The following is a 57,671-nucleotide window of genomic DNA, read 5'->3' on the forward strand; positions in this document are numbered from 1 at the left end:
CGTTGCGGCTTGACATTCAAGCTCCTGGGATGTCTTTCACGTACCCGCCGAGCTCGGCGTTGCTGTTCCTGCCGCTGGCCGCGCTCCCGGCGCACTTCGCGTGGCTGCTGATCGCGGTCGGCTCGGTGCTCGCGCTGTGGTCGGTGTCGCGCCGGTTCGCCCGTGAACGGCCGCTGCTGGCGCTCTGTCTCCTGCCCGTGCTGGAACCCGTGTGGCGGATGATTTCGCTGGGCCAGATCAACGGCGTCCTGATGGCCATGGTCGTGCTGGACGCGCTGCCGGTCCGCAACCGCAGATCCGGCGGAATGTTGATCGGACTCGCGGCGGCGGTGAAGCTGACCCCGCTGATCTTCGTCCCGTACCTGCTCCTGACCGGCCGCCGCGCCGACGCGTGGCGCGCGCTGGCGACCTTCCTCGGAGTGAGCGCCGCCGGAGCGCTGCTCCTGCCGGGCGACTCGATCCGGTACTGGACCTCGGCCATGCTGGACAACCGCAACGCCGGAACCCTCGACTGGGTCCTCGACCAGTCCCTGCACGGCATGTTCGCGAGGTTCGGCGCGACCTCGCTCGGCTGGTACGCGGCGTCGGCCGCAGTGTGCCTGCTGGCGGGCGCGCTGCTGGTCCGCGAGTTCCACCGGCGCGGCGACCCGCGAGCCGCGCTGCTCGTGACGGCGGGCTGCGGGTTGCTGGTGAGCCCGCTTTCCTGGACGCACCACTGGATTTGGGCGGTGCCGCTGGTCGGTTTTCTGTCGGGCAAACGGGCCGGGCTGATCTGCGCCGGAGCGGTTTTCAGCGGGATCGCGCTGGCTGTGGTTCCCGAAGGCGGGCACCGGGAGCTGTCCTGGAACCCGGTCGAGATGGTGCTGGGCAACGCCTATGTGCTGAGCGCGTTGGCTGTCGGCGCGGTCCTCAGCGTCCGGCTGCTGACCCGACGGTCGGGGCGGCAAGTGCGGCCAGTGCGACAAGTTCGGTGAGCGCCATCCCGCGTTCGACGAGGCCGAGCGGGATGAGCAGCCACCAGCGCTGGTCGGTCAGCGCGGCGACGGCGACCGCGCCGAGGATCACCGCGAACCAGGCGAGCGACGCGACGGCGAGCGCGCGGGCGAGGAACCGGCGGCGCGGCGAGTCCGGAAAAGCTGCGCGCGCCGAGACGAGTACCGCGAGCGGAAGGCAGACGAAGGCGACGACACTGGCGATCCGGTGCAGCGTGCCGCCCGCGCCGGTCGCGGCCGCGTTGGCCCAGTCGGTCTTCGGGAACGCGATGATCACCAGCAGCCCGGCTGTCCAGAACGCTCCGAGCACGGCCGCGAGGACCGGCAGCCTTCCTTGCAGTCGCAGCACGGCGAACGCGACCGCCGAACCGGCCGCGACCAGCACGATTGCCAGGTCGAACACCCATTTGTGGTCCGACCGCCCGTACTCGCTGATGGTCCGCCAGGTCGCGCTGATCTCGTCGGTCGGCGGCACCAGTTGCAACAGCAGCATCAGCACGGCGCCGAGAGCCAGCGCGGCGATCCCGGCCAGCGCGAGCAGGACGGGGCGGCGGTCGGCGCGCACGGTTGTCATGCACTCACAGTGACACATGCCGGATATGTCCCGGGTGAATCAGGCCGCCCGGCCGGATCCGGTGACCTGCGCGCGCACCGTGCGCAGCGCGTTGTGGTCCACAGTGGACGGTTCGGCGGACAGCCAGCCGCCGATCTCGTGCAGGAACTGCTCCGGCGTCATCGGCGGGCCGGGTTCGCCGTCCGGTTCGGCGGTGGTGACCTCGCCGTCGCGGCTCGGGTACACGATCATCGCGCCGCGCAGCGCGACGCCGGGCAGCAGTTCGCGGTAGCGCTCCAGGCTTTCTTCCAGCTGGCTGCCGCCGCCGCGGAACGGGCGCCCGTTGCGCAGCAGCCGTCCGTCCTCGGCGGTTTCGTAGTGCCCGGGCAGCCAGAGCTTCGATTCGACCAGCACCAGGCGTTTCCCGCACAGCACCGCGTGGTCGACGTCGGCGAACACCGAACCGGGCCACGCGAGACCGTGGAAGATGCGCGCGCCGGGCAGCCGGGTCAGATAGCGCTCCAGCAGGTCGGCGGTGAGCTGTTCGGCCAGCTCGTCGGCCTCGGCGCCGGGGGCGCCGAACACCGCGCTGCCGCCGAATTCCTCCGCGAACTCGTGCCGGGCGCGGCGCGCGGAAAGGAAACCGCGGGCGAGCCGGTGCACGAGCAGCGCGGTGCCCGCGGTGAGCGCGAGCCAGACGATCAGCACCGGCGGCGTGAAGTCGATCCCGGCGAGCAGCGGCAACAGCACCAGCACCGTGCCGGCAATGGCCGCGACGACCGGCGTGTGCCCCGGCCCGCGCCGCCGCCCGTGCCGCATCCGCGGGTCGGCCGCGGCGAACGACCACCACTCCAGGGTTTCCGGATCGATCTCCGGCGCCTCCGGGCGGTAGCCGGGCTGCTCGCCGAACCGCCGCCGCGGCCGCGGTTTGGGCACCGAGGCGGCCGGGACGCCGGCGTCGTAGCGGGCGCGTTCGCTGGGGTCGGCGAGGGTGTCGTAGGCCTCGCGCAACAGCTGGAAGGTGCCGACCGTGCCGCCCGCGTCCGGGTGCAGCGTCTTGGCCAGCCTGCGGTAGGCGGCCTTGATCTCCGTGGGGGACGCGGTTTTCCCCACGCCGAGTACCGCGTAGTAGTCGGGCACGGTTCGGGTTCCACCTCCGGACGGCTGCTGCGCAACGATATGGGGTCGCCGGGGCGGCGTGCCATCCGCCTCCGCGGCGCGCCGGGGTGAACGTGTTTCCGCTAGGTGCGGGCCAGCCACTCGTCGCGGGTGAGCGCGTACTCGACGGCGTGCCGGTCGTCGCCTGGCGCGAAGTAGTCGGGATCGTCGGAGACGAAGTCGCGGATGTGGCGGAGCCCGATCGACGCCATGGTCGCCAGGGAGGCCTTGTTGCCCGCTGCGGTCCCGGCGAAGATCCGGTCCAGGCCGACCTCGCGGAAGCCGTACCGGAGCAGTTCGAGCGAGCCTTCCTTGGCGAGTCCTTTGCGCCAGTGCTTGCGGAGCAGCCGGTATCCCAATTCGGCGTCTTTCGGGGCTTCGGCGGGGCGTAAGGCCCAGTAACCGGCGAACTCGGCTTCGAGGAACCCGGCCCAGCAACCGAGCCCCGGCTGGGTGCCCGCGAGCAGTCTCCGAAGCGCTTCGGCCGACTGTTCCCGGGTCCGCACGCCGCCCAGGTAGCGCATGACTTCCGGGTCGGCGGACATCTCGACCTCGTGCTCGAGATCTCCGGCGGACAACGGGACCAGCCGGAGGCGTTCGGTGCGCAGGACCGGTTGGGACATCAGGCGAACTCGCTAGCCAGCCACTCTTCGCGGCCGACGGCGTACTCGACCGCGTGCCGGTCCTCGCCCGGCGCGAAGTACTTCGGGTCGCCGATGAAGTCGCGGAGGTGCCGGAGCCCGATCGAGGCCATCGTCGCCTGGGAGGCTTTGTTGAGCACCGCTGTCCGGGCGTAGATCCGGTCGAGCCCGACGTCGCGGAACCCGTGCCGGAGCATCTCCCGTGCCCCTTCCTTGCCGAGTCCCTTGCGCCAGTACCCGCGAAGCATCCGGTATCCCAATTCGGCCTCTCCCGCGGTTTCGCCGGGACGCAGCGACCAGAAACCGGCGAAAGCGCCGTCGATGAAGCCGGTCCAGCAACCGATCCCGCCCTCGGCGTACGCGAGGGTTCGCCGAAGCTCGTCCGCTGACTGCTCAGGGGTCTGCACACCGGCCAGGAAGCGCATCACCTCGGGGTCGGCGGAGAGTTCGACCAGGTGCTCGAGATGTCCGGCGGACAACGGGACCAGGCGGAGGCGTTCGGTGTGCAAGATCGGTTGGGACATCAGGCGAACGCTCCCGGGTCGGCGGACGACGGGAAGCAGTCTGGCAGTCGCGCGGTCCGCCCGTCAGCCGGTTTTCCGCTCGCTCGGCACGGCTCCCGGTCAGCGGCGCCATCCCGCCGGAGCGCCCGCCCGTGTCGCGAGGAGCCGTGCCTGCGGGACCCGCGCCCCACCGTCCCCTTCTCCCACTCCCGCACCGGTTTCGGCAACTTTCCGGACGCAGCCCTTCCGCACCCCGTTCCTCTTATGTTAAGAAGCTTTACTAACTATTGGATGGAGGCACGACGTGAGCTCACCCACCCGCCCGGGGGACTCCGCGACCCTTCCGGGGAACGGTCTCGAACGCCGGATCGGGCCGCTGCAGGCGACCGCGATCAACATGACGCAGATGTGCGGGATCGGCCCGTTCGTCACGATCCCCGCGATGGTCGCGACCATGGGCGGCCCGCAGGCGATGTTCGGCTGGATCATCGGCGCGATCATCGCGCTCGCCGACGGGCTGGTGTGGGCCGAACTGGGCGCCGCGCTGCCCGGGGCCGGCGGCACCTACATCTACCTGCGCGAAGCGTTCCAGTACCGCACCGGCAGGCTGATGCCGTTCCTCTTCGCCTGGAGCGCGGTGCTGTTCATCCCGCTCATCATGTCCACCGGCATCATCGGGCTGGTCCAGTACCTGGGCTATCTGGTGCCGGGCGTGACCGACGCGGGCGGCGTCACCCCGCTGGGCAAGGTGATCGGCATCGGCCTCGTCGTGCTGATCGTGCTCGCGCTGTTCCGCCGGATCGGCCAGATCAGCAAGCTCACCACCGCGCTGTTCCTGATCATGCTTTTCGCCGTCTTCGCGGTGATCATCGCGGCCTTCTCGCACTTCGACGCGCACCAGGCGTTCGACTTCACCCCGGGCGCCTTCGGCTCGGGCGGCGCGTTCTGGTCCGGTCTCGGCGCGGGCCTCGTGATCGCCGTCTACGACTACCTCGGCTACAACACGAGCGCGTACCTCGGCGGCGAGGTCCGCAACCCGGGCCGCACGCTCCCGCGGTCGATCATCTTCTCCATTCTCGGCATCATGACGCTCTACTTCCTGCTGCAGGTGGGCGTTCTCGGCTCGCAGCCGCTGGAGTCGATCAAGAACGCGACGTCGGTGGCGTCGTCGGTGCTCGAGCAGGCATGGGGTTCGGTGACCGCGAAGATCGTCACCGTCTTCATCGTGATCGCCGCGGTCGGTTCGGTGTTCGCCGGGCTGCTCGGCGGGTCGCGGGTGCCGTTCGAAGCCGCGCGCGACAAGGTGTTCCTGCCGGTGTTCGGCAAACTGCACCCGAAGCTGAACCTCCCGACCGCGGGCGTGCTCGCGATGGGCGTCATCACGGCGATCGGTTCGCTGTTCACCTTGACTGACGTCATCAACGCGGCGGTTACGGTGCTGGTGATCATCCAGTCTCTGGCGCAGGTCGCGGCGATCGTCGTGCTGCGCCGCCGCCAGCCGCACCTCAAGCGGCCTTACCGGCAGGTGCTGTATCCGGTGCCGACGATCATCGCGCTCGTCGGGTGGGTTTACGTCTACGTGTCGGCCAGTTGGCTTTCGATCTGGCTTTCGGTCGCCTGGATCGTCCTCGGCGTCCTCGCCTTCCTGATCTACGCCTCGAAGGAAAAGGTGTGGCCGTTCGGCCCCAAGGAAATCCGCGAGGCGTTCGCGTCCCAACCGGCCGCGGGGGTGGAGTCGTGAGGAAGCCGCTGATCGCCGGGATCACCGCGCTCGTCCTCGTCCCCGGCGTGGTGACCGCCGTGTCGAGTACCGCTTCCGCGCAGCAGCCGGAATCGGTGGCATCGCGTCCGCAGGGGCAGTCGACGATCGGCCTCGGCGGCTGGCAGGTGCTGACCACCGCGCAGGTCAAGGACGGCGGCACGGCGGTGTCGAGGCCTGGCTACCCGACGCACGGCTGGTTGAAGGTGAAGCCGGACGACGCGGGCGCACCGGGCACCGAGATCAACGCGTTGGTGCAGAACGGCAAATGCCCGAACGTGTTCTACTCGGACAACATGCGCAAATGCTTCGGCTACCAGGCGAAGCGCGGACCGGTCACCACGAAGCAGTTCAAGGACCCGTGGTGGTTCCGCACCGATTTCAACCCCGGTTTCCGGCCAGGCAAGAACGCGAAGCTGACCATCCCCGGCGTCGTCGGCGAGGGCGACGTGTGGCTGAACGGCACGCTCGTCGCGGGCAAGGACGTGGTGAGCGGCGCGTACGCGGGCCACACCTTCGACGTCACGAAACTCCTGCGGCCGGGCAGGAACACGCTCGCGGTCAAGATGTACCCGAACGACCCGAATTCGATGTACACGCTCGACCAGGCCGACTGGGCACAGATCGTGCCGGACAACAACACCGGCTTGCAGTTCCCGCCGACACTGCAGCTGTCGGACGCGCTGAGCGGCGACAACGCGCATGTCGTGCAGGACAACGCGGCGGATCTGTCGACGTCATCGCTGACCGCGAAGGTCGACGTGACCAACAACGCGGACACGCCGCAGACCGGCGAGGTCGCCGCGACGGTCACACCGCCGGGGCGCGGGCGGCCGATCGTGGTGCGGCAGAACGTCACGATTCCCGCGCACGCCAAGCAAACCGTGACGTTCACGCCGGCCAAATTCCCGCAGTTGAAGATCGTGAAGCCGCAAGTGTGGTGGCCGTACTCGATGGGTGCACAGCCGTTGTACACCTTGGGTACGACAGTTTCGCAGGACGGCGCGGTGTCGACGTCGTCATCGGAGACGTTCGGGATCCGGACGGTGACGTCGAAGCTGATCGGCAAGTCCCCGGCGCTGCCGGACGGCGCGCGGAAGTTCGCGGTCAACGGCCGCGATTTCGTGTTCCGCGGCGGCGGTTTCGCGCCGGACCTGTTCCTGCGCTACGACAAGGCCGACATCGCGCACCAGCTCGCGCTGATCAAGAACATGGGCCTGTCCGGCGTCCGGCTCGAGGGCCACGACATGCCCGCGGACTTCTACGAGCAGGCCGACCGCGCCGGACTGCTGGTGCTCGGCGGATTCCTCTGCTGCGACGCCTGGCAGCCGGAGCATCCGGAGAAACTGACCGACCGCGACTACCGGATCATGCACGATTCCGCGTATTCGATCGCACAGGCCGAACGCAGCCATCCCAGCGTGATCACCTACGGCTGGAGCGACAACGAGCCGATCCCGCGGCAGGAAACCGAGACGCTGAGCGCGTTCAAGGCGGCCGACTGGGACGTGCCGGTGATCGCGTCGGCGGAGTACAAGAGCACCAAGACGCTCGGTCCGTCGGGGGAGAAGGAAGGCCCGTACGACTGGGTCCCGCCGACCTATTGGTACGACTCCTCGACCTTCGACAAGACCGACCCGAGCCGCACGAACGCGGGCGGCGCCTGGGGTTTCGCGAGCGAACAGAGCGCCGGGCACACCGTGCCGACGCTGGATTCGCTGCGGCGCTTCCTGTCGCCGGAGGAGCAGGCGAAGCTGTGGCAGGACCCGGCGTACAACCAGTACCACGCGAATTACGAATCCGGGCACGGCGGCTACAAGTTCGGCACGCTGTACACCCTGGACGAGTCGATCGCGCACCGGTACGGGAAATGGGATTCGCTGGAGTCCTATGTGGAATCCGCGCAGATCGCGAACTACGAGAACACCCGCTCCCAGTTCGAGGCGTTCCTCGCGCACGCCAACGACAAGAAGAACCCGTCGACCGGCGTGGTGTACTGGCAGCTGAACAAGGGCTGGCCGACCCTGCTGTGGTCGCTGTACAACAACGACGGCGACCAGCCGGGCGCGTATTTCGGTGCGCAGAAGGCGAACAAGCCGTTGCACGCGCTGTACACCTATGACACCGGCACGGTCGCGCTGTCCAACCTGGGTGCCGCGCGGCAGAACGGGATTTCGGTCCAGGCCAAGGTTTACGACACCGCGGGCAAGGTCCTCGACGACCAGACCGCTCCGGCGGTTTCGCTGGACAGCCAGGGCGTCGCGACCGGGTTGCTGAAGCCGAAGGTCCCGGCGGAGACTAAGGCTCCCGCGAAGGCGCAGGTGTACTTCGTGGAACTGCAGGTGCGCCAGGGCGGGAAGGTCGTGGACCGGAACGTCTACTGGATGTCGACGCAGAAGGACGTGGTCGACTGGGCGAAGACGCTGCAGAACCCGCAGGCGACGATGAGCCAGTACAGCGACCTCACCGCGCTGCGCGATCTGCCGAAGTCGCAGGTCAGTGTGACCGCCTCGACCCGACCTTCGCGGGGCCCGGACGGCACGGACACCGCGACCACGGTCACGATCGCCAACACGTCGAAGACCTCCGCGGTCAGCTTCTTCCTGCGCGCGGACTTGCGCCGCTCCGCGGACGGGTCGCAGCTGCCGGCCGCGACCTGGGACGACAACGACATCACGTTGTGGCCGGGCCAGTCGCAGACGCTGACTGTCCGCTACCGGGCCGCCGACCTCCACGGCGCGGCCCCGACCGTCAGCGTCGACGGGTTCAACACCGGCAGGGTCGTGGTGCCCGCCGGTCCGCACCGGGACGGCCAGGAGGCTGTCCCGCCGGTCATCGAGGGGACCCGCGAGTGACATCGGAAGACCTGATCCTGGGCATCGACTTCGGCGGCACGAAAGTGGCGCTGGGTCTGTCCGACCGGACCGGCGCCCTGCTGGCCACGCGCCGCCTGGACACCGACGCCGAAGCAGGCGCCGAACAGGTGGTCACGCGAGCTTTGGCCGCCGCCGCCGAGCTGGTCGCCGGCGCTCCGCTGACCGCGATCGGCGTGGTCAGTCCCGGAATCGTGCTGCCAGACCGGATCCTGCTGGCCCCGAACGTGCCCGGCTGGGAAGAACTCCACCTGGCCGACCTGGTGTCTGAAGCCTTCCCCGACGTTCCGATCGCGGTCGGCACCGACGCCAAAGCCGCGGCACTGGCGGAATGGACCTGGGGCACGCTGAAGGGAGCCGACCCCGCGGTCTTCCTCTCCCTGGGCACGGGAATCGCCGCCGCGGTCCTCGTCGGAGGCCACCTGCTGACCGGCGCGAACGGGGCGGCCGGGGAGATCGGGTACAACCTGCGCACCCCCCAAGACGCCGACGGATTCGCCAGCGGAGCGGCGCCACTGGAAGAAGCCGTCGGAGGCCGGTGGCTGGGCACGCGGGCAACCGCGCTGCTCGGCCGCCCGGTCACGGCGGGGGAGCTGTTCGCCTTGGCGCGGGAGAACACGGAGGCCAAGGAACTGGTCGCTTCGGCGCTGGACGAGCTCTCCATGCACGTCGCCAACCTGGCCATCGCCTTCGACCCCGCCCGGATCGCAGTGGGCGGCGGGTTGGTCCGGTCGGCTGATGTGCTGCTACCCGCCCTACGAGAACGCCTGACGGCTGCGGTGCCGTTCCCACCGGAGCTGGTGCCTGCGCGGTTCGATCAGGACGCTTCACTGCTGGGCGCGGTGGCTTTGGCGCTGCGAGAGTGAGACTTCCGTGACCGGCGGGGTTGGGCTGACGCTTCGCCGGTCACGGGTACCAAATCGGTCGGCCTGTTCGCCGGTTGTGGTGGGTTGTTTGTTAGCCGCGCTGGGCTGGCTGGGTTTGGCAGCGTTGTTTGCCAGCTGTGGCGGGCTGGCGGCTGTTTGTTAGACGCGTTGAGCCTGGTTGGAGTGGCTAGCTGCTTTTGCCTGCGCTGTTCGGCAGCTACGTTCGCCCACCGTGGCGGGCTGACGGCTGTTCGTTAGGCGCGTTGAGCTGGCTGGATTTGCCAGCTGTGCTCACCAGCCGCGGCCGCCAGGACAGTGGGCTCGGAGCCGTTCGCTCGCCCGTGCTGGCTGGCTGCGTTTGCCTACGGCGTTTGGCGGCATCGTTCGCCAGCTGTGGCGGGCAGGCGGCTGTTTGTTAGTCGCCCTGGGCTGGCTGGGTTTGCCAGCTGTGGTTCACCTGCTGCGGCGGGCTCGAATCCGTTTGCTAGCCGTGCAGGCTGGCTGTGTTTGCCTGCGGCATTTGGCAGCTGCGTTCGCCAGCTGTAGCGCGATGGCTGTTTGCTGGTCGCGCTGGGCTGGGTGGCGTTGGCTAGCCGCCTCTGTCTGCGGTGTTTGCCAGTCGCGGCGGGCTAGGAGCTGTTTGCTAGCCGAATTCCCCAGCCGCGCTTGCCTGCGGCGTTCGCCAGGCGCCGTGGTCCCGCGTGTTCGCCATCCCTCTGGCTAACCTCGAACGGCGATGCCCCGCGCTCACGCTCCCGCGCGGCGAGCTCCGTGGGTGGTTGCGGCTGACGAGAACCGCGGCCCGCTGCGGGCCAGGAACCTGCCCCCGAATCGTAGCGTTGCCGGGCGCTCCAATCGCAGAACTTGCCCAGCTGCTAGCCGTGCCAGATCGCGTCTCGCACCACCGCCTATGCCACCCGTTCCTTCCCACCCGAGGCTCGGTCAGCATCCGTCCTGACTCGGTGAGCCCCGTGCCGCCTGTCGGCCGCGCAGGCCCGCCGCCTAGCCCTGCCAGACCGCATCTCGCGCATCTTCCCCCGCCCTCCAGCCGCGCACTTCGCCCTTCTTCGCCAGGCCCCTGACCAGCCGAAACAGCCGCTAGATCCAACCTGGCAGCACCGCGCACCGATCTGGCGCCCAAGAAGTGTGGACGAGGAGCTGCGGGTAGCCGTGCTCGTCGCCAGCACCCGGGAGGGCCGGGTCGGCGGCGAGATCGGCCGATGGTTCGTCGAGCGGGCCGCCGGGCACGGCGGGGTGGTGCTCGACGTGCTCGACCTCGCGACGTTCGCGATCCCGGCCCGGTTGCCAGCCGAGCCGACGGCCGGCATGGCCGGGTTCGCGAAGCGGATCGCGGCGGCCGAGGCGTTTGTGGTGGTCACGCCCGAGTACAACCGCAGCTTCCCGGCGTCGCTGAAGCAAGCGATCGACTGCGCGTACGAGGAATGGCGGGCCAAACCGGTCGGCTTCGTCTCCTACGGATACCGCGCGGGCGGCCGCTACGCGGTGGAGCATCTTCGGGATGTCTTCACCGAACTGCACACGGCGACGGTGCGGGATTCGGTGTGTCTCGACCTGCTCGAGCACGAATGCGGCGACCCCGGCGCGGGTCCGCACGGCGAATCCGCAGGCCACGCGGCCTCTGCTTTGCTGGACGAACTGCTCTGGTGGGGCCTCGCGCTGCGCGACGGCCGGCGCGCGCGGCCGTATCGCGGATGAAGAACTGAGGGGAAGGACAAGACATGAGCAACGCTGCCGGGGAACCGGCGATCGAGACTTCCGGGCTCGTCAAAGTGTTCGGCGAGACCCGGGCGGTCGACGGGGTCGACCTCGTCGTGCCCGCCGGAACCGTGTACGGCGTGCTCGGGCCCAACGGCGCGGGCAAAACCACCACCGTCCGGATGCTCGCCACGCTGTCGCGTCCGGACGGCGGCGAAGCGCGGGTGTTCGGCCACGACGTGGTGCGCGAGGCGGACGCCGTGCGCAGCCGGGTGAGCCTCACCGGCCAGTACGCCTCGGTCGACGAAGACCTGACCGGGCAAGAGAATCTGGTGCTGCTCGGCAAATTGCTGGGGCATCGCACCGCCGCCGCGCGCGATCGGGCGGCTCAGCTGCTCGCGGCGTTCGGGCTCACCGACGCCGCGCGCCGGCAGGTGAAGAACTACTCCGGCGGCATGCGCCGCCGGCTCGACATCGCCGCGAGCATCCTCAACACCCCGGACCTGCTGTTCCTCGACGAGCCGACCACCGGCCTCGACCCGCGCAGCCGCAATCAGGTGTGGGACATCGTCCGCGCGATCGTCGCGCAGGGCACCACCGTCCTGCTCACCACGCAGTACCTCGACGAGGCCGACCAGTTGGCTTCGCGGATCGCGGTCATCGACCACGGCCGCGTCATCGCCGAGGGCACCAAGGGCGAGCTGAAAGCCTCGGTCGGAGTCGGTGCCGTCCACTTGCGACTGCGGGACGCCGACCAGCGCGCGACCGCCGCCGAAGTGCTGGAACGCGCGCTGTCCGCCACCGTGCAACTGGATCCCGACCCGGTCGCGATCACGGCGCGGCTGTCGTCGGACGCACACGAAGCCGCCGCCGATCGCGCGGCGCGGGCTCTCGCGGAACTCGCGAAGGCAGGCGTCACCGTCGACACGTTCTCGCTCGGCCAGCCCAGCCTCGACGAGGTTTTCCTGGCTCTCACCGCCCGCACAGCCACCGAGGAGGCGGCGTGACCACCGTCAAGGAACCCGATCTCGACCTCGCGGCCCCGAAACCGGACGAGCTGGCCGCGGTCCTGCTCGCCACCGAACGCCCGCCGCGGCCGAGCGCGCTGTCCGCGTCGTTCTCCTTCGGCTGGCGGGCGGTGCTGAAGATCAAGCACGTGCCGGAGCAGCTGTTCGACGTCACCGCGTTCCCGATCATGATGACGCTGATGTTCACCTACCTGTTCGGCGGCGCGCTGGCCGGTTCGCCGACGCAGTACCTGCAGTTCTTCCTGCCGGGCATCCTCGCGTCGAGCGTCGTGATGATCACGATGTACACCGGCGTCGCGGTGAACACCGACATCGCGAAGGGCGTGTTCGACCGCTTCCGCACTCTCCCGATCTGGCGGCCGGCCCCGATGGTCGGCTACCTCCTCGGCGACGTGCTGCGGTACCTGATCGCGTCCGTGGTGATCATGGTCGTAGGCCTGATCCTGGGCTTCCGCCCGGACGGCGGCGTCGGCGGCGTGGCCGCGGGAGTCCTGCTGCTGCTCGTGTTCTCGTTCGGGCTGTCGTGGGTGTGGACGATGTTCGGGCTGCTGCTGAGGTCCGAGAAATCGGTGATGGGCGTCAGCATGATGGTGATCATGCCGCTGACGTTCCTCAGCAACATCTACGTCGACCCGTCCACCATGCCCGGCTGGCTCCAAGCCGGCGTCTCGGCCAACCCGATCAGCCACCTGGTGACGGCAGTGCGCTCGATGATGTCCGGCACCTGGGACGGCGGCGCCATCACGTGGACGTTGATCGCGTCGGTCGCGCTGACCGCGGTGTTCGGGACGCTGACAATGCGGCTGTACAACCGAAAGTGACCTTGCTTCGCGGGAGGCCGTGCGGTCGCGGACCGGACGGTCTCCCGGACAGGTCAGGGCTTCAAACGGCGGGGGAGAGGACGTAGGAGAACCGGCGGACGGCCGGAATCCAGTGCTGGAACCGGGAAAGCGTGTCGATGCGCAGCGTGGCCGACACGTGGCCGACACTTGGGTGAGGCCGCGATGCAGCTGACGCCAGTCCCGCTGCGTCGCATTTCCTCAGCGACAACACCGAATCTGGTGACTGCCAAGCAGTCGTGGTTCCGCTCGGTCTGCTCGCCGCGCCGGGGCACTTTTCCCTTCTTTCCCTTCCCCGGTGCCCGGCCTGGTCGCGGCAGGACGCACCGGCGGTTACAAGCGCCAGGCCATAGGCGTCTCCGGTTGGTAGCTGCAGGACGAGCCGGTCGTGATGGTGTGGCGGAGGTGGTCGGCTAGTTCCGGGTGGAGGTCGGTCAGTTTGCGGAGGGTGTCGCGGATGCGGGCGGTCACGGCTTTGCGCGCGCGTTCCGTTTCGTCGCCGAGGCGGCGGGTTCGGCCGGACAGGCCGGTCGACGTTCGGAGTTCGTCCAGCAGGGCGGCGCGTTCGGTGTCCAAGGTGGCGGCTTTCGCGTCGACGCCGCGGAGAGTGGCGGCGTCGATGGCTTCGTCCAGGTGCTCCAGGCGGCGGCGGTAGGCGGCTTTCGCGGTGTCGTCCAGGATTGGGTCGCCGCTGAAGCTGCGGGTGGCTTCGGCTTCTTGGCCGCCGTCGGGGGCGAGCAGTTGTGCGGCGGGGATCTCGGTGCCTGGTCTGCTCAACAGGAAGTTCAAGTCTCGCAGGCCTTTCGCGTCTGGCATGCGTACTTCGCGGTCGGCGAAGCGCAGGGTCCAAACTGAGTCGGTTCGGTGGAATTCGTTCGGGGCAACGGGTGGTGGCGGCGTCGTGGGGCGGGGGTGGGCGGTGATGTGGTGCAGGCCCAGTTCGGCGGCTTCCGCGGTGACGGCCTCGGCCAGGGCGGTGGCGCGGTCGCTGTCGCCTAGGTCCAGCAGCGTGCTTGCCAGGTGGTTGCGGGCTTCGACGGCCCACGGGCGGGCGCGCAGCCGGTCTGCGGAGCGGGCGGCGGAGGTGAAATGGGCGGCAGCTGTTTCGTGATCGCCCAGGGTTTTGTGCAACAGGCCGGTCCACAGGTCTACCGGGCCGCTCAGTTCGCAGCCGTACAGGGAGACCAGCCATTCTCCGGCGTGTGGGGAAAGCTCGCGCAGCAAGCGTTCGGCTGCTGCGCGGTCTTTCAGCACGACGGCGGCTTGGGCTTGGCAGCGCAGCCACAGCGGGGTGAAGACGCGGGCGTACGGGCCGTCTGCGAGTGCTTCGGACAGTTCGTGCCGGGTGGTGGCGGCGTCGCCGGCGAGGGCCGCGGTGAGGGTGCGCAGCAGGGCTGGGTGCGGGAAACCGGTGTCGGCCATTTTGGCGGGCAGTTCGGCGGCTTCGGCGAAGCGGCCTTGCACTAGCAGCGCGCTCCAGCGCAATTGGTCGGGCATGTAGCCGTAGTCGTTGCTGCCGAAGATTTCCGGGGCGGCCAGTGCTTCCTTGAGTGCTTCGTCCGCTTCGGCGAAGCGGCCGCGGAAGGTGCAGATGATGCTGCGGTCGATCGCTTCCGCCAGTTTCGCGGCTCGCACGCCTTCGTCGGCGATCCCTTGGAACAGGTGGAATTGGTCCAGGTACCGCGGATCTCCCTGTTCCAGCATCGCGACCCACTTGAGCGAGGCCGCGAAGAACTCGTTCTCCCGGTCGCCGGTGCGTCGCGCGATGGCGGCGAGCTCGTCGGTGAGCCGTTCGCGTTCAGCGCCGCTGCCCAGGCCCCAGATCGCGTCGTGTCTGGCCCATAAGGTGAATGCCAGCGCGTCGTCGTCCTCATCGTCGCGGGCGAGGATCGTGGCGCGGGCGGTGAGTTCCAGTCGGATGCGGTCCAGCGAGAGGGGTTCGGCCGCGTTGCCGCCGCACAGTTTTTCGTGTGCTTCGCGGAGAACTTGAACGGTGAACTCGTGCCGGACGCCGCCGGTGCTGAATTTCGACAGGGTGAGGGCGGCGCGGGCCAGGAGGTTCGCGTTGTCTTCTTGGCGAGCCAGGGCGACGGCTTCCTCGCAGAGCAACCAGGCTTCGTCTTTCACCTCGAAGCGCCACAGTGCGGTGGCCAATTCCAGCGCGACGACGGCTTGGCTGCGTTTGTCCGCCGCTCGTTCGCGGGCTCGGCGCAGGTGCGCGATGGATTCCTCGAAGGCCATCCGGGCGCCTGCGTCTTTGGCCGCGGCGAGCAATAGCCGGACTGCTTGCTTCGGGTCGAGGTCGGTATGGGCGAGGTAGGCGTGCCGGGCGCGTTCGGCGACGCCGACCAGGGCCGGGGTGTGTTCACCGGCGCGCACGACCGCTGCGTGGCGGCGTTGTGCTTCGGCAGGCGTCAGTTCGGCGTATCTCGACTCCCGTACGAGGTCGTGCGCGAAGGAGAAGCGGCCTTCGCCGAGTGCGATCACGAGCCGAGCGGCTACGGCGCGGGTGAGCAGGTGGTCGACCTGTGCGGCGGGCGCAGCGGCGGTGGCGGCGAGCAGGTGGAGCGAGAATTCGCGACCGAGCACCGCGGCGTTGGTGAGCAGTTCGGTGACTGGGCGGGGGAGCAGGGACAGCCGCCGCTGTAGTGCGTCCGCGACTCCGGGCGCGACCGCGGACACTGTGCTCCCGCTGCGCCACAACCGCGCCGTCTGCTCGACGAAGAACGGGTTGCCGCCGGTGCGGCGCTGCACTTCGGTGGCCAGCTCGGCGCCCGGCTCCACGCCCGCGGTGCGGCTCATCAGCTCGGCGACCCCGGTTTCGTCCAGGCCGGTGAGCGTGATCGTGGTTGCTTTCGCGACCAGCGGCAGCATCAGCTCGTGCAGCGGATGGCTGGGCGCGTCCACCTCGACATCGCGGTACGTGCCGATGAGCAGCAGCCGTTCGAACCACGTGTGCCGGGCCGCGAATTCGAGCAGCCGCAGCGACGCCGGGTCAGCCCAGTGCAAATCGTCGAGGATGACGACCACCGGTCGGTCTTGGGCCACCGTGACCAGCGCGCGGGTGACCGCGTCGGGCAGCTGGAACCCGTCGTCGGCCGGTTGTTCGGGGGTTTCGCCGAGCAGTGCGGACAGCGTCGGCGAGCTGGCGACGGCCCATTCGTGCGGCGCGGCCTCCCGGCGCAATGAGCGCATGACCTGGACCCATGGCCAGTAGCCCGGCGCGGCCCCGGACTCCCAGCACGTGCCGCCGAGGACGAGCGCGCCTGCCTCGCGCGCGTCGTCGGCCAGTGCGCTGACCAGCGTGGTCTTGCCGATCCCGGCCTCGCCGGTGACCAGGGTGAGGCCGCCGTGGCTGGCGGTGGCGCGCGAGAGCTGCGCACGCAAGGTCGCGGCGGGGTGGGCCCGCCCGATCAGCGCCGCAGTCATGTCCGGTTCCTCCCTTTCTCTCCGAGCCTCTCACGGGACTCGCCTCGTCGTCGCGTGCTTTCACCGGCTGCGACCGGCTGGTCACGCAGGTCGCTGCCGATGCGGGCCATTCTGTCCGGGGGGTCTGACAATTCCCGGGACCCGTCACCTGGCCGGGTGACGGGAGTCCACAGTGGACTCGCGCTGGTCACAGGGTGACGGGCGTCTCCGCCCGGGACCGGCGGAAGGGGTGGTTGCGGTACTGTCGCCGCCATGGGGAGTATTCGTTCGCGCATCCTCGCTTGGGCCGGCCGCCGGTACATCGCCCGCCAGCAGAAGCGCGGCTTCGATCTCGAAAAGATGGCGCTGCTGCCGGATTCGGCGCTGGAGCCGTTGCGCCGCCAGGGCCTCGACCCGGTTCCGGACCTCGGCCGGCTGCGCGGCGAGGCGCCGATCAGCAAGCTGGACCTGCCGTTCGGGATGAACGCCTGGCTCGTGACCGGCTACGAGGAGGCCAAGGCCGTCCTCGGGAAGGGCACCGAGTTCAGCAACGATTTCACGAACCTCGTCGGCAACGCGGGCGTCACCGAGGACCAGAACCCGGGCGGCCTCGGATTCGCCGACCCGCCGGTCCACACGCGCCTGCGGAAGCTGCTGACGCCCGAGTTCACGATGCGCCGGCTCTCCCGGCTGACGCCGCGGATCGACGAGATCGTCGCGGACCAGCTGGACGCGATGGCCGCCGCGGACGGGCCGGTGGACCTGTGGGAGCAGTTCGCGCTGCCGATCCCGTCGCTCACGATCTGCGAGCTGCTCGGCGTGTCCTATGAGGACCGCGCCGACTTCCAGCGGCTGAGCACCGCGCGGTTCGACCTGTTCAGCGGCGCGGGCGCGTCGCTGGGGGCGATCTCGGAGTCGCTGGGATACCTGCTGGAGATCGTGCGCAAGCAGCGCGAACAGCCCGGCGACGGCCTGCTCGGCATGCTGATCAAGGAGCACGGCGACGAGATCGACGACCGCGAGCTCGCCGGTCTCGCGGACGGCATTCTCACCGGCGGCCTCGAGACCACGGCGAGCATGCTGGCACTGGGCGCGCTGGTGGTGCTGCGCGACCCGGCGGCGTTCGAGGCGGTCCGGGGCGACGACGATTCGGTGCACCGGTTCGTCGAGGAGCTGCTGCGCTACCTGACGGTGGTGCAGATGGCGTTCCCGCGGTTCGCGAAGCAGGACATGGACATCGCGGGCGTGCACATCAGCGAGGGCGACATCGTGCTGGTGTCGCTGTCGGTCGCGGACCGCGACCCGGTGCTCGGCAAGGGCGACATGGACCGCTTCGACCCGACCCGCGAACCGTCCTCGCACCTGGCGTTCGGGTACGGAATCCACCGGTGCATCGGCGCGGAGCTGGGCAGGATGGAACTGCGGGCGGCGTACCCGGCACTGGTCCGGCGGTTCCCGAACCTGCGGCTGGCGGTGCAGCCGGAGGAGCTGGAGTTCCGGAAGGTGTCGATCGTGTACGGGCTCGATTCGCTGCCGGTGCTGGTGGACTGACATCGGATTGTTGGACGGCCGGGGTGGCTCTGGTTGGTCGCCTCGGGCGGGTCGTGGGGACTCGTGCGGCTGGGGTCGCGGGGTTGTGTGCCACCGGGGGTGGCGGACTTGCCCGGTGGACGGCACGGGCATGGCTACGTCGCCCGCGGAACCGTGGCGTGCCCGGCGGCGCGGCGCTGAGGGTCGCACGCTCCGCGTGCGAGAGTGCGCGGCGGCTTCAGTGAGCTGGCAGTGTTCGGGGTGGTGTGCGCGGCCGCGCGGTTGAATCGGTGGTGCGCTGGTCGTGCGCGAGGCGGCCGAACCGGTGCGCGCCAGTGGCGCGCGTGTTGGCGTCGAATCGACGGCGCGCTCGTAGGTAGCCCGCGCGGCTTGGTCTCAGCGGCAGCGTGCTCGCGGTGCGCAGCGGCGCGGTCGAATCCACAGTGCGCGGATGAACGCCGAGGCGGTCTGACTGGCCCAACGGCACGCCAGCGGTGTGCACGGCCGCGCGCTTGGATCGGCCTGCTGGTGGATGCTCGAGGCGGTCTAGCTCGACCCGGCAGCGCGGCGCGGCCGAGTCCGCGATGCGCTCGTGAACGCACCAAGCGGCCTAGCCGAACCGGCAGCGCACTCGTCGCGGGTGAGGTGGCGCGGTCGAACCGGCAGCGCACCCGTGACCGGCGAGGTGGCGTGGTCGAACCGAGCCCAGTCCCGTCACCCGCCGCTCTCTCGCGGCACCGTCATCGTCGGGCTCTCATCGCACCCCTCTCGGCCGGAATTGGATGCTGATCCTCGGCCCCACCGCGCGGGACGTCTTCGGGATCGCGTGTTCCCACGTCCGTTGGCACGACCCGCCCATCACGATCAAGTCTCCGTGGCCCAGCGGGTATCGCACTGAGTCCCCGCCGCCTCGTGGGCGGAGGGCCAGGTGCCGGGCGGCGCCGACGGACAGGATGGCCACCATGGTGTCTTCGGTGCGGCCGCGGCCCAGGTCGTCGCCGTGCCAGGCGACGCTGTCTTGGCCGTCGCGGTAGTAGCAGAGTCCGGCCGTGCGGAATGGTTCGCCCAGTTCAGCTGCGTAGTGGGCAGTCAATGCTTCCCGGGCCTCGGTGAGGACTGGGTGCGGCAAGGGCGCGTGTTCCCGGTAGAAGCACAGCAAACGCGGCACGGCGACCACGCGGTCGTACATCTGCCTGCGCTCCGCGTACCACGGGACCTCGGCCGCCAGGTGTTCGTACAGCTCGTCCGAGCCGTCGAGCCACCCGGGCAGCACGTCGATCCACGCGCCTTGCCCCAGTTCGGTGCGCTGCACGCCGGACAGCGAACCCAGCGTGGCCGGCCCGCTGGCACCGAACAGCGAGCCCTGAAATGCCTGACTCATGCCTCCAAGCTACACGACAATCGAACACCTGTTCGGGCGAACTACTCGGCTGGCTTGGGATGCGCGGTGACGACGAGGCGGTGCAGCCGGGCGTCGGGGGCGGATTCGTTGTGGTAGCGGGACACGAGGTCGGTTACGAGGGTGGTCAGCTCGTCGGTGAAGGCCGACCGATCGCGCGCGGAGGCGAAGGCGATTTCCGTGTCCAGGGTCAGCGTCGAGAGCGGTTTGCCTGCGCGAGCCGCACGGCGGGCCAAGCCGGCGACTTCGCGCAGGGTTCGGCCGGCGACGGCGAGCAGGTAGCTCACCGATAGGCGGTCCGCCTTCACGTGGGCGGAACCGGCGGCGCCGAGGGCGGCGGGGGAGACCAGGTAGGCGCTGGCGGTGGCGGCGAAAAGGCGTTCGGTGAGGCCGCCCCACTGCCGGGTTCCGGCCGGTTCGACCAGGCCGTGCGATTCGAGCGCGCGCAGGTGGTAGTTGACCTTTTGCCTGGTCAGGCCCACTCGGGCGGCCAGCGCCGCGGCGGACGCCGGTTCGGTCAGCGCGGCCAGCAGGCGGGCGCGCACCGGGTCCAGCGCGGCCGCCGCGACGGCGGGGTCCTCGATCACTTCGACGTCCTGCATCCCCTGAGCCAAGCAGTGACAAACAAAGTCGTCAAGGGAGGCGCTCTTGTCCGCGACCGGCCGGGGACCTACAGTGATCAGCCAGTGGTCTGGACCTGTACCGCTACCGCCGCCCTGAGTTCCACGGAGGTTGGCACGTGCGCACGAGAACCCGGATCGGCGGAGCACTGGCGGCGGCGGTGTGCGGGCTCGCGATTCTCGCCCCGGTCGCGGACGCCCAGGTCGGCGGCGGCACCTGGAAATCCTGGTCGCCGGGGTACAAGGAGCAGCAGAAGGGCTGCGGTCAGATCAGCGGGCTCACCTTCAAGCTGACCTGCTCCGACGGCAGCGGCGAACAGCGCGCCGAGCGCCGCTACGAGACCTACACCGGCGGCACGCACCAGTTCGAGGGCTCCTTCAAGATCACGAGCATGGGCGGTTCGCGGATCAGCCTGAAGCAGACGTTCCGCGACGGTTCGAACGCCGGGCCGTACTTCCTGCTGGCGGTGGAGAAGGGCGGCCGCCTTTACACCGTCGAGAACGGGCAGACGGTGGCGACCGGCGCGACGGTCGGGACCTCGGTGCGGGTGAACACGATCAATCAAGTGGGCAGCTCCCACAAGGTATACATCAACGGCTCGCTGAAGCAGACCGACGACAGCCCATCGGGTAGTTATTACGACAAGTTCGGGTCGTACCGGACGGCGAGCGGGGCGGGGCCGATTACCGTGCAGTGGAGCGGAATCAAGTTCTGGACCAGGTGATCGCCCGCGCGGGTGCCAGCCGCCGCCTGGCACCCGTCCGGCGGGAATTCCGTTGCCTCGGCAGGGGAACTCGGTCACTGTTGCGCGCATGACTTTGGTTGAGCACTACGACACCGAGACCACCGAGAACACGCGGCTCGTCAGATCGCCGCACGGCAGACTGGAATTCCGGCGCACCCAAGAACTCGTGCGCAGAGCGATCCCGTCGACCGGGCAACGAGTCCTCGACGTCGGCGGGGCGACCGGGGTGCATGCCCGATGGCTGGCCGCGGACGGACATTCGGTGCACGTAGTCGATCCGGTGGCCACGCATGTCGCAGCGGCAGCCGAAATCGAAGGCGTCACGGCGGAAGTCGGCGATGCGCGAGCTTTGGCATGCCCGGACAACAGTGCGGACGTCGTGCTGTTAATGGGTCCGCTCTACCATTTGACCGAATCCGGTGACCGCCAGCAGGCGCTTGCCGAAGCCCGCCGCGTCCTTCGTCCGGACGGCATTTTGTTCGCCGCTGCGATCAGTCGCTATCTCTCGGCTATGGAGACCGGAACCAACGGTCAGCTCACCGAACAGATGATCCCGGCGGTAAGAGCCGTGCTCGATACGGGCAGCTACGATGGTCACGTCGGCTTCGTGCCCGCGCATTTCCACACCGCCGACGAGCTCCGCGACGAACTGGAAACCGCTGGCATGAACGGGATTTCCGTGTACGGAGTGGAAGGCCCGGCGTGGCCCGCGCTGGACGTGGCCGGGATCGAGGAATTCGACGCACGCGTGGACGCGGCCCTCCGCTGCGCCCGGCTGGTCGAACAAGATCCGCTCTTGATCAACGCCAGCGCGCATTTCCTCGCGATAGCGGTCAACTAGCCCATTCTTCGAGCGAATCCCACGCCGTGAGCGTCCGGCGGCTGGTGAACCGGCGGTGCTCACCTGTCAGCGGATCGTCGAACTCCAGCACTTTCGCCAGCAGCTGCAACGGTTTCGTGAAGTCGTCGAGCGGTTTCTCGTGCAGCTCCGGATAGAAATCGTCGCCCAGGATCGGGATCCCCAAAGAACACATGTGGACCCGCAGCTGGTGCGTGCGTCCGGTAGCGGGCGTGAGGCGATACCGGCCCAGCCCGTCCCGGTGTTCGAGAAGCTCCACTGTGGACTCCGCGTTCGGCGGCCCGGGAACCTCCTGTGCGGCCAGCACGCCGCGTTCCTTCACGATCCTGCTGTGTACCGTCCGGGGCAGTTCGAGCGACGGATCGTAAGGCGCGATCGCCTCGTATTCCTTGTGCACCAACCGATCGCGGAACATCGTCTGGTACGCCCCGCGCGCGGACGGTGTGATCACGAACATCACTAGCCCCGCCGTCACGCGGTCGAGCCGGTGGGCGGGGGAGAGGGCGGGCAGGTCCAGCGAACGGCGGAGGCGCACCAACGCGGTTTCCAGCACGTGCCGCCCGCGCGGGATGGTCGCCAAGAAGTGTGGTTTGTCGACCACGAGCAGGTGGTCGTCACGGTGCAGGACGGTGACGTCGAACGGCACCGGGACCTCGTCCGGCAGGTCGCGGTGGAACCAGATGAACGAACCGGGGACGTACGCCGCGTCGATCCCCAGCGGACCGTCCTCGCCGTGGATCCGCTGCTCGTGCAGCATTTCCTCGATCCGCGCGGGGGCGACGCGGGGCAGGCGTTCGACCAGGTGCTCCAGCAGGGTCGTCCACGGACCCTCTTCGGGCAGCCGCAGCCGTGCCGGGTCTAGGCCGTGCCGGGGCGGGATCGGGGCCGGGCGCTTGCGTCTCATCGGCTCCCGAGTCTAGTCGGCGGAGTTCTGCCGGTAGGCCGCGATGTAGCGGGCGGTCGCCTCGGCGTTGGCCTCGGCGGCTTTCTCGCGGCGGACGCGCTTGCCGGTTCCGGGCGGGAAACCGTTGCGGGACAACCGGTGGTCGATGCTTTCTTCCATGTACGCGCACGAGTAGAAGTACGACACCAGCGCGGCCATCAGCACGATCGCCAGCCGCAGCCCGAGCGGGGCCGGCAGCAGCAGCCAGACCAGGCACAGCGGCGCGATGCCCACCGTCGCGCGCAGGACGTGTCGGGCCTTCCAGTGCTTGGACGTCGCGTCGTGCAGCAGCCAGTCGCGGTAGCGCTCGGGAAGCCGCCCGCTCACGGCGTAGGCGAACCAGCGGAGAACGCCGGGCCGGTCGGTCATCGTTCCTCCTCGGGGTCTGCGGCAACAGTACCCTAATGATTAGTACACTAACTAATAGTGTGGTGCAGCCCGCGCTAGAGTAGGCCCGAGCACGAGGAGGACGAGTGGCCGAGATCGACCTTGGCGAGGACCCGCTGAAGCTCGACCGGCAGGTGTGCTTCGCGCTGTCGGTCGCTTCGCGCAGCGTGATCGCGATTTACCGGCCGCTGCTGGAGCCGCACGGGCTGACTCATCCGCAGTACCTGGTGATGCTGGCGCTGTGGGAGCAGTCGCCGCGGTCGGTGAAGGACCTCAGCACGGCGTTGCGGCACGAGCCCGCGACGTTGTCTCCGCTGCTCAAACGGCTGGAAGCGATCGGATACGTGACCCGCGGCCGCAGCCGGGCCGACGAGCGCCAGTTGACCGTCGAACTCACCGAGAAGGGCCGGGAGCTGCGCGCCGAGGCGGAGAAAATCCCGTATCGCGTCGTGGAGCGGCTCGGCATGGAGGTCTCCGAGCTGGAGGCGCTGCACGCCGCGCTGGGCCGGGTCATCGAAGCGACCGCCGGATAAGGAAGAACTCGCGCCGGGATCCGGTTCTGTCGGAGGGAACGTGCCGACAGAGCGGAGCGAGCGTGGACAAGATCCGGGTGGGGGTGGCTCCGGGACTCGGGACCGGGCCGGCGGAATTCACCGGTTTGGCCGAGCTGACGGAGGCAGCGGGCGTCGACTCGCTGTGGCTGTCGGAGGTGGTCTATTCGCCGGATGTCGACCCGTTGATCGGCATGACGCATGCGCTGGCTCGCACCGAGCGGCTCAAGCTGGGCACGGGCGTGGCGATCCTGCCTGGACGGAATCCGGTCCTGGTCGCGAAACAGCTGGTCACGCTGGCCGGTCTGGCTCCGAAACGGGTGCTCCCGGTGTTCGGCCTGCTGCCCGCGCAGCCCGCGGAACGCGCCCTGTTCCCAGTGCCGGAAGGTCGGCGCGCGGCGGTTTTCGACGAGTCGCTCGCGCTCCTGCGCCTGCTGCTCGAACAGGACAACGTGTCCTTCGACGGCGAGTTTTTCCAGGTCGACGGCGTGACGATCGGGCCGCGTCCGGCGAAGCGGCTCGACGTCTGGGTCGGCGGGGCCGCGCCTGCCGCGTTACGTCGCGCGGGCCGGTTGTCCGACGGATGGCTCGGCAGTTTCCACACTCCCGAGCAGTCCCGCGCGGCGCGGATGGCGATCCAGGAAGCCGCCGCCGAAGCCGGCCGGGAGATCGAATCGGACCACTTCGGGCTGAGCATGGTCCTTGCGCTGCACGGGATCCCGGAACGGCTGCGCGCCGTGGCGCAGCAGCGCAATCCGGGCCGTCCGGCGACCGATCTCGTGCCCACCAGCTGGGCCGAGGCGCGCCGGATGATCGAGCAACACGTCGAGGCCGGACTCACGAAATTCGTGGTCCGGCCGGGATACTCCGGCGACTACCGGCAGTTCCTCGACGATTTCGTGCGCGAACTCGTGCCGCTGCAGAACTAGAACGTCAGCTGCTCGGTCTTGCGGGGCATGAGCAGCAGCGCGACGACACTCACCACCGAGACGGCGACGATCGCGAGGAACACGTTGTGCGTGGCCCCGGCGAGCGATTCGCGCACGTACGCCGTCGCCGGTGAGTTGTCGTGCGTTCCGCTGAGGATGCGGCTGGTGGCGTCGACGCTCTGCGGAAGATGTCCGGCGACCTCCGCGGGCGGGTTCGCGAACCGGCCCGCGAGGGTGGCGTTGGCGATCGCGCCGAAGATGGCCGTGCCGACCGCGCTGCCCAGCGAGCGGCTGAACATGTTGGTCGCGGTCACGACGCCGCGACGCTCCCAGCCGACGGTGGACTGCACGGCCACGACCGTCGGGCTGGAGGAGAGCCCGAGCCCGATGCCCACCACGAACACGGCCGCCGCGGCCGTCCAGACCACCGAGTCCAGGCCGAGGAACGTGGCGATGACGGTCCCGACGAGCAGGAATCCGGTGCCGATCAGCGCGGTGTCGCGGAATCCGATCCGCAGGTAGATCTTCCCGGACAGCGACGCCGCGATCGGCCAGCCGATCGTGAGCGCGGCCAGCGAGAAGCCCGCGGTGAGCGCGTCCGTGCCGAGCACGCCCTCGGAGTAGGTGGGCAGGAACGAGCTGAAGCCGAGCAGCACCGCGCCGGTGACGAGCGCGACCAGGTTCCCGCCGATCAGCGTGCGGCGGGTGAACACCCACAGCGGCAGCACGGGTTCCTCCGCACGCCGCTCGACCAGCACGAATGTGACCAGCATCAGGACGGCGACGGCGAAGATCGCCAGGCTCGGCGCCGACGTCCAGCTCCACGCGACCCCGCCCTCCAGCAGGGCCAGGATCAGCAGCGCGCAGCCGAGGGTCAGCAGGGTCGCGCCGGCGTAGTCGACCTTGTGCCGCGTGCGGTTCACCTGCTCGGTGAACTTGCGGTAGAGCATCCACGCGGCGAGCGCGCCGAGCGGCAGGTTGACGAAGAAGATCCACCGCCAGCTGAGGTATTCGGCGAACACGCCGCCCAGCGTCGGCCCGATCACCGAGGCGACCGCCCACACCCCGGCGAGGTAACCCTGCACCCGGGCGCGCTCCTCGACCGTGTAAAGATCGCCGACCATCGTCATGCTGATCGGCTGGACCGCGCCCGCGCCGATGCCCTGCACCGCGCGCGCCGCGATCAGCACCGGCATGCTCCACGCGACCCCGCACAGCACCGAGCCGAGCAGGAACGCGGCGATGCCGAAGAACATCACCGGGCGGCGGCCGAGGACGTCGGCGAACTTGCCGTACAGCGGCACGGTGACCGCCTGGGTGAGCAGGTAGATCGAGAACAGCCACGGGAACTGGGAAAATCCGCCGAGGTCGCGGACCACGGAGGGGACCGCGGTGGCGATGATGGTGCTGTCGAGGGCCACGAGGCCGGTGCTCAGCATGACGGCGGCGAGGACGGGTCCCCGCTCGGATCGAAGGCCCACGGCGGCGCGTTTCGCCGCGGGCGGACTGCTCGTGCTACCCATGCCGGGAATAAACTCCTTCGCCCCGGCAAGCATTCCCCAGCCGATCGATCGGTGCCCGGGTGTTCGCCTGGCCGTCATCATGGAGGGATGGACAGATGGGTGCGGCCGATCGGCCGGGGCTGGGTCGTTCAGGGCGCGGTGCCGGGACCGGATGTCGACGAGTTCGCCGAACCGGAGGCGGTGACGAGGGCGCTCGCGGCGGCGGAAGGGGACACGCTGCTGGCCGCGCAGCATCCGGCGCGGACGCCCGCGGCGCTGGCGGCCGGGCTGGACGTCGAAGCGGCGCTGCCGGAAGCGCGGGCGACGCTCGAACGGCTGTTGACCAGGCATTACCGGCCGGAGACCGGCTTCGTCGCGGCCTACCGGATCGGCGAGACGATCGCGGGCGTGCTGTGCGTGGTCGATGTCCGGGAGCTGACCTCGGGCCAGGCGCACGTGAAGCACACCGAGGAGGTCTATCCGGAGGTGGTCGCCGAGCGCGCGGCTGTGCTGGACGGCCTCGGGTGCGCGACGAGCGCCGCCCTGCTCGTGCCGGTCGGCGACGCCGCGGAGCTGACCGCGGCGGTCAAGGAAGCGGCGAGCTCGGCGGATCCTGATGTGTCCACTGTGGACCGGGCAGGACTGGCGCACGAGCTGTGGGTGGTGCGGCCGGGGGAGATGCAGGAACGGCTGCTGGAGGCCGCGTCGGCGAGCGATCTGCTGGTGGCGGACGGGAATCACCGCGTCGCGGCCGCGGCGGGGAGCGGTCAGCTGCTGGCGTTGGTCACGGCGGGTTCGCAGCTGGAGATCCGGGCGATCAACCGCGTGCTCCTCGGCACCGGGCACTCCGCGGAGAGTCTGTTGGCGGCTTGGCAGGAAGCCGGGCTGGACGTGACCTGGTCGGATGACGCGACCCCGCCGTCTTGCCCCGGCACGGCCGTCGTGCAGGCGGGCTCACGCGTGCTGCGAGTGCGGCTGCCTGCGGCGGATCCGCTGGTGATCGACCACGAGGTCGTGGAACAGACGCTCCTCGGCTCGGCGCTCGGCCTCGACCCGGACGGTCCGCACGTGGGCCCGCTGCTGCCGGGCAGCCCGGTTCCGCCGAGCGCGGACGCGGTGGTGCAGCTGGCCCCGGTGCCGTTCGAGACAGTGCAGGCGGTGCACGCGGCGGGACGGCGGATGCCGCGGAAGGCCACGTACTTCACGCCGAAGCCGCAGGGCGGGCTGGTGCTGGCGCGCTGGTAAAAAGGTGCAGGTCAGCGTCTGTTCCGCTTAGGATCGCGCAGGTGGAGTTACCGCTGATGCCGCCGGTGCGGCCGATGCTCGCCAAAGCTGTGCACGAGGTGCCGCGCGACGGCGGGTTCTGGTACGAGCCGAAGTGGGACGGCTTCCGGTGCGTCGTGTTCCGCGACGGCGACGAGGTCGAACTGGGTTCGCGCAACGACCGGCCGCTCACCCGGTACTTCCCGGAGCTGGTCGAGCTGCTGCGCGACGCGTTGCCGGAGAAATGCGTCGTCGACGGCGAAATCGTGCTGGTCACGCCGCGCGGGCTGGACTTCGGGGCGTTGCAGCTGCGGCTGCATCCGGCGGCCAGCCGTGTCCGGAAGCTCGCGGAGGAGACCCCGGCCAGCTTCGTCGCGTTCGACCTGCTCGCGCTCGGCGACCGGGACCTGACCGAGGAGCCGTTCGCCGAGCGGCGCCGCGAGCTGGAGGGCATCTTCGCGCCTTCGACCGGCTTGCAGCGGGTGCACCTGACGCCGCTCACGACGGATCCGGACACCGCGCAGGACTGGTTCACCCGGTTCGAGGGCGCGGGCTTCGACGGGGTCATGGCGAAGCCCGCCGATCTGCCGTATGAGCAGGACAAACGCGTCATGCTGAAGGTGAAGCACGAGCGCACCGCGGACTGTGTCGTCGCGGGTTTCCGGTGGCACAAGGACGGCAAGGGCGTCGGATCGCTGCTGCTCGGGCTGTACGACGAGGAGGGTTCGCTGCACCACGTCGGCGTCGCGAGCAGCTTCACCGCGGCGCGGCGCCGGGAGCTGGTCGAGGAGCTGGCCCCGTGGCGGGAGAACGCGCTCGACGGGCATCCGTGGCGCACCTGGGCGGAATGGCAGGCCGACGAGGTGCGCCGGCCGGGCGCCAACAGCCGGTGGGCTCCGGACAAGGACCTGTCATGGGAACCGCTGCGCCCGGAACAGGTCGCCGAAGTCCGCTACGAACATCTCCAAGGCGGCCGCTTCCGCCATGGCGGGCGATTGGTGCGCTTCCGCCCGGACCGGACGCCGGAATCGTGCACCTACGCGCAACTGGACGAAGCCCCGCCTGCCGAGTTGGCGGATCTGTTCGGGGAGGCCCGATGAGCGGGGTGACACTGGAACTGGACGGCGTAGAACTGACCATTTCCAGCCCCGACAAGGTCTATTTCCCGGAACGAGGCGAAACCAAGCTCGATCTCGTCCGCTATTACCAAGCTGTCGCAGGCCCTTTGCTAGCTAGACTCGGCGGCCGCCCCCTGCTGCTGGAACGCTATCCGGACGGCGCGGGCGGAAAATCGTGGTTCCAAAAACGCACGCCCAAGAACGCGCCGTCTTGGCTGACCACCGCCGTCGTTTCCACACCCAACGGCACCACCAGCGACGCACTGGTGGCAGCAGACCTGGCCCACGTGCTGTGGGCGGTCAACCAGGGTTGCCTGGGCTTCCACGTGTGGCCAAACCGCGCGGCAGCACTGGAAATCGCGGACGAACTGCGCATCGACCTGGACCCGTCGCCCGGAATCGGGTTCCCGCAACTGCGCGAGGCAGCGGTTCTCGTGCGGGAATTCCTCGCCGACTTGGGAATCGAGGTCTACGTGAAGACCTCCGGTTCGCGCGGCCTGCACCTGTATTCGATACTGGAACCGCGCTGGGACGGCTACGAAGTGCGGGCCGCCGCGGTGGCGCTGGCAAGGGCGTTGGAACGGCGGCATCCCGACCTGATCACCGCACAATGGTGGAAGGAAGACCGCGGCTCGCGAGTTTTCGTAGACTTCAACCAGAACGCCCCGCATAAAACGGTCTTCGGCGCTTGGTGCGTGCGCCCGAGGGTCGGCGGACAGGTCTCCACGCCGATTTCCTGGGACGAACTGGCGACAGTGGAACCGGACGCCTTGACCCTGTCGACGGTCCCCGCGCTGGTCGCGGAACGGGGAGATCCGTGGGCTGGTGCGAACGATCGGCCGCAATCGATCGAAGCGCTGCTGGAGATGTCCCGGGAAGATCTGGCCAGCGGCCTGATGGACGCGCCGTGGCCGCCCGTGTACCCGAAGATGCCGAACGAACCGCCCAGAGTCGCACCGAGCAGGGCGAAAAAGACCCCCGCCGAAGGGTGACTCCGCGAGTCAGCCGGAGGTCCGTGAGGGGCTCCTTCACGGACTTGGATTCCCTCAAGGAGCCCTTCACGGCCCGCCCCCGCCAGCCTCGCGCCCGCCCGGGATGCCGCCCCAATGCGGCATTGGTTGCGTCGCATGCACCGAACGCCACATTGGGTGCGTCACATGCACCCAATGCCACATTGGGGCGCTAGCCCCACCCCCAACGAAACCGCCACCGATGCACCCAACTCGAAGTGCACCCACACCACCCCCGCACCCCGATACGAAGCTCTCCTGCGGTCTGAGGGTGCTTGTCAAGGCATCTTTCCCGCCTTGACAAGCACCCTCAGACCGTCAGCACAATCAAGCTTCGGGGTGCCCCACGCAACCGCCACGGCAAGGTCGCCGCCAGGCGACGAGCCACCCTCACCCCAACGGCAGATCAAACGCCAATTGCTCCTGCCCGCCAACCCCCACCGGCACCCCAGCCAACGTCCCCGCACACCCAGGACAAGGCGTCACATGCCCAGTCCCAGGCGCGGTCAAATCGATCGGCGTCCAAGTCCGCGATTCCCGCTCCCCGCAAGCAGACCGCCGATATCGCAGATCATCCGCCCGGGTCATCACATGCGCGACCGGATCGTCCTCCGGCAACGCACCCACGAGGTACCACCGAGCCGCAATCGTCTCCGCCATGGAACGAGTCCTCCAAAGAGGCTGGTCCGAGCTACGAAGACATAGTGCGACTCCACCACCATCAATCCGCGCGTTTACGCATCTTCGGCGTGGCGCGCCCCATCCTCGGGCTCGTCCAGATACCGGAGAAACCGCAAAAGCCCCCGCTCGTCCGGCACCTCATCCTCCGCCACACAAGCCGCAAGCTCCCGCTCAACAGCCGCAGAATCAATCCCAGCACCAATCAAAACCAGCTCGGTCCGCCGCGGCCCAGACCCCCAGCTAGACCGCTCTACCTGCACAAATGCCCCGACAGTATGCAATCCGAACCGAGACCGAGCCTCCGGAGACCCGAGATCCACCTGCCCCTTAACCCGATACAACCCAGCAGGCCGGCTCTCCAGAAACGCCAAAAACCGCCGAGGCGAAAGCGGCCGCTCAGCACTGAACACGACGCTCTCATACCGCGCGTGCAAATGCTCGGAATGATCATGTTCGCGCAGATCGTCAAAAGACAACTGCCCGTAACTTTCCCGAGGCCGGGGATCGAAAAACAACCCCGGATCAACCCGCCCCCGCTCGGTCTCCAGCACCGGCACCCCGGGTGCGTACTCCTCGACCACCGCACGGACCTTGGCCAGCGCGTCCGCCTCGGCCCGGTCGACCTTGTTGAGCACCACCAGGTCGGCCACCCGCAGATGCTCAGTCAGCTCCGGATGCCGCGCCCGGGTCGCCTCGAACTCGACCGCGTCGACGACCTCGACCAGCCCGCCGTACCGGATGTCCGGGTTCTCGCTGGCGATCATCAGCCGCAGCAGGTCGCGCGGTTCGGCGATCCCACTCGCCTCCACCACGATCACGTCGATCCCGGCTTCGGGCCTCGACAGCTTGCCCAGCATCGCGTCCAGCCCGCTGGCGTCGACCGCGCAGCACAGGCAGCCGTTGCCCAGCGAAACCATCGTGTCGACCTGCCCGGCGACCGCGAGCGCGTCGATGTTCACCTGGCCGAAGTCGTTCACCACCACCCCGACCCGGACGCCCTGGCGGTTGGCGAGCAGATGGTTGAGCATCGTGGTCTTCCCCGCACCGAGAAAACCCGCCACGAGCACTACCGGAACCCGCTGCCTGGCCACGCGTCAACCCTCCTGTCGTCCGGGCAGCCGACGATACCCGCAGCGGGCGCCGGGCCGTGGCAGCCCGGTGCCGTGCCCGGCGAAAAGCAGCTGGCGCAGTGTGCCGTCGTGGCAGGATGAGCGGATGATCTGGACGCCGGGCAGGGAGGACCGGGTCGACGGCATGCCGACGGCCGGAGAATGGCGGCAGTTGTCGGTCGTGCCGGAGAAACGGGAGGTCTTCGGCTACGACCTGTACTTCCGCGAGGGCTGGGCGGACGTGCTCGCGGTGTTCGGCGGCGACGCGACGAGCGTGCTCGGCGGGCTGGCGATGCTGGTGGTCAAACCGGACGCGGTGGTCGGCCGCAGGCTCGGCCCGATCATGGATTACCTGGCGGACAACGGTTTCGTGCCCGTCGCCGCCACCCGGTTCGGCTACACGCGGCATTCGATGCGCGAGGTGTGGCGCTACGACTGGCACATCTACACCGTCGACCGGCTGCAGTTGTGCACTTTCTGGTATCTCACCAACGATGTGCTGCTGTTCCTGGCGCGCGACGTCCGCCCGGTCGCGGGATTGCCCGCGACTGTCCGGCTGTGCGAGCTGAAGGGCGTCGGCGATCCGGCGCAGCGCCGGCCGCACCATTTGCGCACGAAGCTGAACCCGCCCAACCGGATCCTGAACTTCGTGCACGTCGGCGACGAACCGGCGGACATCGTGCGCGAGCTGACGATTTTCCTCGACCGTCCGGAGCGGCTCCGGTTCCTCGAGGAGCTGCGGGCGCATCTCGCCGAGGACCGCACGGCGCAGGCGCGAGCCGAGATCGCCGCCCTCGAAGCGGATTGCCCGGCGCACGACCTGGACATCGACGCGACGCTCGCCCGGCTGGCTCCGATAGCGGGCGACGCCGCGGTTTCCCGGTTGCGGGACGTCGTCGAGGGCGGGGACCGGATCAGCTGGGACGAGCTGGCCGAGCTAGTGCCCTTCGAGAAGGCCGACCGCTGGGACGTGATCGTGACCGCGTCGTTCGTGGTGCACAACGAGCGCCCGGTGCCGCATGCGCTGCTGCCTGCCGTTTCGGCGGAGGCATGGACCGCGCAGGTGCGGTAGCGCGCCGCCTACAACGGACGTCGGGCCCGGGGCTTGGCCCAGTGCGCCGGATCCGGGTTGGAGATCAGCTTCGCTTCGCCGGGCTCGTCGCATTCGATCAGCCCCGCCCCGACCGTTGCGAGGTCCCAGCGATCGACCTCGGCTCGGCTTTCGGCGACCGCCTCGGCGACCTCGATCCAGGGCACGGATTCCCCGAACCGCAGGCGTTCCAGCAGCTGGAGCGCCCGGCTGCCGTGCTCTGCCCGCTTGAGCGCGTCTGCCACCGCGTCGGCGGCCGTGTTGGCGTCGAAGGTCCGCGGGGTGGCGGCGGCTTCGGCGGCGAGTACTTCTTCGAGCAACGGGAGACCGGCTGGGGTGTCGACGGCCAATGCGTTCAGCGCTTCCCGTCGCTGCGGCGGTTCGAGCAGCAGGCCGAGTTCCCGGATCAAGTCGGCGGGCTCGTCGGCGACGTGGATGTAGCTGAAGTTGCGATTGTGCTGCTGCAGCAAGGCACGCAGTGTGCCGGGCTTCTGCTTCGACAGATCGGCTGAGCCTTTCAACGCGGCCAACCGCATCGTCGCGGGCGTCGGCCCGGGCTGCTCGTCGCGCAGGAGCAGCAGCAGGGCGGAGCCGCAGTAGAGCAAGTCGTTCAGCGCGAGCCGGTCCACGGTGGCCGAGGTTAGCTGGTACCGCCACATTTCCCGCCACCGCAGGCCGTCCAGTTCCGGACGCTGTACTGCTTGGACAGCGAATCCCTGCTCAGCCAGCCAACCGAGCACCGGGCGCACCTTGCCCGCGGCGAGGCCGTCCGGTTTGACCAGGAGAAGCGCGTGCTGACGCAGGATTTCCGCGGCGCGGTCGCCGAGGAATCGGGCCGTGTCGCGGGCACCTTCCCGGAAGTAGGTCTCGCGACGGTAGGCAATGCGCTTCGCGGGCATGCGCGTGAGCGCGGCCCAGTCCATGTCGTCGATCTTCTCCCCCTTGGCCGATGCCGGATCCGGTGATGTTATCCCGGCCCGCGGGGGCCTCGTGGGGGAAGCGCCGATGGGCAGTTCGCCAAGAAATGTCGAACGTCTTCGGAAGAGTGCCGCCGTGCGGGTGAGGGTCTGGGATCGGCGGATCGGCGTACGGCCGCTGTGGCGTCCGGGCGAACCGGTTGATTCCATTCCCGAACGTCCCGCGCGCCAATCGTCTACTGTGGACAAAGCAGATTAGGTTGAACTGCCGTGTGTTTCGGGTGTCGTCGTATCGGCTGCGGTCGCGGATTGCGCCGGATGTCGCAGGCGGATTGGTCGGTTCTGAGTCTTGCCTTGAAGTATTCTCCGATATTTCGCGAATTCGCGGAGGAAATTGTTCACTCGGATGGTCGCTGCCCGGGTCGGGTCGGCGTCCATAGAGTGCTGAGCGGCAGTGCACCGGAGGGGGTGCCGTGAGCCCGAGGAAGATCATTCCCGGAGGGCCGGAATGCACCGATTGCTCGAGTACCGCAGCACCACGCTGACCACCCAGCAGGAGGCCGGAACATTCGGCACCGGCTGGCGTGCTCACGCTTTCCGCGACGTCGAGTCCCGGCTCACCGACCGCGGCTTCCCGTGCGTCTTCTCGAGAAACGCCTTCCGAAAGGGACTGCTGCTGTTCGCGTTCGCCGAGGACGCGGGACCGGACGCCATCGTGCGACTCGGTGTCGAACTCGCCGATTATGTAGAGCTTTCCCGGAATTGGAACGGCCGGCTCGACACCGCGTACCCGTTGCTGATCGTGTTTTCGCCAGCGGCGGTGTCCGCCGGATCGGTCGCGGAGTATCAGGCGTTCGGCTGGGAAGTGCTCCAGAAGCTGCACCACGTCGATCCTGCGCCGTGGCCGGAGAGCGTCGGCACCGATCCTGGCGAGAGCTCGTGGTCCCTGTGCTTCAACGGAATGCCGTTGTTCGTCAACATGAGCAGCCCCGCCCATGAGGTCCGGCGCAGCCGCAATCTCGGCGAGCATTTCGTGCTCGTGATCAACCCGCGCGAGCGGTTCGACGTCGTCGCGGGCGACACCCCCAGCGGCCGGAACGTCCGCGACAACATCCGGGCGAGGATCGACCGCTACGACGGTGCCCCGCGCGCTCGCCAGCTCGGCTCTTACGGTGTCGCCGGGCTGGAATGGTGGCAGTACGGCCTGCCCGAAGAGGATGTCGACCGGACCGATGCCTGCCCGTTTTCCTTCCGGGAAGCCGAAACCGCGCGGCCCCGTGTCTGATCGGAGAGAGAGACTTTGCGGCTGGTGTCGCGACCGAACTGAGTCCATTATGGACATGACCGCGCCGGTGTTCGTGACCGCGGCGGTGCGGTAAACCGGCAGCCGGACGGCAGACAAGGCTGTTGCCGACTCAGCACCCGACCGGGCAAGATCGGTGAGGTCGCCCGGCGTTGGGCGGAGTGCTCCGGTGGCGGGGGAGGGGTTCCGATGATCGACGACCCGGTTCTGCTGCCGGCCCGGCTCGCCTCCGCGCTCATCGGAGCAGTGGCCGCATGACCGCCCGTCCCGGGCCCGTTGCCCCCGAACGCGCGACCCCGCTGCGTCCTGCGCTCGTCCTGATCGGCGTCCTGCTGATCGCCACGAACCTGCGCGCCGCGATCACCTCGCTCGGCCCCATTCTGGGTCTCGTCCAGGCCGATCAGGGGCTTTCCTCGGTAGCCGCGTCCGTCCTGGTCAGCGTGCCGCTCATCGCCTTCGCCGGATGCTCGCCGATCGCACCGAAGATCGCCGCGAAGCTCGGGCTCGAGCGGTCGCTCGGCGCGGCGGTGCTGCTGCTCGCGATCGGGATCCTGCTGCGCTCGACCCCGCCGCAGTTGTTGCTGTGGACCGGAACCGCGCTGCTCGGGGTCGCCATCGCGATCCTGAACGTCCTGCTCCCCGCGCTCGTCAAACGCGATTTCCCGACCCGGATCGGGCCGATCACCGGCACGTACACCGCGGTCCAGTCCGGCGTCGCCGCGATCGCCGCCGGCGTCGCGGTGCCGCTCGCCGGGCAGCAGGCCGGCGGATGGCGGCTTTCGCTGGGCGTCTGGGCAGGGCTCGCGCTGATCGCCCTCGGGGTTTTCCTGCCGCAGCTGCGCCGGTCCGCCGCCGCACCGCCGCTCGTGCGGACGACCGGGGCGGCACGGCCGTGGACGAACGGGCTGGCCTGGCAGGTCACTCTCTTCATGGGGCTGCAGTCGCTCGCCTTCTATGTGCTGGTGACCTGGCTGTCCTCGATCGAACAAGCCGCGGGCATCAGCTCGGTGACCGCGGGGTTCCACCAGCTGCTCTTCAATCTTTGCGGCCTGGTCGGCAGCTTGGTCAGCTCCATGCTGATCCACCGGTTGCCTGATCAGCGTCCGGTCGCGATCACCGGGTCATTGCTGTTGACGGCCGCACTGACCGGGCTCCTGGTCGCGCCGGGTATCGCGGTGCTCTGGGCGGTCTTCGCGGGGTTGGCCGGCGGGACCACGTTGGCATTGGCGTTGTCGCTGTTTGGGCTGCGTACGAGGGATTATTCCGACGCTGGGGCGTTGTCGGGGATGGCTCAGTCCGCGGGTTACACGCTCGCGGCGCTCGGGCCGATCGTGATCGGCGCGATTCACGACGCGGCTTCGTCCTGGACGCCTGCGCTCGGGGTGCTGATCGCGCTCGCGCTGGTGCAGACGACGTTCGGCGCGCTGGCCTCTCGCCCGAAGACGATCGGCTGACCGTCTGGGCCGCTGTCGGACTTCGGCCGGGCGCGGTCCGGCGATGGGGTGGAGAATGAAGGCATGATCAACGTCCTCGTCGCGTACGCGGGCAAGCATGGCGGCACCCGCGAGATCGCCGAAGTCGTCGGCGAGGAGTTGCGCGCCGCCGGGTTCGCTGTCGACGTGCGCGACGCGGGCGAGGTCGACAGCGTCACGGGGTATGCCGCGGTGGTGGTCGGCAGCGCCCTCTACTACGCGCGGTGGCGGCCCGAAGCGGTGCGGCTGCTGGAGCGCAACACCGAGGCGCTGCGGGCGCGTCCGGTCTGGCTGTTCCACAGCGGACCGTGCGGCACGGGAGCGAATCTCACCCGGGTGAGCCTGCCCGCTCGGGTGACGTTGCTGGCCGCCGCGATCGACGCGGGGCGCACCGAGACGTTCGGCGGGCGGCTCGACCCGGCGCTCGCCGAAGGCGTGCTGGAAAAGCTGATGGCGCGCGGCAGCCGGGCGGGCGATTTCCGCGACTGGGACCGGATCCGGGCGTGGGCGCGGGACATCGGCCGCCGGGCGCAGTCTCGCGTGGCGATCTGAGCGTCAGGACGCGCCGAGCACGCGCAGCACCGTGGCAGACAGCTCTTTCTCGGCTTCGGCCGGCGAAAGCCGTCCCGCGTCGGCCTCGCCCGCGGCTGCGTGGCCCAGCTGGATGATCACCGTGACCAGCCAATCCGCCGGCGGCTGCCGGTCGAACTCCCCGGCGAGCTGCCCGCGTTCGACAATCCGCCGCAACCGCTCGGCGACCGGCTCGTGCTGCTCGCGTCCGTCCTCCGCGGAGGACGCGGTCGAGGAGAACCGGCGCAGCAGCGACGGATAAAGCGAAGACGCCCGGCGCGCGGCGTTGAGCACCCGCAGGATCGCGTCCGCCGCCGGCCCGGTGTCCGGACCAGCGGCGTCCATCGCGTCGACGGCTTCCTCCGTGAGCCGGTCGAGGACCGCGGCCAGAAGCCGTTCGCGGGAAGGGAAATGGGCGTACACGGTCTGCCGGGTCACGCCGGCCGCCGTGGCGATGCCCTCGACGCTCGCGTCCGGATCTGTTTCCAGCACACGGAGCGCCGCGTCGAGGATCGCGGCGCGGCTGCGCTGGGCGTCCGCGCGGAGTTTCGCCATCTCTTACACCTTGTCAAGGTTAACTCGAACGGATATCTTACAGGGTGTCAGAGTTTATCTGGGAGGGGTTCATGGGCACACTCGAACACGCTGATCCGAAGACGTTCATCGCGCGCTTCTTCACTTCTTTCGCCGACGATCTGGTGCACACCGACGAGGACGCGGCGACAGTGGTCGACCGCTATCACACGCCCGACGTCGTGCAGATCGCCGACGGGGTGCGGATCGACCGCGCGCGGCTGGTCGCGCATTGCCGTCCGGTGCGGAAGAACCGGCCGGACAGCCGGATCGAAGTCCACGACGCGATGGCGGACGGCGACCGCGTCGCCGCGCGGTACACGCTGCACGTTCGCCAGCGGGGAAAGGAGCTCGAGATCGAGGTGTCGTTCTTCGGCCGGTTCGCCGAGGACGGCCGGATGCGCGAAGCGCACCTGCTCACTCGTTCGGCGAAAGCGCCCGAGTAACCCGATTCCTCCGCTTTTGCTTGGTATGTCAGGGATGTGCTGAGTCCACATGCGACTCTTGCCTCTCCGCCGCACCGGGTGTAGACCAAGCCGGTGACCGAAAACGCAGCCGGGGGCAAGGGAAAACGCAAGCTCAGCGCCGATCAGCGGAACTCGTTCCTCGCCGCGTGGCTCGGCTGGAGCATGGACGCGTTCGACTATTTCCTCGTCGTGTTCGTGCTCGCGGACATCGCGAAGGACAAGTCGTTCGGGGCTACTGCCACCCAGCTGGCGTTCATCACCACCGCGACGCTCGTGATGCGCCCGGTCGGAGCGCTCCTGTTCGGACTGTGGGCGGACCGGTCCGGACGGCGCATTCCGCTGATGGTCGACGTCCTGCTGTATTCCGCGGCGGGCGTGCTGTGCGCGGTCGCGCCGAACTTCACCGTGCTGCTGATCCTGCGGTTCATCTATGGCATCGGCATGGGCGGTGAATGGGGCCTGGGCGCGGCGCTCGCGATGGAGAAGATTCCGGTGGAGCGGCGCGGGTTCTTCTCCGGACTGCTGCAGGCCGGTTACTCCGCCGGGTACCTGCTGGCCGCGCTGGCGTACCTGCTGTTCCACACCGCGCTCGGCCTCGAGTGGCGGTGGATTTTCGTGCTGAGCATCTTCCCGGCGCTGATCAGCCTGCTGATCCGGGCGCGGGTCAAGGAATCCGAGGTGTGGGAGGCGGCGCAGGAGAAGATGCGCGTCACCCGGACGTCGGTCAAGGACGTCCTGTTCAACCCGAAGGTGCTGCGCCGGTTCGGGTACCTCGTGCTGCTGATGACCGCGTTCAACTGGATGAGCCACGGCACGCAGGACGTCTACCCGACATTCCTGAAGGCGACCGAGCACGGCGGCGCCGGCCTGAGCGCGGCGACCAGCACGTGGATCGCCGTGCTGTACAACGTCGGCGCGATCATCGGCGGCCTGGTCTTCGGCTCGCTGTCGGAACGCTTCGGCCGCCGGATGACGATCGTCGGCGCCGCGGTCCTCGGGTTGCCGATCGTCCCGATCTTCGCCGTCGACCACGGAGCCGGGATGCTCGCGCTCGGCTCGTTCCTGATGCAGATCATGGTGCAGGGCGCGTGGGGCGTCATCCCGGCGCACCTCACGGAAATGTCCCCGGACGCGATCCGCGGGTTCTTCCCTGGCGTGACCTACCAGCTCGGCAACCTGCTGGCCGCGCTGAACCTGCCGATCCAGGAAAGCATCGCGCAGTCGCAGGGGTACACGGCCGCGCTGCTGTGGACAGTGATCCCGGTGCTGATCGCGGTCGCCGTGCTGACCTCCCTGGGCAAGGAAGCGAAGTCCATCCGCTTCGGCGGCGAGGGCGCGACCACCGCGCCCGCCGGGTCTTCCTGACCCTTTCTGTCCCTGCTGGGTTCAGGCGGCCTTGCCGTCGAACAATCGCCGATATATCGTAGGCATATCGGCGATCGTTCGACGGAGGAGGAAGACATGACGAGGACCGCAGGCGGAGACCACCTGTTCCGAGGCTTCGGCGGCCCGGAACGCTTCGGCGGGCACGGAGTGCCGTTCGGTTTCGGCCGCCCCGGACCGGTTCACCCTGGTGACGGGGGTCGGGGAGTGCCGTTCGGCAGGCCGGACGCGCCGGGCGACGGGAGGGGGCGACATCCGGGCGGGCCGGGGGAAGGGCACGGGTGGCCTTGGGGAGTCGAGCCGGACGAGGAGCGCGGGCGTCCGGGCGGCTTCGGTGGCCAGGATGCCTGGTTCGGGCTGGGCGGACGCGGCTGGGCGGGCTTGCTCGGCGGGCGAGGCTTGGGGGTCGGCCAGCATGCGGTGTTCGGCGGGCCCGGGGCCAGGTTCGGGCAGACCGGGCTCTTCGGGGGGCCGGGAGTCGCCTTCGGCTGGCCTGGTCACGGGGGTGAGCACCACGGCTGGTCGGGCGAGCCGGGCGAGCATCACGGTTGGTCGGGGGAGCACCACGCGCACCCTGGTCGTTCGGGCGATGCGGGCGAACACCACGTCCACCCTGGTCGTTCGAGTGAGGCGGGGGAACACCACCCGCACCCCGGCCGTCCGGGCGAGGCTGGTGAGCACCATGTGCACCTCGGCCATCTGGGCGGGCATCCAGGACACCCGGGCTACTCGGACCACCTAGGACATCCGGGGCACCCCGGTCACCCGGGCCATCCCGGTCATCCGGGGCACCCCGGTCACCCGGGCCATCCCGGTCACCCGGGCCATCCCGGTCACCCGGGCCATCCCGGTGACGGGGGAGCCTGGGACGGCACGGTCTTCGAAGCCCGTGGCGGTTTCCCGCCGGGGCCTCCGGGTCCGCCTGGGCCGCCTGGACCGCCGCATCGGCCGGGGTTTCCTGGGTTCCCTGGCTTTCCCGGGTTTCCCGGCGGTCCGGGAGGCCCCGGTGGTCCGGGAGGGTTCTTCGGTGGCCCGCCCCGCGGCGGTCGGGGACCGGCGCGGCCGGTGCGTCCGGCGGTGCTTGCTTTGCTCGCGGAGGAACCCCGGCACGGGTATCAGTTGATGCAGGAGATCCGGCGTCGCACGAATGACGAGTGGCGGCCCAGCCCTGGGTCCATTTACCCGATTTTGCAGCAGCTCGAGGACGAAGGCCTGGTCCGCACGGCGGAGGAGGGCGGCCGTCGCGTCGCGCATCTCACGGAGGCGGGGCGGGAGCACGTCGCGGGGCGCGAGGAGGAGTTCGCGGCGCTCTGGGCGTCTCCGGCTCGTGACGAGGATCCGGGTGCGGACCGGTTCGCGGCGCTGTATCAGCAGATCGGCGAGTTGGCCGGGGCGGCGGCGCAGGTCGCGCACACGGGCAGCGAGGCGCAGTGCGCGGAGGCGCGCAAGGTGCTCCGCGAAGCCCGCCGCCGGTTGTATGCGTTGCTCGCGGACGACGACTCCGAAGATTAGAAACCATCGGTTGGCGAGTCCATTGTGGACTCGCCAACCGGCGGTCACCTCGGGCTACAACCGGAGGTGGTCCGGGCGCGCGTGTCGGTTGTTGGACGGCGGCGCGCTGCGGCGGGTCCAATGCGGACATGCCATCGTTTGTCCATCTGCACGTCCACACCGAGTACTCCATGCTGGACGGTGCGGCGAAGATCGGTCCCTTGTTCGCGGAGGCGGCCCGGCTGAACATGCCGGCGGTCGGGATGACCGATCACGGGAACATGTACGGCGGGGACGAGTTTTATCAGACGTCGAAGAAGCACGGGATCAAGCCGATCATCGGGATCGAGGCGTACATCGCGCCGGAGTCGCGGTTTCACAAGAAGCCGGTGTTCTGGGGGCAGGCGTCGCAGCGGGGGTCGGACGAGTTCGGCGAGGGCGGCGACGTCTCGGGTGGCGGTGCGTATACGCACATGACGATGGTGGCGGGGAACGCGACGGGGTTGCGGAATCTGTTCAAGCTGTCGTCGCTGGCGTCGATTCAGGGGTATTACCGCAAGCCGCGGATGGATCGGGAGTTGATCGCGGAGAACGCGTCCGGGATCATCGCGACGACGGGGTGTCCGTCGGGCGAGGTGCAGACGCGGTTGCGGCTGGGGCAGCGGGAGGCGGCGATCCAGGCGGCCTCGGATTACAAGGACATTTTCGGGGCGGGGAATTTCTTCCTGGAGTTGATGGACCACGGGCTGCCGATCGAGCGGTCGGTGCGGGAGGGTTTGCTGGAGATCGGGAAGCTGCTGGACCTCCCGCCGCTGGCGACCAACGATTCGCATTACGTGACGAAGGACCAGGCGGACACGCATTCGGCGTTGCTGTGCGTGCAGGCCGGGAAGACGCTGAACGACCCGACGCGGTTCAAGTTCGACGGGGACGGTTATTTCCTGAAGTCCGCGGAGGAGATGCGCGAGTACTGGGACCGGGAGGTTCCGGGGGCGGCGGACAACACGTTGTTGATCGCGGAGCGGGTCGAGTCGTACGAGGACGTGTACACGCACAAGGACCGGATGCCGGTCTTCGACGTCCCCGAAGGACACACCGAAACCACCTGGCTTCACCATGAAGTGATGTCCGGGCTTGAGCACCGGCTGCCGGACGGAGTGCCGGGCGAATACCGGGAGCGCGCCGAGTACGAGCTCAAAGTCATTGTGGAGAAAGGGTTTCCCGGGTACTTCCTCATCACGGCTGATCTCATGACGCACGCCCGCGCGGCGGGAATCCGCGTGGGGCCGGGACGCGGGTCGGCGGCGGGATCGCTGGTCGCGTACGCGCTTCGGATCACCAATCTCGACCCGATCCGGCACGGTCTGCTGTTCGAGCGGTTCCTGAACCCGGAGCGAGTGTCCATGCCGGACATCGACATGGACTTCGACGATCGGCGTCGCGGCGAGATGATCCGGTATGCCACCGAGAAATACGGCTCCGACCGGATCGCGCAGGTGATCACCTTCGGCACCATCAAGACAAAGGCGGCGATCAAGGACTCCGCGCGGGTCCACTTCGGACAACCAGGGTATTCGATCGCGGACCGGATCTCCAAAGCGTTGCCGCCGCCAGTGGCTGCCAAGGACATTCCGTTGTCGGGCATCGTGGACGCCAAGCACGAGCGCTACGCGGAAGCGGCGGAGGTCCGCACGCTGGTCGAGACGGACGAAGAGTGCAAGACGATCTTCGACACCGCCCGCGGTCTGGAGGGGCTGATCCGCAACGCGGGTGTGCATGCCTGTGCGGTCATTATGTCCAGCGAACCGTTGCTGAACGCGATTCCGTTGTGGCGCAGGGATGATGGGTCGATAATCACCGGCTGGGACTATCCGTCGTGCGAGGCCATCGGCCTGCTCAAGATGGACTTTCTCGGACTGCGCAACCTCACCGTCATCGGCGACGCGATCGACAACGTCCAAGCCAACCGCGGCGAAGACGTCGACCTCGACCGGCTGGCCACCGATGATCCCGAGACCTTTGCCCTGCTGGTCCGCGGCGACAGTCTCGGAGTGTTCCAATTGGACGGTGGCGCGATGCGGGATCTGTTGCGCCGCATGCGTCCTACCGGGTTCGAGGACATCGTGGCCGTCAACGCGCTCTACCGGCCGGGTCCGATGGCGATGAACACGCACAACAACTACGCCGACCGCAAGAACAAGCGGCAAGCTATCGAACCGATCCATCCGGAACTGGAAGAGCCGTTGCGCGAGATCCTCGCCGAGACGCACGGTCTGGTGGTGTACCAGGAACAGATCATGCAGATCGCGCAAAAGGTCGCCGGATACTCGATGGGCCGCGCGGACGTCCTGCGCCGCGCGATGGGCAAGAAGAAAAAGGAAGTCCTGGAAAAGGAATTCGAGGGCTTCCGTGCCGGGATGATCGACAACGGGTTCTCCGGCGAGGCTGTGCAAGCGTTGTGGGACACGATCCTGCCTTTCGCGGGCTATGCCTTCAACAAGTCGCACGCGGCCGGGTACGCGCTGGTCGGATACTGGACCGCGTATCTGAAGGCGAACTACACCGCGGAGTACATGGCCGCGTTGTTGACGTCGGTGGGTGACAACAAGGACAAGTCGGCGATCTACCTGTCGGAGTGCCGGCGGCTGGGGATCAAGGTGCTGCCGCCGGACGTGAACGAGTCGGCGTTGCGGTTCGCGGCCGTCGGGAACGACATCCGGTTCGGTCTGGGCGCGGTGCGCAACGTGGGCGCGAACGTGGTGGAGTCGATCATCAAGACGCGCGAGGAGAAGGGCAAGTACTCCTCGTTCACCGAGTTCCTGGACAAGTCGGAGCTGGTGGCCTGCAACAAGCGGGTGATCGAGTCGCTGATCAAGGCGGGCGCGTTCGATTCGATGGGCCACACGCGGCTGTCGATGATCCAGGTGCACGAGGACGCGGTGGAAGCCGTCGTCCCGCTCAAGCGCCAGGAAGCGATGGGCCAGTTCGACCTCTTCGGCGGAGAAAACAAGGAACCGGCTTCTTCGCCGTTGGCGCACGTGAAATTCACCGCCGAAGAGTGGCCGCGCAAGCAGTTGCTGGCGCACGAGCGGGACATGCTCGGCCTCTACGTTTCAGCGCATCCCTTGGACGGGGCGGAAGGCGTCCTCAGCAAACACGCGCCCCGCACGATCGCCGCGATCATCGACAACCCGCCGAAGGAAGGCGAACTCGTAGTCGCCGGGTTGATCACTTCGCTGGAGCGGCGGGTGAACAAAAAGGGCGAACCTTGGGCGATTTGCACGGTCGAGGATTTGGACGCGTCTCTCGAGGTGTTGTTCTTCGCCAAGTCGTACGCGTTGTGCGCGGCAGATCTGGTGGAGGACAACGCGGTGCTGGTGAAGGGCCGGGTCAACTGGCGGGAGGACAAGATGTCGGTCTTCGGGGCGGATCTGGTGCCGCTGGACCTGACGGAACTCGGGGAAACGCCGCTGGTGCTGCACACGCGGGCGGAGAAGGTGACGCTGCCGGTGGTGCTGGAGCTCAAGCAGACTTTGCTGGCGCACCAAGGGAATACGCCGGTCCATCTGCACGTGGGGGAGCAGCGGTACGCGCTGGACGGCTATTCGGTGAAGGTGACTCCGGCGCTGCTGGGCGAGGTGAAGACGATCCGGGGAATCACCGTGGGTGCCGGGTGAGAACCGGCACCCACGGGAATCCTCAGCGCTTCAATCCGTGCTCGATCGCCTCGATGATCCGGGGCCGGAGCTGTGCGGTGCTGACGATCGCGTCCACCGACCCGACCTCGACGGCGCGCTGGATGCTGTGCACCCGGTCGAACTCCGACGCCACCTCGCCGAGCTTCTCGGCCCGCACCGACGACGTGACCTCCGCCAGCTCGGCCGCGCAAGCGGCCCGCTCGGCTCCGCTCAGTTCGCCGAGCCGCTTCTGCAGACCGGCCACCCGCGGGTCGTTCGCCGTCCGGGTCTTCACCTCGCCGGCGAACACCACCGCGGCCGCCGGAGCGCCGCCGAGCACCGAAGCGAACGAGCCCTCCAGCGCCAGCACCGTCATGTTCGGGTTCAGCGCCTTCGAGAACACCACGAACGCGCCGCCGTGGTAGCGCGAGATCACCGTGAACACGATCGGTCCCTCGAAGTTCACGATCGCGCGGCCGATCTCGGCCCCGTACTCCAGCTGGAGCTTCTTCATCGACTCCGGCGAACCGTCGAAGCCGGACAGGTTCGCCAGCACCACCAGCGGACGGTTGCCGCTCGCCGCGTTGATCGCGCGGGCCGCTTTCTTCGACGACTTCGGGAACAGCGTGCCCGCGGTGAACGTGTCCGGGCCGTCGGTGGGCGGGAAGCCGCGGCGGGGCACCGAACGCGATTCGATTCCCAGCAGGCACACCGGGTGGCCGCCGATGTGCACGTCCTGCACCGCCGCGGTGTCCGCGTCCGCCATGCCCGCCCAGCGTTCCAGCACCGGGTGGTCCTGGTCGGAGAGCGCGCGCATCACCGTGCGGATGTCGAACGGCTTCTTGCGGTCCGGGTTGTGCTCGGCGGAGAAGATCTGGCCCACCGTGGCGAAGTCGCTGCCGACGACGGCGTGCGGGTAGTCCGACACGTCGCGGCCCGCCGGGTCGCTGGTGACCGCCTGGCGCGGGCCCGCTTCGCCCGGCACGACGTAGGTGTGCGCGTAGTGCGCCATCAGCACGTCGCGCGCCCCGGCGAGGTTCGGCGCCCAGTACTGCGCCTGCCCGTTCGGGCCCATCACCCGGTCGTAGCCGCCGATGCCGAAGTTGTCCTCGGCCGACACGCCGCCGGAGAAGTCCAGCGACTGCTTGCCGGTGAGCACCATCGCCGAATCCGGCGTCATCACCAGGATGCCCTTGGTGTGCATGAGCATCGTGGCCTCGGCGTTCCAGTACGGCTGCGCGCCCACGGTGATCCCGGCGACCACGATGTTGATCTCGCCGCCGTCCTGGGTGAACTCCACGATCCGCTTGAGCGCGGCCGCGACCCAGTCCATGTTCTCGGTGCCGGACTCCATCGAGATCCGCGCGCCGGACGACAGCGCGAACCATTCGACCGGAACCCGCAGCTCCTGCGCCAGGTTCAGCGCCGCGATCACCCGCGTGCACTCCGGTTCGGCCAGCGCGCCGAGCGACTTCGTCGGGTCGCCCAGCAGCACCACGCGCTTGACGCCCTCGGGCACCAGGTCGGTCGGCGTGCTGACCACGCCGGCCACGAGCCCGGCCTTGTTCTGCCCGCGCGGCCGGTCGACCGGCACCAGCGCGCCGGTGTCGTCGAGGTCGTGCTCGGCGAAGGTGCCGCCGCCGGCCAGCAGTTCGGTGAGCTCGTACGGGTACACCGTGTCGCGGCGCGCCGCGCGCAGCACCTTCTGCCGGTAGTCGTCCAGCGGCTGCACCGGTTCGGTGCTCGGGGCCTCGACCGACAGCCGCACGCCAGCGCCCACCTCGTTGCGGACCGTCACCGCGATGTCGGTCAGCTCGCCGGTTTCGGAGTTCCGCTGCCGGGCGAGGAACTGGATCTCCTCCAGGCCCGCGCCGGCGGTCGTCGGCAGCACGCGGCGGGCGAGCAGGTTCAGCTCGTCCATCGTCAGGTCGCTCGGCGGCCACACGTAGATGACGATCCGGTTGGTGTCGAACCGGTTCTTCGCCGGACGCCGCGCCTGCGCGTTGCGGACCGCGTCGAGGCACGCGGCGAGCGTGTCCTCGGCCGAGGGCAGCGACACGAGCCTGCCGTCCGCCTCGCGCAGCGGCGTCAGGTCGCGGACCTGCGACATCGCGATCAGCCGCTCGTCGGCCGGGTTCGCCTTCGCGGTGCCGGTGAACAGGTACACCTCTTCGTCCGCCGACGGCAGCCGCGTGAGGTCGAATTCCTGCAGCCGCTCCAGCTGCAGCCGCTCGGCGACGCGCGGGTGCAGCCCGCGGATCACCCGGTCCTCGGCGAAGCCGGATTCGGTCCGGCGGAAGGTGAAGTGGTGGTGCATCACCGCGCCGCCGCCGCCGGCGACGGTGGTGACCACCCGGTCGACGTCGGCCGGAAGCGGTTGCGCCGCAACGATTTCTCCCAGCTTCGCGGCCATCGCGTCGCTGTCGGGCTGGTCGGTCCACTTGAGATACACGTCCGCCGCGACCGGCACCCCGGCGCCGTCGGACAGCTCGGCCACCGCGCGCATCGCGTCCGGCAGCTGCGGGAAGTCGACCGCGGTGGTGACCACGCGCGCCGGCTCCGGATGCGAGGCGGTGACGAACGAGCAGCCCGCGACCTCGCGCACGCGCACGTCGGTGAGCGCCTTGTTGCCGTAGTAGCGCCGGCTCAGCACCTCGAGCATCGGGGCCGGGTCCGCGCCCGGCCGCCCGATCCGCTGGCCGAGCAGCCGCACCAGCGGCTCGTTGCTCGACACCATGCCGGAGATCCGCTCGGCGCGGTCGGCCGCGTCCGGGTTGCGGTCGAGGTAGCGCAGGTGGCCGCGGATCTCGGCGTACACCTCGGCGCGCGCCCGGCGCAGCATCGGCTGCGCGAACCAGCGGAACACCACGCCGCGGGCGAGGTCGCTGACCGCCGGGAACCGCAGCTGGGTGGCGGCGATCAGGTGCTCGAGCGCGAGCCCGGCCGTCTCCCGCAGCTCGGCCGAGGGCGGGGCCTCGGTGAGCCACTGCCGCAGCAGCGCGGACACGATCGCGCTGTCGCTCGAAGCCCGTTGCTGGGCAAGGAAAATCCGGAAGACCGCCTCTTCCAGCTCCGGCGTGCGCTCCAGGTCGCCGACGCCGTAGTGGCCGAGCACGCGGCGCAGCCTGCCCTGGAATTTCTCCGGCAGCCCGGCGCGCTCGACGTCGAGGCTCTGCAGGTAGGTGTGGAAGTACTCGCGGGCGCTGTGCACCGGGCTCGACGCGCTGAGGTCGTCCGCGGCCGGCTTGTTCCGGCTCAGCTCGGACAGGTCGGCGAACACGTCGAGCAGTTCGAGCTCGCCCTCCAGCGGACGCGCCGGCAGCTCCGCGCGCGCCGCCAGGTAGCCGCTGAGCACCCGGCCCTGGTCGTGCGGGTCGACGTCGAAGCCGAGCAGCAGGCTGCGCAGGTCCTGCCTGCCGCGCTCGACCAGGTCGGCCGCGCTCGTGCCGTCCTGTTCGGCGGGCAGGTCGATCTCGGCGGTCTCGGCCTGCGCGTCGGCCTCGTCCTCGGCCTCGTCGGCGAGCGGTTCGAGGCGCAGCAGCGGAGCGCCGGTCTCCACCTGGCTGCCGATCGACACCGGGAGTTCCTTGACCCGGGCCCGGAACGGCGCGCGCAGCACCGTCTCCATCTTCATGCTTTCCAGCACGAGCACCGGCGCGCCGGACTCGACCTCGTCGTCCACCGCGACCGGCGTGGCGACCACCAGCGCGGGCGCGGGGGAGCGGACGACGCCGCCCTCGTCGCGGCTGATCCGGTGGGTGATGCCGTCGACCTCGACCAGGTGGGTCGGCCCGTGCGTGCCGGTGACGAGCCGGAATCGCGTGCCGTTGACGGTGATCTGCCCGCTGTACTCGTCGAACCGCTCGAGCTCGACGTCGGCCGGGTGCACGTCGCCGCCGCCGCTGACGCCGACCCGGAACCGCTTCGGCCCGGTGCGCGCGACAGTGACGCGGTAGGACGCGCCGCGCAGTTTCAGGTCGAGCGGACGGATTTCGTGGCGCACCTGCGGACGGCCGCCGAACGCGGTGGAGAGCAGACGCTGCCTGCCGACCTCCTCGTCGTCCTCGTAGGCCTCGATCGCCGCCGCGGCGAGCGCGACCGCGGAATGCCGCGTGGTGACGAGACGGCCCTCGGCGCGGACGCGGTCGATCCAGCCGGTGTCCGCGCTGGCGTCGATGACCTCGGGCTGGTCGAGCAGGTCGAGCACGAAGCTCTTGTTGGTGGCGCCGCCCTCGATGAGCACGGACGTCTCGGCCATCGCCCGGCGCAGCCGCGCGAGCGCCTGGTCGCGGTCGCGGCCGTAGGCGATGATCTTGGCGATCATCGAGTCGAAGTCGGCGGGGATCGTGTCGCCCTCGCTGACGCCGGTGTCGACCCGGATGCCGGGGCCGGCGGGCAGCAGCAGCCGCGCGATGCGGCCGGGGGACGGCGCGAAGTCGCGGTCCGGGTCCTCGGCGTTGAGCCGCGCTTCGACGGCGTGCCCGGACTCCTCCGGCTGCGCGCCTTCGAGCTTGCCTCCGGACGCGACGTGCAGCTGCAGCCGCACGAGGTCGGTGCCGGTGGTGATCTCGGTGATCGGGTGCTCCACCTGGAGGCGGGTGTTGACCTCGAGGAAGGCGAACATCCGGTCGCCGGGGTGGTAGAGGAATTCGACGGTGCACGCGCCGCGGTAGCCGACCGCGACCGCGAGCCGCTCGGCCGACGCCTTCAGCTCGGCGGTCTGCTCCGCGCCGAGCACCGGCGACGCCGACTCCTCGATGATCTTCTGGTTGCGCCGCTGCACCGAGCAGTCGCGGACGCCGAGCGCCCACGCCGTCTCGCCGTCGGAGATCACCTGGACCTCGACGTGCCGCGCGCCGGTGACCAGGCGCTCCAGGAACACGACGCCGCTGCCGAACGCGCGCAGCGCCTCCTGGCTGGTGCGCTCGTACGCCTCGGTGAGGTCGCCCGCCGACTCGACCTTGCGGATGCCGCGCCCGCCGCCGCCCGCGGTGGCCTTGAGCATCAGCGGGTAGCCGATCTTGTCGCCCGCCGCGAGGGCTTCCTCGAGCGTCGCGACCTCGCCGCCGCTCCACGGAGCGACCGGGACGCCGACCTCCTCGGCGATCAGCTTCGCGCCGATCTTGTCGCCGAGCTTGCGCATCGCGTCCGCGCTGGGGCCGACGAAGGCGACCCCGATCTTGTCGCACAGCTCGGCGAACGCCGGGTCCTCGGCGACGAAGCCCCAGCCGACCCACGCGGCGTCGGCCTTGGTCTCGACCAGCGCCTTCTCCAGTTTGGCGAGGTCGAGGTAGGGCCGCGCGGAGGCGGGGCCGAGCGAATAGGCGACGTCGGCTTCGCGGACGAAAGTCGCGGTGGCGTCCGCGTCCGTGTAGAGCGCGACCGTCTCGATCCGTCGCCCGGTCTCGGCGGACAAGTCCCGGACGGCGTGGATCAGCCGCATCGCGGCCTCTCCGCGGTTGACGATGGCGACGCGATTGAACACGGACAAAGCCTCCCAGTGAACCTGACTGCACCACGCACAGCAGGCGACGCCGGACCCGCCGGAACGTCGCCTGTCTTCGTCGTACACATTGCTCCCTTACCGCCGGGTACACCAATGTCGCGGATGACGCATGCCGCGCCTGCCGGTTTGTAGGAACCCGCCAAAAACGGCTCGTGTCACGTCGTCCGGGCCTCGTTTATCGCGAGGTATGCCACAAATCACGCCCGGCCGGCCAGGGGCGGAGGCAACTGGACGGCCAGGCGTTTCCAGGGGGTCGGACAGGGGTCACCCGCAGTTCAGGCGGCGGAGCGGAACGTGCCCGGCCGAACCGGAGCCGAGGCTCCCCTGAACTGGGAAAATGTGACCCTTGACACTCCGGCGGGGTGCCCCTACCGTCGCGGGTAATCGATTTCTCGACGTGGGGCGGGCCGAGAGGGCGGGGCATGGGCGACGGCGTCGCGCTGGCCGAGCTGGCCGGCGTCAGCAAGACCTACGGCGGGGTGCGTGCCCTGGGCGCGGTGGACTTCACCGCGGCGAAGGGGGAGGTGCACGCGCTGCTCGGCGAGAACGGGGCAGGCAAGTCCACGCTGCTGAAGATCTTGTCGGGGGAGATCGCCGCCGGGGAGGGGGCGATCCGGATCGCGGGGGAGGCGGTCCGGTTCGCCCGCCCGGCCGACGCGCGCCGCGCCGGGGTCGCGATGATCCATCAGGAACTGGACCTCGTCCCGGCGCTTTCCGTGGCGGAGAACGTCTTTCTCGGCCGCGAACCGCACACCCGCGGCGGCACGGTCGACCGGCGGCGGATGGTCGCGGCCACCCGCGAGGTGCTGGAGCGCTCCGGCGTCGACCTCGACCCGCGCACGCCGGTCGAACGGCTGCGCACCGGCGAACAGCAGCTCGTCATCATCGCGAAAGCGCTGTCGCTGGACGCGCGGATCCTGCTGATGGACGAACCGACGTCGGCGCTGTCGCCGCGCGAGGTCGAGCGGCTGTTCACGGTCATCGACCAGCTGCGCGCGGACGGGGCGGCGATCGTCTACGTGTCGCACCGGATGGACGAGATCGGGCGGGTCGCGGACCGGGCGACGGTGCTGCGCAACGGCGAGGTCGTCGCGGAGTTCAGCGCGGCCGAGCTGACTGCCGAGCGGGCCGCGGAGGCGATGGTGGGCCGTCCGGTGCACCTCATGTTCCGCGCGGACAGCGTGCCCTCGCCGAATCAGGACGAGGTGCTTCGCGTCGAGAATCTCGTGATGCGGCCGCGCGCCGGGCGGCGGGAGCCGGACGGGATCAGTCTCACTGTGCGGGCCGGAGAGATCGTCGGCGTCGCCGGGTTGCTCGGCGCGGGACGGACCGAGCTGCTGGAGGCGCTGTACGGCGTTGCCGGGGGAAAGTTGTTGAGCGGACGGATTTTCCTGCGCGGCAAAGAGTTCCGGCCGCGCTCGCCGCGCGGGTCGCTGCGGTCGGGAATCGCGTTCGTGCCCGAGGACCGGCGGATCGCGGGGCTGGCGCTGGAGCATTCCGTCGTGGCGAACACCGTGCTGTCCATTGTGGACCGGCTGGCGCGGTTCGGGATCGTTCCCGGCAGGCGCGAGCGGACGGTGGCCGGGGAAGAAGCGGGGAGGCTCGGGGTGAAACTGGGGTCGCTCGCCGACCCGGTGGGTTCGCTGTCCGGCGGGAATCAGCAGAAAGTGGTGCTGGGCCGGGCTTTGCTGACCGAACCGGCGCTGCTGTTGCTCGACGAGCCGACGCGCGGCGTGGACGTCGGGGCGAAGGCGGAGATCTACCGGCTGCTCGGCGAGGCCGCACGGAGCGGCGTTGGGGTGCTGCTGGCGTCCTCGGAACCGGCGGAACTGGTCGGCGTGTGCGACCGCGTGGTGGTGCTGCGCGGCGGACGCAGCGTGCACGAGCTGGACACCGCTCAGGCCGGCGAGGCGGAACTGCTCGCCGCGTCGATGGGCGACGTCCGGTGAACGGGCGTTCCGTGCTGGCCGCGGTGTTCCGGTTTCAGAGCGTCTTCGGGCTCGTGCTGGTCTTCGCGGCCGCGATCGTCTTCTCCCCGCACCGCGACGGGGAGCTGGTGTTTCTCGGCAGCGGCAATCTGTTCAACGTCGTCCGCGCGATCTCCGAGATCGGCATCATCGCGGTCGGCATGACGCTGGTGATCCTGGTCGGCGGCATCGACCTGTCGGTGGGCTCGGTGATGGGGCTGGCCAGCGTCGGCGTCGCGCTGCTGCTCACCAGCGGCGGCTGGGGGCTCGTGCCGGGCGTGCTGCTGATCCTCGCGCTCGGCTTCGGTTTCGGGCTGCTGCAAGGGATCGCGAGCGCACGGTTCCGGATCCAGTCGTTCATCGTGACGCTCGCCGGGATGCAGATCGCCCGCGGGATCGCCCGGATGTGGTCCGGCGGCGAGGGCGTTTCGATCACCTACGGCACCGGTCCCGGCCAGGCTCCGGTGCCGTTCTCGCTGCTGGGCGAGCGGACGTTCGGCGGCGTGGTGCCGATCCCGGCGCTGTTCTTCGTGGTCGTCGCGGCGCTCGCGGTGCTGGTGCTGCGGGCGAGCGCGTTCTCGCGGCACGTGTACGCGATCGGCGGAAACGAGAAGGCCGCGGTGCTGTCCGGGGTGCCGGTGATCCGGGTGAAAGTGCTGGTCTTCGGCCTGTGCGGGCTGCTCGCCGCGCTGGCCGGGATCGTCCACGCGGGACAGTACAACTTCGGCGGGCCCAACGACGGCACCGGGTACGAGCTCAACGCGATCGCGGCCGTCGTGATTGGCGGGACCAGCCTGTCCGGCGGGCGCGGGTCGGTGTCCGGCACCGTCGCGGGCGCACTGCTGGTCGGCGTGCTCGACAACATCCTCCAGCTCAACGACATCGATTCGAACGTCCAGCTGATCGTGGTCGGCGTGGTGATCGTGCTGGCCGCGGGCCTGCAGCGGCTGCGCCCGGCCACGGCATAGGCGTCCGGGAAAAGGGGAGCAGATGTCCGGCATCATCCGCGGCGGGGCGGTCCTGGCGGGGCTGGCCCTCGTCGCCGCCTGCGGCACCACGCACGAGAACGCGCCGGGCGCGTCGTCCGGCGCCGCGCCGGCCGCGAAACAATGCCACGGCCCGAGCGGGAAATACAAAATCGGGATGAGCCAGGCGAATCTCGCCGAACCGTATCGCGTCCGGATGGACGACGACATCCGCAAGGCCGCGGCCGGCGTGCCGCAATTCAGGGTCAGTTACGCGGATGCCGCGCAGGACAACGCGAAACAGGTCGAGCAGGTCAATACGTTCCTGACCCAGGGCATCGACCTGCTGATCATCAGCCCGAACGAGGCGACGCCGCTGACTGGAGTCGTGAAGAAGGCTTACGACCAGGGGATCCCGGTGCTGGTGCTGGACCGGAAGGTCGACGGCGACGGGTACACGTCGTTCATCGGCGCGGACAATGTGGACATCGGCCGTCAGGCGGGCAAGTTCTTCGCCGAGAAATTGCTGCCACAGGGCGGGAAAGTCGTCGAGCTGAAGGGTCTCGCTGGATCGACGCCCGCCAAGGAACGCAGCGATGGATTCAACCAGGGCATTACGGACCGCAATATTACCGTCGTGGGCAGCGCGGACGCGGATTGGTTGCGGGACAAGGGACAACAGCAGGCGGACGCGTTGCTGAAAGCGCATCCGGACGCGCAAGCGATGTTCTCCGAGAACGACCCGATGGCTGAGGGCGCGCGCATCGCCGCGCAGAACGCGGGCCGCGCGGACCTGCCGATCGTCGGCATCGACGGTCTCCCGGTGCCCGAAGGCGGCATCAAAGCGGTGGAGGCCGGACGGTTGTCGGCCACGTTCATCTACCCGACCGGCGGCAAGGAAGCCGTTGCGGCAGCGAAGAAACTGCTCGTCGACTGCCAGACCGTGCCCAAGACGCAGACCCTGCCCACCCGCCTGGTGACGCGCGACAACGCCGCCCAGGTGTACGCCGAACTGAACCGGAGCTGACCTATGGCGCGAATCGGTGTCCTCGCCGTCTCCGACGGGCGCGACCACGTGCACCGGCGGAACACCGGCTTCATCCGGTCCAAAGTGGACGAATTCACCGCCGCCCTGACCGCGGCGGGCCACGACGTCGTCACCGGAGGACTGGTAGCCACGAACACCACCGCGACCGCGGCCGCGCGCTCGGTCGCCGCGAGTTCGGTGGACGTGACGGTGCTGTACTACGCGGTGTGGGCGTTTCCGCACTTCACCATGCTGGCCGCGGACGCGACCCCGGGCCCGCTGCTGCTCGTCGCGAGCACCGACCCGACCGAGCCCGGGTTGGTCGGAATGCTCGCCGCCGGAGGAGCGCTGGACCAGATCGGCCGCACGCACACCCGCCTGTGGGGCTCGCCTTCCGACCCGGAACTGATCGCCGAAGTCGGCGCACACGCGAGCGCTGCCGCGGCCGTCGGTTCGCTGCGCGGTTCGACCTTCGGCCGCTTCGGCGGACGGCCGATGGGCATGAACACCGCGGTGGCCAATACCGATCAGTGGATGCGCCAATTCGGCGTGGACGTCGAGGAAATCGACCAATACGAACTCGTCCGCCGCGCCGAATCCGGCCCCTCTTCCGCGGCCGTCGACGGCCGGAAATGGCTGGAACAACATGCCACCGTGCACTACGATGGAGATCGGCTCACCCCGGAGTTGCTGGAACGCCAACTGCGTCTTTACCTTGCCGTGCGCGATGTCGCTGCCGAACGCCACCTGGATTTCTCTGGGATCAAAGCACAACCGGAGCTGACCGAGCACTTCGCGACCGCCGATGTCGCCGAGGCGCTGCTCAACGATCCGTACGACTGGAACGGCCCCAAAGCCGTGCACGTCACCGCCACCGAAGCGGACATGGACGGTGCGCTGACCATGCAGCTGATGCATCGGATCACCGGGACGCCCGTGCTGTTTGCTGATGTCCGGCATTACCACCCGGACCGCGACGTGTGGGACCTGTGCAACTCCGGCCAGCACGCGACATGGTTCGCCGCGCGGAGCGAGGACCCGGCGGAGAATTTGGCGCGGGTGCACCTTTATCCGGAGGTGTTCTTCTTCCCCGCGGGCGGGGCTTCGGTGCAGCACATCGCCGCCCCCGGCCGGATGACCTTGGCGCGGTTGAGCCGGTTGGACGGGGAGTATCGGATGCAATTGGTGCTGGGGGAGTTCGAGAACTACGACGCGCGGACGACGGAGGAGCTGGTGTCGCGCTCGACGCCGGAGTGGCCGCACGCGTTCGCGCGTCTGGATGTGGCTTCGGAGACGTTCCTGTCGCGTTTCGGGGCGAACCACGTGCATGCGGTGCCGGGAGACCGCCGGAGAGAACTGCGCGCGGCGGCTCGGTTGATGGGGGTGCGGGTGGAGGAGTGGAGCCGGTGACCCTCTGCTCGACGGCTCGCTGAGGTTTCCCAGCAGCGCGCTGCATCCCGCACACCGGGTGCCACATTGAGGTTTCTCAGTAGCTGTGGCGTGCGGCGCAGCATCGGCCGCATCGCGCCCCTCGACCAGCGGCAGCTTGACGCACGGTACGAAGTGGACCTACAGCCGGAGAGAAACCGCCCAGCGCGGCTCGTCGGCCGGTGCTCCGCAGGACTTCAGCGGAGCGGGGTCCCTGGGGCGATCGAGCCCGCCAGCCACTCGTCCCCTTCCCGGTACAGCGTCTCGACGGCGGCGCCGGTCAAGCCGGGGAGGCCCTCCCGCACGGTGAACCCGGCCTTCGTCTGGACGTAGCCGAGGTGCCGGTAGCCGATCGGAAAGCGGCCGAGCAAAGCCGGATCGAGGGACAGCGAAGCCGCCGGGTCGACGGCGTCGAGGCGGTCCTTCTCGTAAATCGGCTGGCGGCGCACGATCTTCCACTGCCGCTCGTGCACCGCGAGGAAGTCGTAGAACCGGCCGGTGCACACCACGTCCACTGGCACGCCGTCGACGTCCGCGCGCTGGTTGATGGTCATCTTCGTCTGGGCGACCGCGCGATCGCCGGAGATGTCGGCGGTGTGCCCGCCCAGGAAGTGCAGGATGCTCACCCCGTTCTCGAATCCCGTGCGGCTGGCGGCGATGAATTCGGACGCCGGGACTTGGAACCAGGTCGCGCTCATCCAGCCCGTGCGAGGATGCCACACCGTGGCGAACCGATCCCAGTCCCCAGCGTCTCGCCACAGGGCCCAGTTTTCCACCAGCGCACGGATTTCGAGCCGGTCAGTGTCTGGTGTGGACAAGAGAGTTCCCTTCGGCGGAGACCGCTGTCTTGGCTTGTTCGCGGATCGGCAGGAGCAGGAATACCCCCAGCAACGGGCCGGCCGCCAGAACCGCGAGGGCGAGGAACAGCGAACCGGTGGCGCTGAACACCGCGCCCACCGCGACCGGCGCGAAGACGCCGCCGAGTTGCCAGGCGGTGTTGGCGAAACCGAAGGACCCGCCGACGAACCGCGGATCCGCGTACTGGGGCACGGTCGAGTTCGTGAGCACCGTATAGCCGTAGACGCCGAGCCCGAGGAACGGAGCGAGCACGAGCAGCATCGAGTAGCTCCGGACCAGCCCGAACACCGCCAGGATGAGCGCGAAGTACCCGCTGAGCACCATCAGATGCGTCTTGCGGGTGCCGCGGACGCGGTCGGACAGGAAGCCGACCAGCGGTTTGACCCCGATGGCCGTGGTGCTGACGACGACCATCACCAGCGCCGCCTTCCCGGCGGACAGGCCGAGCGCCTTGACCATCAGCGAGTTGCCCCAGGCCAGGAACCCGAGGGTGGCCCATTGCATGCCGAGGCCGGCCGCCGCGAGCGACACCAGGTTGCGATTGGCGAACATCGCGCGCAGACCGAGCTTGCCGCCGCCCGGGGCCGGGGGTTCGCCGGCGGGTTCGACCGGGGACGGCGGGTTGTTGCGCAGGAGGGCCCAGCACACCGCGCCGACGGCGACGGTCAGCGCGCCGAGGAGGTAGTAGACGCCGTTCCAGTGCAGGGCCGTCAGCAATTCCGGGATGGAGGCGTTCGCGATCACCCCGCCCAGCGCGGTCGACGTGATGTACAGGCCGAACGCGGTGCCGCGCTCGCGGGGCGGGAACCAGCGGCTGATCAGCTTGGTGAAGGACGCGACGTCGGCGCCGCTGACCAGCCCGATGAGGATCTGGATCGCGATTCCCACGCCGACGTTCTTGACGCTGCCGAACGCGAAGGTCAGCATTCCCGCGGTCACCAAGGAGATCCCGGCTGCCATCCGGCCGCCGATCAGGTCGGCGACGATGCCGCCGGGGATGTTGGTGACGACGTAGCCGATGGACAGCGCCGTGGCGAAGATCCCGAGCTGGGCCACGGAAAGCCCGAGGGAATGCGAAGCGTCGACGGCGACCACCGACCACGCGGTGCGGTTGATGTAGATGAGGGTGAAAGCCAGCCAGCAGCTGGCCAAGATCACCCAGCGGTAGCGGGAAACGGCCGGGTGCTCGGGCAGGGCTGTGCCTGCGGACGGTTCCGCGGTGTCCATGCGAGGACCTCCTTGTCCTGGATGGTGAGGTGTCAGTGCAGCAAGCCCCACTCGCGGAGCTGTGCCGCGTTGTGGCGCAAGGCGGCGCGTGGGGCACGGTCGAGGCTCATGTCCTCCACGGACACCCAGCCGCGGTAGCCGTGCTCGTGAAGGAGTCCCAGGACGTGCGGGACGTCGATCTCACCGTCTTCGAGCGGCGTCCACCCCGGCCGCCATGCCCCGCCCGGCGACCGGAAGTGCGCGGCGTTCTTCAGATGCACGTGCCCGAGGTGGTCGCCGAGCAGGTCGAGCGCGATTTCGTGCGCCTCGTAGCCTTCGAAGACGAAATTCCCGACGTCGTAGATGACGCCGACGTGCGCCGGGTCGAACCGCGCGACCACCCGGTGCGCCAAAGACGCGCTGGAGCAGATGGTGTTGTGGTGGATCTCCAGCAACGCCCGGACGCCGGTTTCCTTCGCCGTGGCCTCGACGTCGGCGAAGAACGCGACTGTTTCTCCATAGAGGACGGAATACGATTTGTTCGTGCGGGAGATTCTCGGTGCCTGCAAGCGGATCTGTCCGGTGCCGGCGGCCGTGGCCATGTCGCAGGCCAGCCGGAGCGTGGCGGTGTCGCCGACTTCGACGTAGGGCGCCAGTCCGACCACTTCGAGCCCCGCCGCGCGAGTTTCCGCCGCCACGCTCTTCGCCGCCGCGACGTCGAGCGGGAGGGTGGACCGGTGGTCCACGAGGAACGGGTGCGCGGGCGGCGAATCCGGGATGCTGCCGGG

General features: G+C 69.2%; 45 protein-coding genes (1 of these 45 running past the window's edge). 27 read left to right on the plus strand and 18 right to left on the minus strand.

Annotated features, from left to right (window positions below; genetic code table 11):
* Nucleotides 1–29: 29 nt before the first annotated feature.
* Nucleotides 30–974, plus strand: a complete 945-nt coding sequence (locus EIZ44_RS31950; RefSeq protein ID WP_134732846.1) for a glycosyltransferase 87 family protein — start codon at nt 30–32, stop codon at nt 972–974.
* On the opposite strand, the gene EIZ44_RS31955 is transcribed toward EIZ44_RS31950, so the two are convergent.
* The 4 genes from EIZ44_RS31955 to EIZ44_RS31970 form a co-directional block, all read right to left on the minus strand.
* On the minus strand, nt 910–1,566 hold the full coding sequence (locus EIZ44_RS31955) for a DUF998 domain-containing protein (protein ID WP_134663524.1): 657 nt from the start codon (nt 1,564–1,566) through the stop codon (nt 910–912). The genes EIZ44_RS31950 and EIZ44_RS31955 overlap by 65 nt on opposite strands.
* 39 nt (nt 1,567–1,605) lie before the next feature.
* The gene (locus EIZ44_RS31960; RefSeq protein ID WP_134732848.1) at nt 1,606–2,685 is read right to left on the minus strand and encodes a J domain-containing protein; all 1,080 of its coding nucleotides are present in this window, start codon (nt 2,683–2,685) and stop codon (nt 1,606–1,608) included.
* Between the two features lie 101 nt (nt 2,686–2,786).
* Nucleotides 2,787–3,326, minus strand: a complete 540-nt coding sequence (locus EIZ44_RS31965; protein WP_134663522.1) for a GNAT family N-acetyltransferase — start codon at nt 3,324–3,326, stop codon at nt 2,787–2,789.
* Nucleotides 3,326–3,868 carry a GNAT family N-acetyltransferase gene (locus tag EIZ44_RS31970; protein WP_134663521.1) on the minus strand — a complete coding sequence of 181 codons (543 nt, stop codon included), beginning with the start codon at nt 3,866–3,868 and terminating at the stop codon, nt 3,326–3,328. Before EIZ44_RS31970 ends, EIZ44_RS31965 begins: the two co-directional genes overlap by 1 nt.
* Nucleotides 3,869–4,151: 283 nt before the next feature.
* Here EIZ44_RS31970 and EIZ44_RS31975 point away from each other — a divergent pair, with 283 nt between their 5' ends.
* The 6 genes from EIZ44_RS31975 to EIZ44_RS32000 all read left to right on the plus strand — a co-directional run bounded on the left by EIZ44_RS31975 (nt 4,152) and on the right by EIZ44_RS32000 (nt 12,910).
* Complete coding sequence (locus tag EIZ44_RS31975) at nt 4,152–5,588, plus strand: APC family permease (RefSeq protein WP_134663520.1); 1,437 nt, start codon at nt 4,152–4,154, stop codon at nt 5,586–5,588.
* Nucleotides 5,585–8,461, plus strand: coding sequence for a glycosyl hydrolase 2 galactose-binding domain-containing protein (locus tag EIZ44_RS31980; protein WP_134663519.1), 2,877 nt, complete (start codon nt 5,585–5,587; stop codon nt 8,459–8,461). Before EIZ44_RS31975 ends, EIZ44_RS31980 begins: the two co-directional genes overlap by 4 nt.
* A complete protein-coding gene (locus EIZ44_RS31985) occupies nt 8,458–9,345 on the plus strand; it encodes an ROK family protein (RefSeq protein WP_134663518.1) in 888 nt (295 codons plus the stop codon). Before EIZ44_RS31980 ends, EIZ44_RS31985 begins: the two co-directional genes overlap by 4 nt.
* Nucleotides 9,346–10,491: 1,146 nt before the next feature.
* Nucleotides 10,492–11,061 carry an NADPH-dependent FMN reductase gene (locus EIZ44_RS31990; RefSeq protein ID WP_037814941.1) on the plus strand — a complete coding sequence of 190 codons (570 nt, stop codon included), beginning with the start codon at nt 10,492–10,494 and terminating at the stop codon, nt 11,059–11,061.
* Nucleotides 11,062–11,084: 23 nt separating this feature from the next.
* On the plus strand, nt 11,085–12,068 hold the full coding sequence (locus tag EIZ44_RS31995; RefSeq protein WP_037814943.1) for a daunorubicin resistance protein DrrA family ABC transporter ATP-binding protein: 984 nt from the start codon (nt 11,085–11,087) through the stop codon (nt 12,066–12,068).
* Complete coding sequence (locus EIZ44_RS32000) at nt 12,065–12,910, plus strand: ABC transporter permease (protein ID WP_037814945.1); 846 nt, start codon at nt 12,065–12,067, stop codon at nt 12,908–12,910. The genes EIZ44_RS31995 and EIZ44_RS32000 overlap by 4 nt, the downstream gene beginning before the upstream one ends.
* A 351-nt stretch (nt 12,911–13,261) precedes the next feature.
* Here the strand turns inward: EIZ44_RS32000 and EIZ44_RS32005 are convergent, their stop codons facing one another.
* On the minus strand, nt 13,262–16,357 hold the full coding sequence (locus tag EIZ44_RS32005) for an ATP-binding protein (RefSeq protein ID WP_134732850.1): 3,096 nt from the start codon (nt 16,355–16,357) through the stop codon (nt 13,262–13,264).
* A 252-nt stretch (nt 16,358–16,609) separates the two neighbouring features.
* On the opposite strand from EIZ44_RS32005, the gene EIZ44_RS32010 reads away from it, so the two are divergent.
* Complete coding sequence (locus EIZ44_RS32010) at nt 16,610–17,887, plus strand: cytochrome P450 (protein ID WP_037814948.1); 1,278 nt, start codon at nt 16,610–16,612, stop codon at nt 17,885–17,887.
* A gap of 733 nt (nt 17,888–18,620) precedes the next feature.
* Here the strand turns inward: EIZ44_RS32010 and EIZ44_RS32015 are convergent.
* Both EIZ44_RS32015 and EIZ44_RS32020 read right to left on the minus strand, forming a co-directional pair.
* Entirely contained in the window at nt 18,621–19,247 is a 627-nt protein-coding gene (locus EIZ44_RS32015; RefSeq protein ID WP_037814952.1) for an alpha-ketoglutarate-dependent dioxygenase AlkB, read from the minus strand.
* 41 nt (nt 19,248–19,288) lie between these two features.
* Nucleotides 19,289–19,867 carry an ArsR/SmtB family transcription factor gene (locus tag EIZ44_RS32020; RefSeq protein ID WP_043830187.1) on the minus strand — a complete coding sequence of 193 codons (579 nt, stop codon included), beginning with the start codon at nt 19,865–19,867 and terminating at the stop codon, nt 19,289–19,291.
* A gap of 137 nt (nt 19,868–20,004) precedes the next feature.
* Between EIZ44_RS32020 and EIZ44_RS32025 the strand changes: the two genes are divergently transcribed.
* Entirely contained in the window at nt 20,005–20,610 is a 606-nt protein-coding gene (locus EIZ44_RS32025) for a hypothetical protein (RefSeq protein ID WP_043830185.1), read from the plus strand.
* A gap of 88 nt (nt 20,611–20,698) precedes the next feature.
* Complete coding sequence (locus tag EIZ44_RS32030) at nt 20,699–21,472, plus strand: class I SAM-dependent methyltransferase (RefSeq protein WP_134732852.1); 774 nt, start codon at nt 20,699–20,701, stop codon at nt 21,470–21,472.
* Here the strand turns inward: EIZ44_RS32030 and EIZ44_RS32035 are convergent.
* Nucleotides 21,465–22,394, minus strand: a complete 930-nt coding sequence (locus EIZ44_RS32035) for an RluA family pseudouridine synthase (protein ID WP_134732853.1) — start codon at nt 22,392–22,394, stop codon at nt 21,465–21,467. The two genes, EIZ44_RS32030 and EIZ44_RS32035, sit on opposite strands and share 8 nt — an antisense overlap.
* A 12-nt stretch (nt 22,395–22,406) precedes the next feature.
* Nucleotides 22,407–22,802: a DUF5313 domain-containing protein gene (locus EIZ44_RS32040; protein ID WP_037814960.1), complete on the minus strand. Its 396-nt coding sequence runs from the start codon at nt 22,800–22,802 to the stop codon at nt 22,407–22,409.
* A 104-nt stretch (nt 22,803–22,906) separates the two neighbouring features.
* On the opposite strand from EIZ44_RS32040, the gene EIZ44_RS32045 reads away from it, so the two are divergent.
* Nucleotides 22,907–23,353 (plus strand): MarR family winged helix-turn-helix transcriptional regulator, encoded by a 447-nt coding sequence (locus tag EIZ44_RS32045; protein ID WP_134732855.1) that lies wholly within the window; start codon nt 22,907–22,909, stop codon nt 23,351–23,353.
* A 62-nt stretch (nt 23,354–23,415) separates the two neighbouring features.
* Complete coding sequence (locus EIZ44_RS32050; protein ID WP_134732857.1) at nt 23,416–24,300, plus strand: TIGR03854 family LLM class F420-dependent oxidoreductase; 885 nt, start codon at nt 23,416–23,418, stop codon at nt 24,298–24,300.
* Here EIZ44_RS32050 and EIZ44_RS32055 read toward each other — a convergent pair.
* A complete protein-coding gene (locus EIZ44_RS32055) occupies nt 24,297–25,823 on the minus strand; it encodes an MDR family MFS transporter (RefSeq protein WP_134732859.1) in 1,527 nt (508 codons plus the stop codon). The genes EIZ44_RS32050 and EIZ44_RS32055 overlap by 4 nt on opposite strands.
* A gap of 87 nt (nt 25,824–25,910) precedes the next feature.
* On the opposite strand from EIZ44_RS32055, the gene EIZ44_RS32060 reads away from it, so the two are divergent.
* From EIZ44_RS32060 to ligD, 3 genes are read left to right on the plus strand one after another with little or no spacing between them, the layout of a single operon-like run.
* Nucleotides 25,911–27,047, plus strand: coding sequence for a DUF1015 family protein (locus EIZ44_RS32060; RefSeq protein WP_134732861.1), 1,137 nt, complete (start codon nt 25,911–25,913; stop codon nt 27,045–27,047).
* 41 nt (nt 27,048–27,088) lie between these two features.
* Nucleotides 27,089–28,165 carry an ATP-dependent DNA ligase gene (locus EIZ44_RS32065; RefSeq protein WP_205673378.1) on the plus strand — a complete coding sequence of 359 codons (1,077 nt, stop codon included), beginning with the start codon at nt 27,089–27,091 and terminating at the stop codon, nt 28,163–28,165.
* Entirely contained in the window at nt 28,162–29,175 is a 1,014-nt protein-coding gene (gene ligD, locus EIZ44_RS32070; RefSeq protein ID WP_134732863.1) for a non-homologous end-joining DNA ligase, read from the plus strand. Before EIZ44_RS32065 ends, ligD begins: the two co-directional genes overlap by 4 nt.
* 752 nt (nt 29,176–29,927) lie before the next feature.
* Here ligD and EIZ44_RS32080 read toward each other — a convergent pair.
* The gene (locus tag EIZ44_RS32080) at nt 29,928–30,965 is read right to left on the minus strand and encodes a CobW family GTP-binding protein (RefSeq protein WP_134732865.1); all 1,038 of its coding nucleotides are present in this window, start codon (nt 30,963–30,965) and stop codon (nt 29,928–29,930) included.
* 124 nt (nt 30,966–31,089) lie between these two features.
* Here EIZ44_RS32080 and EIZ44_RS32085 point away from each other — a divergent pair, with 124 nt between their 5' ends.
* A complete protein-coding gene (locus EIZ44_RS32085; RefSeq protein WP_134732867.1) occupies nt 31,090–32,055 on the plus strand; it encodes a nucleoside-diphosphate kinase in 966 nt (321 codons plus the stop codon).
* Nucleotides 32,056–32,063: 8 nt separating this feature from the next.
* Here EIZ44_RS32085 and EIZ44_RS32090 read toward each other — a convergent pair whose 3' ends face one another.
* Nucleotides 32,064–32,996: a nucleoside-diphosphate kinase gene (locus EIZ44_RS32090; RefSeq protein WP_167754340.1), complete on the minus strand. Its 933-nt coding sequence runs from the start codon at nt 32,994–32,996 to the stop codon at nt 32,064–32,066.
* 502 nt (nt 32,997–33,498) lie between these two features.
* Between EIZ44_RS32090 and EIZ44_RS32095 the strand changes: the two genes are divergently transcribed.
* From EIZ44_RS32095 to EIZ44_RS32105, 3 genes are all read left to right on the plus strand, one after another.
* The gene (locus EIZ44_RS32095) at nt 33,499–34,275 is read left to right on the plus strand and encodes a YqcI/YcgG family protein (RefSeq protein WP_134732871.1); all 777 of its coding nucleotides are present in this window, start codon (nt 33,499–33,501) and stop codon (nt 34,273–34,275) included.
* 272 nt (nt 34,276–34,547) lie between these two features.
* Nucleotides 34,548–35,747 carry a CynX/NimT family MFS transporter gene (locus tag EIZ44_RS32100; RefSeq protein WP_134732873.1) on the plus strand — a complete coding sequence of 400 codons (1,200 nt, stop codon included), beginning with the start codon at nt 34,548–34,550 and terminating at the stop codon, nt 35,745–35,747.
* A gap of 63 nt (nt 35,748–35,810) precedes the next feature.
* On the plus strand, nt 35,811–36,317 hold the full coding sequence (locus EIZ44_RS32105; protein WP_134732875.1) for a flavodoxin domain-containing protein: 507 nt from the start codon (nt 35,811–35,813) through the stop codon (nt 36,315–36,317).
* Between the two features lie 3 nt (nt 36,318–36,320).
* Here EIZ44_RS32105 and EIZ44_RS32110 read toward each other — a convergent pair whose 3' ends face one another.
* Entirely contained in the window at nt 36,321–36,890 is a 570-nt protein-coding gene (locus tag EIZ44_RS32110; protein ID WP_134732877.1) for a TetR/AcrR family transcriptional regulator, read from the minus strand.
* Nucleotides 36,891–36,961: 71 nt separating this feature from the next.
* Here EIZ44_RS32110 and EIZ44_RS32115 point away from each other — a divergent pair, with 71 nt between their 5' ends.
* On the plus strand, nt 36,962–37,354 hold the full coding sequence (locus EIZ44_RS32115) for a nuclear transport factor 2 family protein (RefSeq protein WP_134732879.1): 393 nt from the start codon (nt 36,962–36,964) through the stop codon (nt 37,352–37,354).
* 183 nt (nt 37,355–37,537) lie between these two features.
* Nucleotides 37,538–38,740: an MFS transporter gene (locus tag EIZ44_RS32120; protein WP_439098630.1), complete on the plus strand. Its 1,203-nt coding sequence runs from the start codon at nt 37,538–37,540 to the stop codon at nt 38,738–38,740.
* Nucleotides 38,741–38,761: 21 nt separating this feature from the next.
* Here EIZ44_RS32120 and EIZ44_RS32125 read toward each other — a convergent pair whose 3' ends face one another.
* Nucleotides 38,762–39,469, minus strand: a complete 708-nt coding sequence (locus tag EIZ44_RS32125; RefSeq protein ID WP_134732883.1) for a hypothetical protein — start codon at nt 39,467–39,469, stop codon at nt 38,762–38,764.
* A 366-nt stretch (nt 39,470–39,835) separates the two neighbouring features.
* On the opposite strand from EIZ44_RS32125, the gene EIZ44_RS45750 reads away from it, so the two are divergent.
* Entirely contained in the window at nt 39,836–40,270 is a 435-nt protein-coding gene (locus EIZ44_RS45750; protein ID WP_240691473.1) for a PadR family transcriptional regulator, read from the plus strand.
* 128 nt (nt 40,271–40,398) lie between these two features.
* On the plus strand, nt 40,399–43,926 hold the full coding sequence (gene dnaE / locus EIZ44_RS32135; RefSeq protein ID WP_134732886.1) for a DNA polymerase III subunit alpha: 3,528 nt from the start codon (nt 40,399–40,401) through the stop codon (nt 43,924–43,926).
* Nucleotides 43,927–43,948: 22 nt separating this feature from the next.
* On the opposite strand, the gene EIZ44_RS32140 is transcribed toward dnaE, so the two are convergent.
* Entirely contained in the window at nt 43,949–49,411 is a 5,463-nt protein-coding gene (locus EIZ44_RS32140) for an ATP-binding protein (RefSeq protein WP_134732888.1), read from the minus strand.
* 443 nt (nt 49,412–49,854) lie between these two features.
* Here EIZ44_RS32140 and EIZ44_RS32145 point away from each other — a divergent pair, with 443 nt between their 5' ends.
* Genes EIZ44_RS32145 through EIZ44_RS32160 form a run of 4 tightly spaced genes read left to right on the plus strand, consistent with a single transcriptional unit; the run spans nt 49,855 to nt 54,801 of the window.
* Nucleotides 49,855–51,381 (plus strand): sugar ABC transporter ATP-binding protein, encoded by a 1,527-nt coding sequence (locus EIZ44_RS32145; protein ID WP_134732890.1) that lies wholly within the window; start codon nt 49,855–49,857, stop codon nt 51,379–51,381.
* Entirely contained in the window at nt 51,378–52,367 is a 990-nt protein-coding gene (locus EIZ44_RS32150) for an ABC transporter permease (protein ID WP_037818734.1), read from the plus strand. Before EIZ44_RS32145 ends, EIZ44_RS32150 begins: the two co-directional genes overlap by 4 nt.
* A gap of 22 nt (nt 52,368–52,389) precedes the next feature.
* Nucleotides 52,390–53,391: a substrate-binding domain-containing protein gene (locus EIZ44_RS32155; RefSeq protein ID WP_134732892.1), complete on the plus strand. Its 1,002-nt coding sequence runs from the start codon at nt 52,390–52,392 to the stop codon at nt 53,389–53,391.
* A gap of 3 nt (nt 53,392–53,394) precedes the next feature.
* Nucleotides 53,395–54,801: an L-fucose/L-arabinose isomerase family protein gene (locus EIZ44_RS32160; RefSeq protein WP_134732894.1), complete on the plus strand. Its 1,407-nt coding sequence runs from the start codon at nt 53,395–53,397 to the stop codon at nt 54,799–54,801.
* Between the two features lie 215 nt (nt 54,802–55,016).
* Here EIZ44_RS32160 and EIZ44_RS32165 read toward each other — a convergent pair whose 3' ends face one another.
* The 3 genes in view from EIZ44_RS32165 to EIZ44_RS32175 are tightly spaced (at most 32 nt apart) and all read right to left on the minus strand, a layout consistent with a single transcriptional unit that may run on beyond the window.
* Entirely contained in the window at nt 55,017–55,637 is a 621-nt protein-coding gene (locus tag EIZ44_RS32165) for a nuclear transport factor 2 family protein (protein WP_134732896.1), read from the minus strand.
* Entirely contained in the window at nt 55,618–56,904 is a 1,287-nt protein-coding gene (locus tag EIZ44_RS32170; RefSeq protein ID WP_051729632.1) for an MFS transporter, read from the minus strand. Before EIZ44_RS32170 ends, EIZ44_RS32165 begins: the two co-directional genes overlap by 20 nt.
* A 32-nt stretch (nt 56,905–56,936) precedes the next feature.
* Nucleotides 56,937–57,671 carry the 3' portion of a sugar phosphate isomerase/epimerase family protein gene (locus EIZ44_RS32175; RefSeq protein ID WP_037818742.1) on the minus strand. It continues 111 nt past the right edge of the window, so the window shows 735 of its 846 coding nt (coding positions 112–846); the start codon falls outside the window, past its right edge — the gene reads right to left on this strand; it ends in the stop codon at nt 56,937–56,939.

It is taken from the genome of Amycolatopsis nivea, from assembly GCF_004522235.1.
Taxonomy (GTDB): domain Bacteria; phylum Actinomycetota; class Actinomycetes; order Mycobacteriales; family Pseudonocardiaceae; genus Amycolatopsis; species Amycolatopsis nivea.

Excerpts from the sequence above, each read along its gene's own strand:
- EIZ44_RS31950 (WP_134732846.1), top strand. The coding sequence starts at position 30 with ATGTCTTTCACGTACCCGCCGAGCTCGGCGTTGCTGTTCCTGCCGCTG.
- EIZ44_RS31955 (WP_134663524.1), bottom strand. The coding sequence starts at position 1,566 with ATGACAACCGTGCGCGCCGACCGCCGCCCCGTCCTGCTCGCGCTGGCC.
- EIZ44_RS31965 (WP_134663522.1), bottom strand. The coding sequence starts at position 3,326 with ATGTCCCAACCGGTCCTGCGCACCGAACGCCTCCGGCTGGTCCCGTTG.
- EIZ44_RS31970 (WP_134663521.1), bottom strand. The coding sequence starts at position 3,868 with ATGTCCCAACCGATCTTGCACACCGAACGCCTCCGCCTGGTCCCGTTG.
- EIZ44_RS31995 (WP_037814943.1), top strand. The coding sequence starts at position 11,085 with ATGAGCAACGCTGCCGGGGAACCGGCGATCGAGACTTCCGGGCTCGTC.
- EIZ44_RS32005 (WP_134732850.1), bottom strand. The coding sequence starts at position 16,357 with ATGACTGCGGCGCTGATCGGGCGGGCCCACCCCGCCGCGACCTTGCGT.
- EIZ44_RS32010 (WP_037814948.1), top strand. The coding sequence starts at position 16,610 with ATGGGGAGTATTCGTTCGCGCATCCTCGCTTGGGCCGGCCGCCGGTAC.
- EIZ44_RS32015 (WP_037814952.1), bottom strand. The coding sequence starts at position 19,247 with ATGAGTCAGGCATTTCAGGGCTCGCTGTTCGGTGCCAGCGGGCCGGCC.
- EIZ44_RS32020 (WP_043830187.1), bottom strand. The coding sequence starts at position 19,867 with ATGCAGGACGTCGAAGTGATCGAGGACCCCGCCGTCGCGGCGGCCGCG.
- EIZ44_RS32030 (WP_134732852.1), top strand. The coding sequence starts at position 20,699 with ATGACTTTGGTTGAGCACTACGACACCGAGACCACCGAGAACACGCGG.
- EIZ44_RS32035 (WP_134732853.1), bottom strand. The coding sequence starts at position 22,394 with ATGAGACGCAAGCGCCCGGCCCCGATCCCGCCCCGGCACGGCCTAGAC.
- EIZ44_RS32040 (WP_037814960.1), bottom strand. The coding sequence starts at position 22,802 with ATGACCGACCGGCCCGGCGTTCTCCGCTGGTTCGCCTACGCCGTGAGC.
- EIZ44_RS32055 (WP_134732859.1), bottom strand. The coding sequence starts at position 25,823 with ATGGGTAGCACGAGCAGTCCGCCCGCGGCGAAACGCGCCGCCGTGGGC.
- EIZ44_RS32060 (WP_134732861.1), top strand. The coding sequence starts at position 25,911 with ATGGACAGATGGGTGCGGCCGATCGGCCGGGGCTGGGTCGTTCAGGGC.
- ligD (WP_134732863.1), top strand. The coding sequence starts at position 28,162 with ATGAGCGGGGTGACACTGGAACTGGACGGCGTAGAACTGACCATTTCC.
- EIZ44_RS32085 (WP_134732867.1), top strand. The coding sequence starts at position 31,090 with ATGATCTGGACGCCGGGCAGGGAGGACCGGGTCGACGGCATGCCGACG.
- EIZ44_RS32090 (WP_167754340.1), bottom strand. The coding sequence starts at position 32,996 with ATGGACTGGGCCGCGCTCACGCGCATGCCCGCGAAGCGCATTGCCTAC.
- EIZ44_RS32095 (WP_134732871.1), top strand. The coding sequence starts at position 33,499 with ATGCACCGATTGCTCGAGTACCGCAGCACCACGCTGACCACCCAGCAG.
- EIZ44_RS32100 (WP_134732873.1), top strand. The coding sequence starts at position 34,548 with ATGACCGCCCGTCCCGGGCCCGTTGCCCCCGAACGCGCGACCCCGCTG.
- EIZ44_RS32105 (WP_134732875.1), top strand. The coding sequence starts at position 35,811 with ATGATCAACGTCCTCGTCGCGTACGCGGGCAAGCATGGCGGCACCCGC.
- EIZ44_RS32110 (WP_134732877.1), bottom strand. The coding sequence starts at position 36,890 with ATGGCGAAACTCCGCGCGGACGCCCAGCGCAGCCGCGCCGCGATCCTC.
- EIZ44_RS32115 (WP_134732879.1), top strand. The coding sequence starts at position 36,962 with ATGGGCACACTCGAACACGCTGATCCGAAGACGTTCATCGCGCGCTTC.
- EIZ44_RS32120 (WP_439098630.1), top strand. The coding sequence starts at position 37,538 with ATGGACGCGTTCGACTATTTCCTCGTCGTGTTCGTGCTCGCGGACATC.
- EIZ44_RS32125 (WP_134732883.1), bottom strand. The coding sequence starts at position 39,469 with ATGCCCGCCCAGATGGCCGAGGTGCACATGGTGCTCACCAGCCTCGCC.
- dnaE (WP_134732886.1), top strand. The coding sequence starts at position 40,399 with ATGCCATCGTTTGTCCATCTGCACGTCCACACCGAGTACTCCATGCTG.
- EIZ44_RS32145 (WP_134732890.1), top strand. The coding sequence starts at position 49,855 with ATGGGCGACGGCGTCGCGCTGGCCGAGCTGGCCGGCGTCAGCAAGACC.
- EIZ44_RS32155 (WP_134732892.1), top strand. The coding sequence starts at position 52,390 with ATGTCCGGCATCATCCGCGGCGGGGCGGTCCTGGCGGGGCTGGCCCTC.
- EIZ44_RS32160 (WP_134732894.1), top strand. The coding sequence starts at position 53,395 with ATGGCGCGAATCGGTGTCCTCGCCGTCTCCGACGGGCGCGACCACGTG.
- EIZ44_RS32170 (WP_051729632.1), bottom strand. The coding sequence starts at position 56,904 with ATGGACACCGCGGAACCGTCCGCAGGCACAGCCCTGCCCGAGCACCCG.